Source organism: Pseudomonas sp. Seg1, from assembly GCF_018326005.1.
GTDB lineage: Bacteria > Pseudomonadota > Gammaproteobacteria > Pseudomonadales > Pseudomonadaceae > Aquipseudomonas.
Genome location: NZ_AP021903.1, coordinates 6002272 through 6059942, shown reverse-complemented (window position 1 = coordinate 6059942; position 57671 = coordinate 6002272). Strand labels below are relative to the sequence as shown.

At 60.3% G+C, this 57671-nt stretch carries 47 protein-coding genes (2 of these 47 only partly in view); 23 read left to right on the top strand and 24 right to left on the bottom strand.

Annotated elements, in window-relative coordinates; genetic code table 11:
• From KI231_RS27250 to betI, 4 genes are all read right to left on the bottom strand, one after another.
• A protein-coding gene (locus KI231_RS27250; protein WP_213026808.1) for a TldD/PmbA family protein crosses the window boundary here: on the bottom strand, positions 1–683 show its 5' end (the start). The gene continues 760 nt to the left of window position 1, outside the view; 683 of the gene's 1443 nt are visible here — the first part of the coding sequence; its start codon is at positions 681–683; its stop codon lies off the left edge, out of view.
• A 407-nt stretch (positions 684–1090) separates the two neighbouring features.
• Positions 1091–2794, bottom strand: coding sequence for a choline dehydrogenase (gene betA / locus KI231_RS27245; protein WP_213026807.1), 1704 nt, complete (start codon positions 2792–2794; stop codon positions 1091–1093).
• Between the two features lie 250 nt (positions 2795–3044).
• Positions 3045–4517, bottom strand: a complete 1473-nt coding sequence (gene betB / locus KI231_RS27240; protein WP_103304247.1) for a betaine-aldehyde dehydrogenase — start codon at positions 4515–4517, stop codon at positions 3045–3047.
• A gap of 88 nt (positions 4518–4605) precedes the next feature.
• Positions 4606–5199 (bottom strand): transcriptional regulator BetI, encoded by a 594-nt coding sequence (gene betI / locus KI231_RS27235; RefSeq protein WP_213026806.1) that lies wholly within the window; start codon positions 5197–5199, stop codon positions 4606–4608.
• A 429-nt stretch (positions 5200–5628) separates the two neighbouring features.
• Here betI and betT point away from each other — a divergent pair, with 429 nt between their 5' ends.
• The gene (gene betT / locus KI231_RS27230) at positions 5629–7626 is read left to right on the top strand and encodes a choline BCCT transporter BetT (RefSeq protein WP_103304245.1); all 1998 of its coding nucleotides are present in this window, start codon (positions 5629–5631) and stop codon (positions 7624–7626) included.
• A gap of 251 nt (positions 7627–7877) precedes the next feature.
• On the opposite strand, the gene choV is transcribed toward betT, so the two are convergent.
• The 3 genes from choV to KI231_RS27215 form a co-directional block, all read right to left on the bottom strand.
• On the bottom strand, positions 7878–9056 hold the full coding sequence (choV, locus tag KI231_RS27225; RefSeq protein WP_213026805.1) for a choline ABC transporter ATP-binding protein: 1179 nt from the start codon (positions 9054–9056) through the stop codon (positions 7878–7880).
• Positions 9053–9898, bottom strand: a complete 846-nt coding sequence (gene choW / locus KI231_RS27220; RefSeq protein WP_103304244.1) for a choline ABC transporter permease subunit — start codon at positions 9896–9898, stop codon at positions 9053–9055. Before choW ends, choV begins: the two co-directional genes overlap by 4 nt.
• 66 nt (positions 9899–9964) lie before the next feature.
• Positions 9965–10909 carry a choline ABC transporter substrate-binding protein gene (locus KI231_RS27215; protein WP_213026804.1) on the bottom strand — a complete coding sequence of 315 codons (945 nt, stop codon included), beginning with the start codon at positions 10907–10909 and terminating at the stop codon, positions 9965–9967.
• Positions 10910–11345: 436 nt separating this feature from the next.
• On the opposite strand from KI231_RS27215, the gene KI231_RS27210 reads away from it, so the two are divergent.
• Both KI231_RS27210 and gbdR read left to right on the top strand, forming a co-directional pair.
• Entirely contained in the window at positions 11346–12722 is a 1377-nt protein-coding gene (locus KI231_RS27210; RefSeq protein ID WP_213026803.1) for an L-serine ammonia-lyase, read from the top strand.
• A 604-nt stretch (positions 12723–13326) separates the two neighbouring features.
• Complete coding sequence (gbdR, locus tag KI231_RS27205) at positions 13327–14430, top strand: choline metabolism transcriptional regulator GbdR (protein WP_007949927.1); 1104 nt, start codon at positions 13327–13329, stop codon at positions 14428–14430.
• A 112-nt stretch (positions 14431–14542) separates the two neighbouring features.
• On the opposite strand, the gene KI231_RS27200 is transcribed toward gbdR, so the two are convergent.
• The 6 genes from KI231_RS27200 to KI231_RS27175 all read right to left on the bottom strand — a co-directional run bounded on the left by KI231_RS27200 (position 14543) and on the right by KI231_RS27175 (position 20177).
• Positions 14543–14806 (bottom strand): hypothetical protein, encoded by a 264-nt coding sequence (locus tag KI231_RS27200; protein WP_103304375.1) that lies wholly within the window; start codon positions 14804–14806, stop codon positions 14543–14545.
• A 392-nt stretch (positions 14807–15198) separates the two neighbouring features.
• Entirely contained in the window at positions 15199–16362 is a 1164-nt protein-coding gene (locus KI231_RS27195) for a gamma-butyrobetaine dioxygenase (RefSeq protein ID WP_213026802.1), read from the bottom strand.
• A 24-nt stretch (positions 16363–16386) separates the two neighbouring features.
• Positions 16387–16863: a thioesterase family protein gene (locus tag KI231_RS27190; RefSeq protein ID WP_213026801.1), complete on the bottom strand. Its 477-nt coding sequence runs from the start codon at positions 16861–16863 to the stop codon at positions 16387–16389.
• Positions 16864–17087: 224 nt separating this feature from the next.
• Complete coding sequence (locus KI231_RS27185; RefSeq protein WP_213026800.1) at positions 17088–18053, bottom strand: L-carnitine dehydrogenase; 966 nt, start codon at positions 18051–18053, stop codon at positions 17088–17090.
• Positions 18054–18225: 172 nt separating this feature from the next.
• Positions 18226–19113 carry a 3-dehydrocarnitine:acetyl-CoA trimethylamine transferase CdhC gene (gene cdhC / locus KI231_RS27180; protein WP_213026799.1) on the bottom strand — a complete coding sequence of 296 codons (888 nt, stop codon included), beginning with the start codon at positions 19111–19113 and terminating at the stop codon, positions 18226–18228.
• A gap of 119 nt (positions 19114–19232) precedes the next feature.
• A complete protein-coding gene (locus KI231_RS27175; protein WP_213026798.1) occupies positions 19233–20177 on the bottom strand; it encodes a choline ABC transporter substrate-binding protein in 945 nt (314 codons plus the stop codon).
• 192 nt (positions 20178–20369) lie between these two features.
• Between KI231_RS27175 and KI231_RS27170 the strand changes: the two genes are divergently transcribed.
• On the top strand, positions 20370–21314 hold the full coding sequence (locus KI231_RS27170; protein WP_103304490.1) for a GlxA family transcriptional regulator: 945 nt from the start codon (positions 20370–20372) through the stop codon (positions 21312–21314).
• Positions 21315–21456: 142 nt separating this feature from the next.
• Here the strand turns inward: KI231_RS27170 and KI231_RS27165 are convergent, their stop codons facing one another.
• The 4 genes from KI231_RS27165 to KI231_RS27150 form a co-directional block, all read right to left on the bottom strand.
• Positions 21457–21873: a DUF3010 family protein gene (locus tag KI231_RS27165; RefSeq protein WP_213026797.1), complete on the bottom strand. Its 417-nt coding sequence runs from the start codon at positions 21871–21873 to the stop codon at positions 21457–21459.
• Between the two features lie 29 nt (positions 21874–21902).
• Positions 21903–22226: a helix-turn-helix domain-containing protein gene (locus tag KI231_RS27160; RefSeq protein WP_103304487.1), complete on the bottom strand. Its 324-nt coding sequence runs from the start codon at positions 22224–22226 to the stop codon at positions 21903–21905.
• A complete protein-coding gene (locus tag KI231_RS27155) occupies positions 22210–22464 on the bottom strand; it encodes a type II toxin-antitoxin system RelE family toxin (RefSeq protein ID WP_213026796.1) in 255 nt (84 codons plus the stop codon). The genes KI231_RS27160 and KI231_RS27155 overlap by 17 nt, the downstream gene beginning before the upstream one ends.
• A gap of 212 nt (positions 22465–22676) precedes the next feature.
• Positions 22677–23078, bottom strand: coding sequence for a lysozyme inhibitor LprI family protein (locus KI231_RS27150; RefSeq protein WP_213026795.1), 402 nt, complete (start codon positions 23076–23078; stop codon positions 22677–22679).
• A gap of 233 nt (positions 23079–23311) precedes the next feature.
• On the opposite strand from KI231_RS27150, the gene KI231_RS27145 reads away from it, so the two are divergent.
• The 9 genes from KI231_RS27145 to KI231_RS27105 all read left to right on the top strand — a co-directional run bounded on the left by KI231_RS27145 (position 23312) and on the right by KI231_RS27105 (position 38953).
• On the top strand, positions 23312–24289 hold the full coding sequence (locus KI231_RS27145) for a dipeptidase (RefSeq protein WP_007962626.1): 978 nt from the start codon (positions 23312–23314) through the stop codon (positions 24287–24289).
• A 78-nt stretch (positions 24290–24367) separates the two neighbouring features.
• Positions 24368–24898 carry a DUF5943 domain-containing protein gene (locus tag KI231_RS27140; protein WP_005792152.1) on the top strand — a complete coding sequence of 177 codons (531 nt, stop codon included), beginning with the start codon at positions 24368–24370 and terminating at the stop codon, positions 24896–24898.
• Between the two features lie 15 nt (positions 24899–24913).
• The gene (dgcA, locus tag KI231_RS27135; RefSeq protein ID WP_213026794.1) at positions 24914–26974 is read left to right on the top strand and encodes a dimethylglycine demethylation protein DgcA; all 2061 of its coding nucleotides are present in this window, start codon (positions 24914–24916) and stop codon (positions 26972–26974) included.
• A 163-nt stretch (positions 26975–27137) separates the two neighbouring features.
• Positions 27138–29087: a dimethylglycine demethylation protein DgcB gene (gene dgcB, locus KI231_RS27130; protein ID WP_213026793.1), complete on the top strand. Its 1950-nt coding sequence runs from the start codon at positions 27138–27140 to the stop codon at positions 29085–29087.
• Positions 29087–30307 carry an electron transfer flavoprotein subunit alpha gene (gene etfA / locus KI231_RS27125; protein WP_213026792.1) on the top strand — a complete coding sequence of 407 codons (1221 nt, stop codon included), beginning with the start codon at positions 29087–29089 and terminating at the stop codon, positions 30305–30307. Before dgcB ends, etfA begins: the two co-directional genes overlap by 1 nt.
• Before the next feature lie 15 nt (positions 30308–30322).
• Positions 30323–31093, top strand: coding sequence for an electron transfer flavoprotein subunit beta (gene etfB / locus KI231_RS27120; protein WP_213026791.1), 771 nt, complete (start codon positions 30323–30325; stop codon positions 31091–31093).
• A gap of 1131 nt (positions 31094–32224) precedes the next feature.
• Positions 32225–35677, top strand: a complete 3453-nt coding sequence (locus tag KI231_RS27115; RefSeq protein WP_213026790.1) for a GMC oxidoreductase — start codon at positions 32225–32227, stop codon at positions 35675–35677.
• A gap of 137 nt (positions 35678–35814) precedes the next feature.
• Positions 35815–37683 (top strand): c-type cytochrome, encoded by a 1869-nt coding sequence (locus tag KI231_RS27110; RefSeq protein ID WP_213026789.1) that lies wholly within the window; start codon positions 35815–35817, stop codon positions 37681–37683.
• A gap of 25 nt (positions 37684–37708) precedes the next feature.
• On the top strand, positions 37709–38953 hold the full coding sequence (locus KI231_RS27105) for a metallophosphoesterase family protein (protein WP_213026788.1): 1245 nt from the start codon (positions 37709–37711) through the stop codon (positions 38951–38953).
• Between the two features lie 124 nt (positions 38954–39077).
• Here KI231_RS27105 and gbca read toward each other — a convergent pair whose 3' ends face one another.
• Entirely contained in the window at positions 39078–40373 is a 1296-nt protein-coding gene (gbca, locus tag KI231_RS27100) for a glycine betaine monooxygenase oxygenase subunit (protein ID WP_213026787.1), read from the bottom strand.
• Between the two features lie 296 nt (positions 40374–40669).
• On the opposite strand from gbca, the gene gbcB reads away from it, so the two are divergent.
• Positions 40670–41770, top strand: coding sequence for a glycine betaine monooxygenase reductase subunit (gene gbcB / locus KI231_RS27095; protein WP_103304474.1), 1101 nt, complete (start codon positions 40670–40672; stop codon positions 41768–41770).
• Positions 41771–41888: 118 nt separating this feature from the next.
• Here the strand turns inward: gbcB and KI231_RS27090 are convergent, their stop codons facing one another.
• The 3 genes from KI231_RS27090 to KI231_RS27080 form a co-directional block, all read right to left on the bottom strand.
• Positions 41889–42713, bottom strand: coding sequence for an SDR family oxidoreductase (locus tag KI231_RS27090; RefSeq protein WP_213026786.1), 825 nt, complete (start codon positions 42711–42713; stop codon positions 41889–41891).
• A gap of 244 nt (positions 42714–42957) precedes the next feature.
• Positions 42958–43491, bottom strand: a complete 534-nt coding sequence (locus KI231_RS27085; RefSeq protein ID WP_103304472.1) for an REP-associated tyrosine transposase — start codon at positions 43489–43491, stop codon at positions 42958–42960.
• 315 nt (positions 43492–43806) lie between these two features.
• On the bottom strand, positions 43807–44847 hold the full coding sequence (locus tag KI231_RS27080; protein WP_103304471.1) for a threonine aldolase family protein: 1041 nt from the start codon (positions 44845–44847) through the stop codon (positions 43807–43809).
• A gap of 127 nt (positions 44848–44974) precedes the next feature.
• On the opposite strand from KI231_RS27080, the gene KI231_RS27075 reads away from it, so the two are divergent.
• From KI231_RS27075 to fdhA, 8 genes are all read left to right on the top strand, one after another.
• On the top strand, positions 44975–45685 hold the full coding sequence (locus KI231_RS27075; RefSeq protein ID WP_213026785.1) for a TraX family protein: 711 nt from the start codon (positions 44975–44977) through the stop codon (positions 45683–45685).
• Between the two features lie 285 nt (positions 45686–45970).
• The gene (glyA, locus tag KI231_RS27070) at positions 45971–47224 is read left to right on the top strand and encodes a serine hydroxymethyltransferase (protein WP_103304469.1); all 1254 of its coding nucleotides are present in this window, start codon (positions 45971–45973) and stop codon (positions 47222–47224) included.
• Between the two features lie 20 nt (positions 47225–47244).
• On the top strand, positions 47245–48495 hold the full coding sequence (locus tag KI231_RS27065; protein WP_003206307.1) for a sarcosine oxidase subunit beta: 1251 nt from the start codon (positions 47245–47247) through the stop codon (positions 48493–48495).
• A gap of 14 nt (positions 48496–48509) precedes the next feature.
• On the top strand, positions 48510–48839 hold the full coding sequence (locus KI231_RS27060) for a sarcosine oxidase subunit delta (protein ID WP_213026784.1): 330 nt from the start codon (positions 48510–48512) through the stop codon (positions 48837–48839).
• Positions 48836–51853: a sarcosine oxidase subunit alpha gene (locus KI231_RS27055; RefSeq protein WP_213026783.1), complete on the top strand. Its 3018-nt coding sequence runs from the start codon at positions 48836–48838 to the stop codon at positions 51851–51853. Before KI231_RS27060 ends, KI231_RS27055 begins: the two co-directional genes overlap by 4 nt.
• Before the next feature lie 129 nt (positions 51854–51982).
• Positions 51983–52615 carry a sarcosine oxidase subunit gamma gene (locus tag KI231_RS27050; protein ID WP_103304466.1) on the top strand — a complete coding sequence of 211 codons (633 nt, stop codon included), beginning with the start codon at positions 51983–51985 and terminating at the stop codon, positions 52613–52615.
• Between the two features lie 215 nt (positions 52616–52830).
• Positions 52831–53688, top strand: coding sequence for a formyltetrahydrofolate deformylase (gene purU / locus KI231_RS27045; protein ID WP_008086918.1), 858 nt, complete (start codon positions 52831–52833; stop codon positions 53686–53688).
• A gap of 200 nt (positions 53689–53888) precedes the next feature.
• Positions 53889–55088: a formaldehyde dehydrogenase, glutathione-independent gene (gene fdhA / locus KI231_RS27040; RefSeq protein ID WP_042561444.1), complete on the top strand. Its 1200-nt coding sequence runs from the start codon at positions 53889–53891 to the stop codon at positions 55086–55088.
• A 294-nt stretch (positions 55089–55382) separates the two neighbouring features.
• Here fdhA and KI231_RS27035 read toward each other — a convergent pair whose 3' ends face one another.
• Positions 55383–56057 (bottom strand): anti-sigma factor, encoded by a 675-nt coding sequence (locus KI231_RS27035; RefSeq protein WP_213026782.1) that lies wholly within the window; start codon positions 56055–56057, stop codon positions 55383–55385.
• Positions 56054–56689, bottom strand: a complete 636-nt coding sequence (locus KI231_RS27030; protein ID WP_213026781.1) for a sigma-70 family RNA polymerase sigma factor — start codon at positions 56687–56689, stop codon at positions 56054–56056. The genes KI231_RS27035 and KI231_RS27030 overlap by 4 nt, the downstream gene beginning before the upstream one ends.
• A 148-nt stretch (positions 56690–56837) precedes the next feature.
• Between KI231_RS27030 and KI231_RS27025 the strand changes: the two genes are divergently transcribed.
• Positions 56838–57395, top strand: coding sequence for a DUF2780 domain-containing protein (locus KI231_RS27025; RefSeq protein WP_103304462.1), 558 nt, complete (start codon positions 56838–56840; stop codon positions 57393–57395).
• Position 57396: 1 nt separating this feature from the next.
• Here KI231_RS27025 and yihG read toward each other — a convergent pair whose 3' ends face one another.
• On the bottom strand, positions 57397–57671 hold the 3' end of the coding sequence (yihG, locus tag KI231_RS27020; protein ID WP_213026780.1) for a 1-acylglycerol-3-phosphate O-acyltransferase, YihG family. Its footprint extends 613 nt past the window's final position; the window shows 275 of its 888 coding nt (coding positions 614–888); the start codon falls outside the window, past its right edge; its stop codon occupies positions 57397–57399.

Genomic DNA, 57671 nt, shown 5'->3' with positions numbered 1-57671 from the left:
GGCGCGAGCAGCAGTTGCAGGGCCTGGTCGGCCACCTGCGGACCGGCACCAACCAGGCCGCAGCGGCTGATCACGTCAGCGCCGCCCTGTTGGCCGAAGTTCTCGCGGCCGAGGCTGCGGGTCTGGCTGTCGTTGCCGTCGTAGGCGGTGACGTCGAGGCCTGGGTAGACGAAGCGCTGGGCCTGACGCAATTCGGCTCCGGCGCTGCTCAGGTAGATCTGCTCGACATGGGTAATGCCGATGCTCACTTCCCAATTCACCAGGCGCTCATCCTTTGGCACCGAGGCGGATTCCGCGCCGAGCAACTCAAAGCATTCGCTCAGGGACGGGAAGGGTTGTTCGAGATTGGGTGAAAAGTAGTCAGCGCGGTCGCTGGAAACGGGCTGATCGCGCAGGTCGAGCAGCGCGTGCGGCTTGAGCCGGCGGGCCTGGATTTCTGCGCGCTCAAGGGCAGCTTGCAGGCCTTGTTGCGAGAGGTCGTTGGTCGCCGCATAGGCTTCAACGCCATTGACGCGAACGGTAAGCATCGCGCCTTCATCACGGCTCAGGCTTGGCGGTTCGGCGACGTTCTTGCGCACCGACAGATACTGGCCGGACTCGCGTACATACCGCAGGGAAAAAAACTCAGCGCCCGTGCGCAAGGCAGCGAAGCGCTGCTTGAGCTGGGGGTGGAAATCGAACATTCGGGAACCTCCTTGTTATGGAGTTGCGGGGTGAGGCGATTCGGCGGGGAGGGGTGAAACGGTTGCGCGAGGTCTAGAGTAGGCCTGCGTGGGGGTAGGATCAAGTGAAGAGGGGGTGTAGGAGGAATTACTGTGCAGCGGGGGAATTTGTGCTGAATGTGAGGGCCCCTTCGCGAGCAGGCTCGCTCCCACAATTGATCTCCAGTGAACACAAAATCTGTGAGTACTCAAAAACAATGTGGGAGCGAGCCTGCTCGCGAAGGCCGCGCCTCGGTATTACTCAAGGGCCTCATCGCTGGCAAGCCAGGCTCCCACCGGTTTTTTTGTTGAACACAATATTTGTGAACGACGCAAAACCCTGTGGGAGCTGGCTTGCCAGCGATTAGCCGTGACGCGGTATAACGGAATTACTGAGCAGCAGGCGTGATATCACGCATCGGCTTGCCCTTCACTGGCGCATTGCCTGCGACGTAATACGGCGCGGTGCTACGCGGCAGCGGCTTGCGACCACGGATCTTGTCGGCGATTTTCTCGGCCATCATGATCGTCGGTGCGTTCAGGTTACCGGTGGTGATGATCGGCATGATCGAAGCATCGACCACGCGCAGACTCTGCATGCCGTGCACACGACCTTCGCCATCAACCACAGCCATGTCGTCGGTGCCCATCTTGCACGAGCAGGACGGGTGGAACGCGGTTTCGGCGTGCTCACGGATGAACTTGTCGAGCTGCTCATCGGTTTGCACTTCGATGCCCGGGCTGATTTCGCGGCCACGGAAAGCGTCCAGAGCAGGCTGCTGCATGATTTCACGGGTCAGGCGGATGCCGTCACGGAATTCCTGCCAGTCCTGCTCGGTGGCCATGTAGTTGAACAGGATGCTCGGGTGTTGACGCGGATCCTTGGATTTGACCTGGATGCGGCCACGGCTCGGCGAACGCATAGAACCCATGTGCGCCTGGAAGCCGTGCTCTTTCACACCGTTGCTGCCGTTGTAGTTAATCGCCACCGGCAGGAAGTGGTACTGGATGTTCGGCCATTCGAATTCCGGACGCGAGCGGATGAAACCGCCGGCTTCGAACTGGTTGCTGGCGCCGATGCCGGTGCCGTTGAACAGCCACTCGGCACCAATGGCTGGCTGGTTGTACCAGAGCAGCGACGGGTACAGCGAAACCGGCTGAGTGCAGGCGTATTGCAGGTACAGCTCAAGGTGATCCTGCAGGTTTTCACCGACACCCGGCAGATCGTGTACGACCGGGATGTCGAGGCTTTCCAGCAGTTTTGCCGGGCCGACACCGGAACGTTGCAGAATCTGCGGCGAAGCGATGGCGCCGGAGCACAGCAGGACTTCTTTGCGGGCTTTGACTTCAACGCGCTCTTCAGCGTCGCCGACCAGGTAACGCACGCCAACGGCACGCTTGCCTTCGAACAGGATCTTGTCGGTCAGAGCGTGAGTGACGATGGTCAGGGTCGAACGCTTCTTGGCGACATCGAGGTAGCCACGGGCGGTGGAAGCACGGCGGCCGTTCGGCGTCACGGTGCGGTCCATCGGACCGAAGCCTTCCTGCTGGTAGCCGTTCAGGTCTTCGGTGCGCGGGTAACCGGCCTGCACGCCAGCTTCAACCATGGCGTGGAACAGCGGGTTGTTGCCAGCCTTCGGCGTGGTCACGCTGACCGGACCGTCGCCACCGTGGTAGTCGTTCGGGCCGATGTCGCGGGTTTCCGCTTTGCGGAAGTACGGCAGGCAGTCGAGGTAGCTCCAGTCTTCCAGGCCTGGCAGTTTTGCCCAGCCGTCGTAGTCCATCGCGTTACCACGGATGTAGCACATGCCGTTGATCAACGAGGAACCGCCGAGGCCTTTGCCGCGACCGCATTCCATCCGGCGACCGTCCATGTGTGGCTCTGGATCGGTTTCGTACGCCCAGTTGTAGCGACGACCCTGCAGCGGGAACGCCAGTGCGGCGGGCATTTGCGTGCGGAAGTCGAAACGATAGTCCGGGCCGCCGGCTTCGAGCAGCAGAACGGTGACGCCGGCGTCTTCAGTCAGACGGGTCGCCAGGGTGTTACCGGCCGAGCCGGCACCGATGATGATGTAATCGAATTCTTGGGACATTGAATGCACCCTCTTTGAAGTTGGTCAGGTCAAGATCGCCGGGACGCTGCAAAACCTAAGCAGAGGAGGAAACTCCCTGTGGAGAAGATCCTCTGTGGTGAGGGGATTTATCCCCGACCGGCTGCGCAGCAGTCGTTAAGTCAGCGACTGGGTTCTGTCTGGAGAATTGCAGTGTCTGGAGGGGGCTGCTTTGCAGCCCATCGGGGATGAATCCCCTCGCCACAAGGGCCCATCCAGACTCTGCGTCAGATCAGAACACCGAGACGTAATCGCCCAGCTCGACCTGTACCGATTTGATGCGCGTGAAGTTGTTCAGCGAGCTGATCCCGTTCTCACGGCCAACACCCGACTGCTTGTAACCGCCCACCGGCATTTTTGCGTCGGACTCGCCCCAGGCGTTGATCCAGCAGATACCGGCTTCCAGTTGATGAATCACGCGGTGTGCGCGGTTCAGGTCTTTGGTGACGATACCGGCGGCCAGGCCGAAGTCGGTGTCGTTGGCACGGCGGATCACTTCTTCTTCGGTTTCGTAGGAGAGGATCGCCATGACCGGGCCAAAGATTTCTTCACGAACGATGGTCATGTCGTCGGTGCAATCGGTGAACACGGTCGGAGCAACGAATGCGCCTTTGGCGAATTCGCCGTCGGTCAGACGCTCGCCGCCGCACAGTACGCGGGCACCTTCTTCTTTACCCTTGGCGATGTAACCCAACACGCTTTCCATGTGCGGGAAGCTGACCAGCGGGCCGAAGTTGGTGTTTTCGTCTTCCGGGTTGCCGATGCGGATGCGCGCAACGCGCTCAACGATCTTGGCTTCGAAGGCGGCTTTCAGATGAGCCGGTACGAACACGCGAGTGCCGTTGGTGCAGACCTGACCGGAGCTGTAGAAGTTGGCCATCATCGCGGTGTCGGCAGCGCGATCCAGATCTGCGTCGTCGCAGATGATCAGCGGGGATTTGCCGCCCAGTTCCATGGTCACGTCTTTCAGCGACGAAGCCGAAGCGCTGGCCATGACTTTCTTGCCAGTGTCGGTGCCGCCAGTGAAGGAGATTTTTTCGATGCGCGGGTGCTCGGTCAGCCAGGTGCCGACTTCACGGCCGCTGCCGGTCAGAACGTTGAACACGCCATTCGGAACGCCGGCTTCGGTGTAGATCTCGGCCAGTTTCAGGGTGGTCAGCGAGGTGACTTCGCTTGGCTTGAAGATCATCGCGTTACCGGCCGCCAAGGCTGGAGCGGATTTCCACAGCGCGATCTGGATCGGGTAGTTCCACGCGCCGATACCGGCCACCACACCCAGCGGCTCGCGACGGGTGTAAACGAAAGAAGTGTCACGCAGCGGGATCTGCTCGCCTTCGATGGCGGGTACCAGGCCTGCGTAGTATTCCAGCACGTCGGCGCCGGTAACGATGTCGACGTACTTGGTTTCGGAGAAGGCTTTACCGGTGTCCAGGGTTTCCAGAGCAGCCAGTTCATCGTTGCGCTCGCGCAGGATGTCGACGGCGCGACGCAGGATGCGCGAACGCTCCATGGCGGTCATCGCAGCCCAGATTTTCTGGCCCTTTTCAGCGCTGACGACAGCGCGCTCGACGTCTTCCTTGGTCGCACGTTGCACCAGTGCGAGGACTTCACCGTTAGCCGGGTTGATGGCTTCGAAGGTGGCATCGCTGCCGGCGTCGGAGTACGCACCATCGATGTAAAGTTTTTGCAGTTCGAAACGGGCCATAGTGTCCTCGCAAGTGCATTAGTGGTTGGCGTTGACCACCGCGGTGAGGCTGCGGTGGCGTTCAGGGGCCGAGCGTTTTCTGTGTGCTCTAGCTCACCTTCTTGGCCAATTGGAAATCCATGTATTCGTAAGCGATCTGTTGCGCCTGCGCCGTGTCGAAAGCGTCTCCCGACAAAGCGCCGCGCAACCACAAGCCATCAATCAACGCTGCCAGGCCACGCGCTGCGGTGCGCGCATCTTCGAGCGGCAGCACACGGCGGAACTCGCAGCACAGGTTGGAATACAGACGGTGATCGTTGATCCGCTGCAACCTGTGCAAAGACGGCTGGTGCATGCTGGTGGCCCAGAAGGCCAGCCAGGTTTTCATTGCCGGGCCATTGACCTGGCTGGCGTCGAAGTTGCCTTCGATGATCACCTGCAGATGCGCCCGTGGGCTGCTGTCTGCCAGCGCCTGACGGCGCGCGGTGACGTTCTCGCTGAGGACGTTCATCAGATACCGCATCGTGGCGGCAATCAGGCCGTTCTTGTCCTGAAAGTAATGACTGATGATGCCATTCGAGACACCGGCCAAACGGGCGATCAGCGCAATGCTGGCGTCCCCCATTCCGACCTGATCGACCGCCTGCAAAGTGGCTTCGATCAGTTGTTGGCGGCGGATGGGTTGCATACCGACCTTGGGCATCTTGCACATCTCCTTAGGCCTTCCGAGGGGCGAATGACGCCTATCGGATTGAGGGCCAGTCTATTTTGTTTTGATTGAACGTTCAATCAACAAAGAATAAGATCTGCGACAAATCGTCGCTGCCTACAGATTTTTCCTACGTGTAAGTGGCGATAAAACCGACATCCGAAAATGCTTGAAACCTGTATGGGGCATGGCGCGGTTCGCGATTCGATGGACGTGTTGAAAGGGCAAGACGCTCAGGGCCAGGTTTCGGATGAACGTCCGGATGCCTTTGGCCACGAAAGCGATTCGCAGCGCCATTTCGGCAGGTTCGGGCTTTTTTCGGGGTGTCTTTATATCACCCGCCGGTCGGCTGCCAACTAACCGATTGGTCGGGTTCCGTGTTGCCTTGTGTTCTTCTCTCGCACTGCCTGGAGCATTTGTGCCATGAGTTCTGCCTCGCTTATAAAGACCCCGCCCGAGAAGGTGACGGTCAACGGTTGGGTGTTTTACACCTCTACCGCGCTGATTCTGTTGTTGACCGCCATTCTGATGATCGCCCCGAAAGAGGCTGGCAGTTTGTTGGGTGTGGCTCAGGCCTGGTTGTCGCGCAGCTTCGGCTGGTACTACATGGTGGTGATTGCCGCCTATCTGGTATTTGTCGTGGGCCTGGCGTTTTCCTCGTACGGCAAACTCAAACTGGGCAGCAAGGACGACACCCCGGATTTCAGTTACGGCGCCTGGGCGGGGATGCTGTTCTCGTCGGGTATCGGTATTTCGCTGCTGTATTTCGGCGCTTCCGAGCCACTGGATCACTACTTCAATCCGCCGGAAGGCGCAGCGGCCACCAACATGGCCGCGCGTCAGGCGGTGCAACTGACTTTCCTGCACTGGGGCCTGCACGGCTGGGCGATCTACGCACTGGTAGGTCTGGCCGTGGCGTACTTTGCCTATCGTCATAACCAGCCGCTGGCCCTGCGTTCGGCGCTGTATCCACTGGTGGGTGAGCGTTGGGTCAAAGGCGCGGCCGGTCACGCGGTGGACGGCTTCGGCATGTTCGTGACCCTGCTGGGTCTGGTGACCAACCTGGGGATCGGCTCGCTGCAAGTGTCCTCCGGCCTGGAAAACCTGTTCGGCATGGAGCACAGCAACACCAACCTTTTGATCGTGATCATCGTCATGAGCACCGTGGCAACCATCGCTGCCGTGTCCGGTGTGGAAAACGGCATCCGTCGTCTGTCCAACCTGAACATCGTGCTGTTCAGCGGTCTGCTGATTTTCGTCCTGCTGTTCGGCCCGACCCTGCACCTGCTCAACGGCTTCGTGCAGAACATCGGCGACTACCTCAACGGCGTGGTGCTGAAGACGTTCGACCTGTACGTCTATGAAGGCGACAACGCCAAGTCCGACCGCTGGCTGGGTCTGTGGACTCTGTTCTACTGGGCGTGGTGGATTTCCTGGGCCCCATTTGTAGGCATGTTCATTGCGCGTATTTCCCGTGGTCGTACCGTGCGCGAACTGGTCGCCGGCGTGCTGCTGATTCCGCTGGGCTTCACCCTGGCCTGGCTGTCGATCTTCGGTAACTCGGCACTGGATCTGGTGATGAACCAGGGGGCGGTCGAGCTTGGCAAGACGGCGCTGGAACAGCCGTCGATGGCCATCTATCAGTTGCTTGAGCATTACCCGGCGTCGAAAATCGTCATCGGTGTGTCGATCTTTGTTGGCTTCGTGCTGTTCCTGACCCCGGCCGACTCCGGCGCGGTAATGATGGCGAATCTGTCCTGCAAGGGCGGCAACGTCGACGAAGATGCGCCGCACTGGCTGCGAATCTTCTGGTCGGTCGTGATCACCCTGGTGACCATCGGCCTGCTGTTTGCCGGTAACTTCGAAGCCATGCAAACCATGGTGGTGCTGGCCGGTCTGCCGTTCTCGGTGGTGCTGGTGTTCTTCATGTTCGGCCTGCACAAGGCAATGCGTCAGGACGTGCAGATCGAACAGGAGCAGGCGCAACTGGCTGAACGTGGTCGTCGCGGTTTCAGCGAGCGTCTGACGCAACTGGACCTGCAACCGAGCCAATCGGTGGTGCAGCGTTTCATGGACAAGCAGGTCAGCCCGGCGCTGGAAGACGCTGCCGCGCAAATGCGTGCGCAGGGTCTGGAAGTGCAAACGCTTTTGGGTAAATCCAAGCGTTGCATGGGCGTGCGCATCGAGATGGAAGAGGGCAACCCGTTCGTTTACGAAGTGAGCCTGGACGGTTATCTGGCGACCCCGACCGAATCGGCCCAGTCCGATGAAGCGCGCCAGCGTTACTACCGCGCCGAGGTGTATTTGCACAACGGCAGCCAGGATTACGACCTGATGGGCTTCACGCAGGATCAGATCACACGCGATGTGCTCGATCAGTTTGAAAGCCATCGGCAACTCCTTGGCCGGGTGTACAGCTAAACCTTGAGGATCGGCGGTGTAGCGAATGCACCGCCGAACATTGTGGTGAGGGGATTTATCCCCGATGGGTCGCGAAGCGGCCCTGAAACCTGCGATCGCGATTTATCTGGATATCGCAGTTGCCGGCTGGGGACTGCTCCGCAGCCCATCGGGGATAAATCCCCTCACCACAGGTTCTCTGTTTGCAGCGGAATAATCTGCACTAACAAAAACGCCGCGATCCTCTCGCGGCGTTTTTGTGTCCGGGGTTCTTACCCCAGGTTCTTGCCCAGCAACGCGTGATACAGCTCACTGTCGCCCAAGATCCCCACCACATGATTGTTATCGTGCAGCACCAGTTTGTTGCCGGTCTGATAACGAATCTGCAACGCATCACGCATGCCGATATTCGAATCCACCAGCGTTGGCTTGCGCTCCAGCCCTTCCACCGCTTGCCCCGGCGCCCAGTTCTGCAGGTTCAGTACCGAACCGTTCTGCCGCGCACCCTTGATGGTGTTGCCTTCGGCCAGGTCCAGCCACGAGTCGCCGCCCGGATCCAGACACACCGAACCGTTGATGCGTTTGCACTTGTCCAGCGTGCGCATCAGGCTGCGACCGCAGAGCACGTTGAGCGGATTGGTGTGCGCGACGAAGGTGCGCACATAGTCGTCCGCAGGGGTCAGCACAATCTCTTCCGGCACGCTGTACTGGATGATCCGGCCGTCTTTCATGATTGCGATTCGGCTGCCGAGTTTCAGCGCTTCATCAAGGTCGTGACTCACGAAGACGATGGTCTTGCTCAGCTTGCGTTGCAGTTCCAGCAATTCATCCTGCAGACCCTGACGGATCAACGGGTCGAGTGCCGAAAACGGTTCGTCCATCAACAGAATGTCGGCGTCCATCGCCAATGCTCGCGCCAGGCCCACGCGCTGTTGCATGCCGCCGGAGAGTTCATCCGGCTTCTTGTTACGCCACTGTGTCAGGCCGACCAGTTCGAGTTTTTCGTCGACCAGTTTCTTGCGTTCCTTCTCCGGGCGACCCTGCATTTCCAGACCGAAACTGATGTTCTCGCGCACCGTCAGCCACGGCATCAGGGCGAACTTCTGGAACACCATGGCGATGCGTTTGGTACGCATCATTTTCAGCTCTGCGGGGGTACAGGAGGCAATGTCGATCTGACGGTTTTCATGCTCGACGAACAGCTTGCCGCGGCTCACGGTGTTGAGGCCGTTGATGCAGCGCAGCAGGCTCGATTTGCCGGAACCGGAGAGGCCCATCAGCACGCAGATCTCGCCTTTATTGATGTCCAGCGTGGCTTTTTCCACGCCGACAATCTGCCCGGTCTTTTTCAGGATCTCGTTGCGGGTCATGCCCTGATCCAGCAGCTTGAGTGCCTCGCGTGGATCCTTGGAGAAGATTACGTCGACGTCTTCGAAGCGAATTATGCTCATGCGTCACCCCCTACTTTGGCGTCGGGTTGTTTGCAGATACGGTCGAGCATGATCGCCAGCAGTACGATCGCCAGGCCTGCTTCGAAGCCCAGGGCGATATCAGCAGTGTTCAGTGCGTTGACCACCGGTTTGCCGAGTCCGTCGGCGCCCACCAGTGCCGCGATCACCACCATCGACAACGACAGCATGATGCACTGGGTGATGCCGGCAGCGATGCTCGGCATGGCGTGAGGCAGTTCGATCCGTGAGAGCAATTGGCGACGCGAGCAGCCGAAGGCCTTGCCGGCGTCCATCAGTTCTTGCGGGACATCGCGGATGCCCAGGTAGGTCAGGCGGATCGGCGCAGCGATGGCGAACACCACCGTGGAGATCAGGCCCGGCACCACGCCCAGCCCGAAGAGGGTCAGGGTAGGAATGAGGTAAACGAAGGTCGGTACGGTCTGCATCAGATCGAGTACCGGACGCATTAACGTGTAGAACATCGGTTTGTGCGCGGCGACGATGCCCAACGGCACGCCGATGACCACGCAGACCAGGGTCGCGAACATGACCTGGGCGAGGGTTTCCATGGTTTCCTGCCAGTACCCCAGATTGAGGATCAGCAGGAAGGAGGCGATAACGAAAGCGGTCAATCCCCATTTGCGCTGGATCAGATGCGCAATCAGAGCGATGAGGCCGATCAAGACCAGCGGGTTGAACCAGGTCAGCGCAAACGTCACGCCGTGGATCATCGTTTCCAGGGTCACGGCGATTGCGTCGAAGGTGCTGGCGCCGTGTTGCGTCAACCATTCAACGAAGCCCGCGATGTACTGGCCTAAAGGTATTTTCTGATCAATCAGCATGGTAGTGAACGTCCGCATGCAAGGAAATAAACAGCCCGGGGGAGCTGGCTCCCCCGGCATAAGCGATTACTGCAGTTTGGCTTTCACGGCCTCCAGGCCAGGTTTACCGTCAATGGTGGTCACGCCAGCGAGCCAGGTATCGAGCACCTGTGGATTCTTTTTCAGCCAGGCCTTGGCGGCCGCGTCAGGCTTCATCTTGTCGTCGAGGATGTTGCCCATCAGTTCACTTTCCATGTCGACAGTGAACTCCAGATTTTTCAGCAACTGACCGACGTTGCTGCACTCGGTGGCGTAGCCCTTGCGAGTGTTGGTCGCCACGGTTGCAGCACCGAAATCCGGGCCGAAGAAGTCATCGCCACCGGTCAGGTATTGAATCTTGAAGCGCTTGTTCATCGGGTGCGGCGCCCAGCCGAGGAAGACCACGGCGGTGTCGCGTTTCTGCGCGCGGTCAACCTGCGAGAGCATGCCCGCTTCGGAGGATTCGACGACTTTGAAACCGGCGGTTTTCAGGCCGAAGGCGTCTTTGTCGATCATGCTCTGGATCAGACGGTTGCCGTCGTTGCCAGGCTCGATGCCGTAGATCTTGCCGTCGAGTTCTTTCTTGAATTTGGCGATGTCGGCGAAGTCATGCAGACCCTTGTCATACAGGGCTTGCGGCACGGCGAGGGTGTACTTGGCACCCTTGAGGTTGGTGCGCACGGTTTCCACGGTGCCAGCTTCGCGGTAAGCCTTGATGTCGTTCTCCATGGTCGGCATCCAGTTACCGAGGAACACGTCCATGTTCTTGCCGTCGGCCAGCGACTTGTAGGTCACGGGCACGGAGATCATGGTGGTCTTGGTCTTGTAGCCGAGGGCGTTGAGGACAACGGAGGTGGTAGCGGTGGTGGCGGTGATGTCGGTCCAGCCGACATCGGAGAAGTTAACGGTAATGCACTGCGCCGGTTCTGCAGCTTGAGCCAGTAACGGCAGACTCAGCATGGCGGCCAACAACAACGACGGGGAACCTTTCATGGATGGACTCCTTGGTGTTTTTTTTGGCAGTGTTCCGACTGTGGACCACCGCACTTATAGGTTGCGGTTGGATGGCGTTCTGGAGACAGCTCTACCACGGCGCCTTGCAATCGAGTCATAACGATCATGTACCAGTGAAAATCTGACGCCTACAGGGGGCGTCGTATCCAGTACAGGGATGGTCGCATCCAGTGTCAGTGACGTCGCTTACAGCTTTTTTTGGCCCCGTCTGGCCATCTGAACCGCATAAAAACGGCGAAAACCGGGGACGAAAGCGGCACGGCGTTAGTGGGCATGAGTGCGTCGGTGTCAGACGCCGTGCGACCTGACAAAAGCCTGATGATGCGGGCATTCCGGCGGATCGCAGCTTGAGCGTAGCAGCTCCGCCAGCGGGCGCTTATCGCCCCGGATCGGCATCCTCAGGAGCTCTGCAGCAATGGCTATCAGCGTTTTCGACCTGTTCAAAATCGGCATCGGCCCTTCCAGTTCCCACACCGTCGGGCCGATGCGCGCCGCGGCGTTGTTCGTCGAGTCGCTAAGGGACAAGCACCAGCTGGAACAGGTGCGTCGTATAGAAGTGCAATTGTTCGGATCGTTGTCGGCCACCGGTATCGGTCACGGCAGCGACAACGCGGTGATCATGGGCCTGATGGGCGAATGGCCGGACGCTATCGACCCGTCGCAGATCGGCCCGCGCATTCAGGCGCTGCGTGAAACTCATACCCTTCTATTGGATGGTCGTTTGTCGGTGCCGTTTGTCTGGGCACGGGACATGCGCCTGATCGACGAGAATCTGCCGTTCCATCCCAATGCGATGACGATTGTTGCCGAGGGTGATCACGGTGAACTGCATCACGACACCTACTATTCGGTGGGCGGCGGTTTCGTGGTGGATCAGGCGCAGGCGTCCAGTGGCGTGGTCGATCTGGATCGCACCGAGTTGCCTTATGACTTTTCCAGCGCGGTGGAGCTGCTGGAGCTGTGCAAGAAGAACAACCTGCGCGTCGCCGAATTGATGATGGCCAACGAAAAGGTCTGGCGCAGCGAAGAGGAAATCCGCGCCGGGCTGATGAAGCTGTGGCGGGCGATGCAGGACTGCGTCGAGCAGGGCCTCAAGCACGAAGGCATCCTGCCCGGTGGATTGAATGTGCGTCGGCGCGCGGCGAAGTTGCATCGCAGCCTGCAGGAATTGAACAAGCCCAATGTGATCGGCTCGACGTTGAGTGCGATGGAGTGGGTCAATCTGTTCGCCCTGGCTGTTAATGAAGAGAACGCGGCCGGCGGGCGCATGGTCACGGCGCCGACCAACGGTGCGGCGGGGATCATCCCGGCGGTGTTGCACTACTTTATGAAGTTCAGCGAAGCGGTCACCGACGCCAACGTGGTCGACTATTTCCTCGGTGCGGCGGCGGTAGGGATTCTGTGCAAGAAGAACGCTTCGATCTCGGGTGCCGAAGTCGGCTGCCAGGGCGAGGTCGGTTCAGCCTGCGCGATGGCGGCGGCAGGGCTGGCGGAGATCCTCGGGGCGACGCCGGAGCAACTGTGCAACGCCGCAGAAATCGGTCTGGAGCACAACCTCGGCCTGACCTGCGATCCGGTTGGCGGTCTGGTGCAGGTGCCGTGCATCGAGCGCAATGCGATTGCCGCCGTGAAGGCGATCAACGCGGCGCAAATGGCGTTGCGTGGCGATGGTCAGCACTTTATCTCGCTGGATCGGGTGATCCGTACCATGCGTGATACCGGTGCCGACATGCATGACAAATATAAAGAGACATCGCGCGGTGGCTTGGCGGTCAGTGCTGTTGAGTGCTAAGACCAAGTTGACCCCAATCGCTGGCAAGCCAGCTCCCACAGGTTCTGTTGTGATACAGAAATCTTGATCACACAGAAAATCCCTGTGGGAGCTGGTTCTCATAAGTTGTCGGGTGTTGCTGAAATCTTGTGAGCATCAGCAATCCCTGTGGGAGCTGGCTTGCCAGCGATGAGGCCGGACCAGTCAAAACTGCTCACCAAGTGAACACGGTAATCAAATCACGCCACCTTTTAGCGCGTCGCAATCAGATAAGAGTCTTTCCCACCTGTAACAGGCAATCAGCACACGCTACCGTCCGTCACCCGTGCCTGCGGTGACACTCCGAAACAACCGCGCGCAAGCCCATTCCCACAAGTGCTACCGATTTGCTCACAGGCAACGGAGCAGGGCTCTCACCAACGCTGATGGCACTTCGAAATACCTTTCGTCGGACGTCTCGAATAGACACGTCGCGACGTCGTTTTCAGGAGTTATTGAACGGCCATTCAATTTTAGGCATGGCAATTGCTCTGTCATAACAAAGCCCGTCTCCCGCATGAGCACGCGGCAATAACAAGAGCCTCCGCCTGAGGCCATCACCCGCTTTGTGTGAGGAGATACCGCGATGACGTCGTTCAACTCCGGGGCCCAACCCCAGAACCGTGCGCCTCAATCCATCGGCTTTTTGCTGCTGGACAATTTCACGCTGATTTCCCTGGCCTCTGCGGTAGAACCGCTACGCATGGCCAATCAATTGTCCGGTCGTGAGCTGTATCGCTGGAGCACCCTCACCGTCGATGGCGGCCAGGTGTGGGCCAGTGACGGTCTGCAAATCACTCCCGATGCCTCCATGCACAAAGCCCCGCCCTTGGACACCGTGATTGTTTGCGGCGGGATCGGCATTCAGCGCACGGTTACCCGTGAACACGTCTCGTGGCTGCAAAGCCAGGCGCGCCAGTCCAAGCGCCTCGGCGCCGTGTGCACCGGCAGTTGGGCCTTGGCCTGCGCCGGCCTGCTCGACGGTTTCGATTGCAGCGTGCACTGGGAATGTCTGGCGGCGATGCAGGAAGCTTTCCCGCGCGTGGCGATGAGCACGCGCCTGTTCACCCTCGACCGTAACCGTTTCACCAGCTCTGGCGGCACCGCGCCGCTGGACATGATGCTGCACCTGATCAGCCGCGATCACGGCCGTGAACTGTCCGCCGCGATCTCGGAAATGTTTGTCTACGAACGTATCCGCAACGAGCAGGATCACCAGCGCGTGCCGCTCAAGCACATGCTCGGCACCAACCAGCCGAAGTTGCAGGAAATCGTCGCGCTGATGGAAGCCAACCTCGAAGAGCCAATCGACCTCGACGAACTGGCGGTGTACGTCGCCGTATCGCGTCGCCAGCTGGAGCGGCTGTTCCAGAAATACCTGCACTGCTCGCCGTCGCGCTACTACCTCAAGCTGCGCCTGATCCGCGCCCGGCAGTTGCTCAAGCAGACGCCGATGTCGATCATCGAAGTGGCTTCGGTGTGTGGTTTCGTCTCGACGCCGCACTTCTCCAAGTGCTACCGCGAATACTTCGGCATTCCGCCGCGTGACGAACGCGTAGGTTCCAACACCACCCAGCAAGTGGCGATGCTGCCGCTGCCGCAGGCGATTGTGATGTCGCCGCTGTCGGGGCCGATGTCGGCGTTGAGTCAGGCGCGTAACGAGTCGACGTTTGCCAGCGTAAGGCTGTAGATCGAGTCGCCCCTATCGCTGGCAAGCCAGCTCCCACAGGATCTGTGCAGTACACAAATGTTGTGTTTGCCCGGATCAATGTGGGAGCTGGCTTGCCAGCGATGGCGGCCTGTCAGGCGCTGTGGGTCTGTTGGTATTGCGCCAATGCCGGCAACAACTGTTTGTCGATCGCCTGACGCACCGCTGGCTGAATACTCGCGCCGCTGGTGTACATATCCTTGACCATCTTGCGCAGTTCAAATGCGCGCACATTATCCAGACCGCGCACTGCACACTCGCAGGCCTGCTCCGCTGTGGAGCCACTCGGTACCTGAAAACCCAATGCCTTGAGCTGTCCCAACAGGTCTTCCTGATCGATCAAATCGGCATACATCATGACGCGCATCCTTCTTCGGCAACGGAGGTCGTGGCTCGATTCTGGTAGGCATGGGAAGGGACGGCAAGGGCGATTTGTCGCAGTGGCCGCGACGGCTATGAACAGGTCGTTTTCGGCTAACTCGTCGTTGAGGGGAGTGGGCACACTGAACTCAGCTTGCAACACGAAGGTTTGGTCACCCTCGCACGGCAGCTCCTCAACAGTAGCTTCTGCCCCGATCCTGTCACGGCTTGTATCGGGGCTTTTTTTGGCTGTGAGCCAGAGAATGGCGTGTTGCTGCTGACGCCTTCGCTGGCAAGCCAGCTCCCACAGGTTTTGGGTCTGATCAATTATTTGTTTTCGACGCCGAACCCTGTGGGAGCGGGCTTGCCCGCGATGAACGATGACGCGGTCTAGCGTTGCAACACCAGAATCCGCGACAACAACTCATCCCGATCGATGTAGCACCCCTGGAAATGCCGCGCCCCGGTCGCCGGATCAAACGCATTGCGCGCATGCAAGGTGCGGCGGTTATCGAAGCACCACAGCTCCCCCGGATTAAGTCGCTGCATCAGCCGAAACCGTGGCTCGCGGGTCATCGCGATCAAGCGTCGATAGGCGCGATAGAGCAACGGCATCTGCTCCACCGACGTATCGAACGCGCCGCGCAGAAAATTCGCCATGCGAATTTCCGCAACCCGGCCCAGCGCATCCAAAGCGATGATCGGCGCGAGACACCGATAGTCGCTGTGGCGATCCTTGTTGCGAAACTCCACGGGGATTTCGCATAGCGCCTGAAACGACGCCGGGTCTTCGCTGCGCAATGCATCGGCAATCGCAAAGCCATCGACAAAAATGCTCTCGCCACCCTCGGCGTCATTCACCAGACAATGCAGAAATTGCAGCCCCGGTTGCAGCTCGCGGGTGGGCAGATCCGTGTGCAGCGGCAGATTGAAAGCGGTGTAGGCGTTACTGTCGGCGTCGGCTTTGGATTGCACGTTGAACAGCGCGCCGAAATTGCTTTCGCGAATGAAGGAAATGCGCTGCGCGATCTGCTTCAGCGAACCCGGTTCGGTCGGTACGCCGCGCACCTGGGTCAGACCGATGTCGCGGACAGCGATCAGCCATTGCAGCAACGCGCCGTTGTCGTTCATCAGCGCCGAATATTCGAATACCGGCAACTGCAGATCGTTGTGCCACAGGTACGCCTTGGGCTTGGCGGCCAGACGTTCGGCGCGTGATTCGTCGTCGTAGGCATGCGCACGCAACCAGCCCGGATCGAAACGACTGAGGTGGCCATCCTGCCAGTCGATGCGCAGGCAGCCGTCGGTGTCGATGTGTGCAGCGACAGGCTTGAGGTCTTCAACAGCATCGACAATTTCGAAGACCTGTTCGCGAGTGACACTATAAACGCAGTGCTGACACGGACAGTTGTCCCGCAGCCAGACGTGGTGAAACGGGCTGATGCGCCCGTCAGCCCACTCGATGGCAACGCGATCCGCCAGACTCTGCACGCCGCTCAGCGCGCTGATCAACGGATAAGTACGGAAATCGGCAACAGCGGCAGCGGTGTGCATGGCGGCTCCTTGTGATCGATGAATTTACCGGGCGGGTGGCAGGGCAATGACGCGGCCGATGTAGGTGGGAGAGGGCAGGTCTTGCTGCTCGGCGACGATGCTTTGCAGATGGCTCAAGGTGTCCGTGCTGAAAGGCGTCGAGCGTGGGCCTGAGAGGTCAACGTGCAACAGCATCTGTTCGTTGCCCGCCAGTTCCTGATCCTCTCCAGCCTTGTGCAGGCTGTGATAGAGGTGCAGGCGTTTGCTGTCGTGGCCGATGATTTGCGTGCGCACTTCGACGTCGGTATCGAGCTTCACTTCGTGCAGGTAGTTGAGGTGCAGTTCAAGGGTGAACAGCGAATTGCCGCTGGCTTCGCGGTTGTTGCTGTCCATGCCGAGGCGATCCATCAGAGCGTCGGTGGCGTAGCTGAAGATCAGCAGGTAGAAGGCATCGCGCAGGTGGCCGTTGTAGTCGACCCATTCGGGGATGATGCGGGTTTGGTAGGTGGTGAGGGTGGGCATGATTGGGTTCCGGCAGTCAGGTGGTCTTCAAGATCAAAAGCTACCCCCTCACCCCAGCCCTCTCCCCCAGGGGGGAGAGGGGGAAAGGGAGCCGATCGGGGGCCTTTCAATATTGGAGTTCGGCTCGGTGGTGCAGGTCGGCGTAGCTCGCATGAACAACGCGGTCAGTCCCCTCTACCCCTGGGAGAGGGCTAGGGTGAGGGCAACGGTTTGAAGCGAACGCATTACTCGCTGAAACTCATGCCATGCTTTTCCTTGGTGATCTTCACCGCCTCAAGCACCGCCAGCAAACAATCATCACGATAGCGCTCCAGCGCCGAAATGCTGTGGCGGCCAAGCTGCTCACTGGTGCCATCCACCACATCATCGATCAACTTGTCCGTCAGCTCGGGCGCCGGCAGATACGTCCACGGCAACTGCAAGGCCGGACCGAATTGCGACATGAAGTGGCGCATACCGGCATCACCACCGGCCAGCGTGTAAGTCAGAAACGTGCCCATGAACGACCAGCGCAAACCGGCGCCAAAGCGGATCGCATCGTCGATTTCACCGGTAGTCGCCACGCCGTCGTTGACCAGATGCAGCGCCTCACGCCACAGCGCTTCGAGCAAACGGTCGGCGATGAAACCGGGCACTTCCTTGCGTACGTGCAACGGGCGCATGCCGAGGGATTCGTAGACTTTCATCGCTGCCTGAATAGCTTCCGGCGCGGTGTTCTTGCCACCCACGACTTCGACCAATGGCAGCAGATAAACCGGGTTGAACGGGTGACCGACCACGCAGCGCTCTGGATGCGTCGAACTCTCGTAGAACTCGCTCGGCAGCAGACCCGAAGTGCTCGAACCAATCAGCGCATCGGCCTTGGCCGCCGCGCTGATTTTGCTGTGCAGATCGAGTTTCAGCTCCAGTCGTTCCGGGGCGCTTTCCTGAATGAAATCGGCATCACAGACGCACTCTTCGATGGTCGCGACAAAACGCAGACGATCCTGCGAGGCGCCGGGCGCCAGACCGTTTTTCTCCAGCGCACCCCAGGCATTGGCTACGCGTTTGCGCAGTGCCGCTTCAGCGCCGGGCGCCGGGTCCCAGGCCACCACGTCGAGGCCATGGGCGAGGGCACGGGCCACCCAGCCGCTGCCGATGACACCGCTGCCGAGGGCGGCGAATGTTTTGATGTTGGTGATAAAGCTCATGGCGAATTCCTGAAAATATTCGGTGATCCCGTGTGAAACCGGTTCTTGTGGCGAGGGGATTTATCCCCGTTGGGTCGCGCAGCGGCCCCAAGAATTTTGCGACTGCTGCGCAGCCGAACGGGGATAAATCCCCTCGCCACAATTCCGGTTCCCAAAGGGAATAGATGTAGGGTTAACCGCGCTGGGTCAGGCCCATTTTCTTGCGACCTTCCGCCGGGGTCAGTACCCGGGCGCCCAAGCGGCTGAGGATCTCGGTGGCGCGTTCGACCAGTTGGCCGTTGGTTGCCAGCACGCCCTTGTCCAGCCACAGGTTGTCTTCCAGCCCGACCCGCACGTTGCCGCCGAGCAGGACTGCTTGCGCGGCCATCGGCATCTGCATGCGGCCAATGCCGAACCCGGCCCACACCGCATCGGCGGGCAGGTTGTCGACCATGGCTTTCATGGTGGTGGTGTCGGCCGGCGCGCCCCACGGGATGCCCAGGCACAACTGGAACAGCGGGTTGTCGAGCAAGCCTTCCTTGATCATCTGCTTGGCGAACCACAGGTGCCCGGTGTCGAAAATCTCCAGCTCGGCCTTCACGCCCAGCTCGGTGATGCGCTTGGCGCCGGCGCGCAATTGCGCCGGGGTGGAGACATAAATGGTGTCGCCATCGCCGAAATTCAGCGTGCCGCAATCGAGAGTGCAGATTTCCGGCAGCAGTTGTTCAACATGGGCCAGGCGGGTCAGCGGGCCGACCAAGTCGGTGTTCGGGCCGAACTCCATCGGGTTCTCGCCGGCACCGATCTCCAGGTCGCCACCCATGCCGGCGGTGAGGTTGACGATGATGTCGACGTCGGCCTCGCGGATGCGCTCCATCACTTCGCGGTACAGCGCCACGTCACGGCTGAACTTGCCGGTCTGCGGATCGCGCACATGGCAATGCACAACGGTGGCGCCAGCCTTGGCCGCTTCCACCGCCGCCGCCGCGATTTGTTTCGGGGTTACCGGCACGTGGGGGCTCTTGGCGGTCGTGTCGCCAGCACCGGTGAGTGCGCAGGTGATGATGACGTCGTGGTTCATGGTGCGGTTTCCTTCAGGCGTGATGGGTCTGTCCGCAGCCCATTTCGGGGTTGCGAAGCTTCGTCCGGTTCCCTCTCCTCAGGGAGAGGGTCAGGGTGAGGGGCTTTCCAATCGGGGGATTATTTGCTGGTCAGCTGGAGATTTTCAGCGGCCGGTTTGCCGTCGAATGTGGTTACACCGTCAAGCCAGCGCTGCTTGTCTTCCGGGTGATCCTTGAGCCATTGCTTGGCCGACTCAAAGGCGTCCTTGTGATCAAGCAGCGGCTGCATCATCCGGCTCTCGTCTTCGGCGGTGAACGTCAGGTTGCTCAGCAGGCGGCCGACGTTCGGGCACTGTTCGGCGTATTTCGGCGCAGTGACCGTCCACACCGTGGCCATGCCTTCGTTCGGGCCAAGGGCGTCATCGCTGCCGGTGAGGTAGGTCATTTTTACGTTGACGTTCATCGGGTGCGGCGCCCAGCCGAAGAACACCACGGCCTCCTTGCGGCGCACGGCGCGATCAACGGCGGCGAGCATCCCGGCTTCGCTGGATTCAACCAGCTGGAATTTGCCGAGGCCGAACTGGTTCTTGCTGATCATCGCCTTGATCTGCGTGTTGGCGCCCGAGCCCGGCTCGATACCGTAGATCTTGCCGCCCAGTTCTTTCTCGAATTTGGCGATGTCGGCGAAGGTTTTCAGGCCCTTGTCGGCCAGATAGGTCGGCACGGCGAGGGTGGCGCGGGCGTCTTTCAGGCTCGGTGCTTCGAGGACTTTGACCTGATTGGCGTCGACGAACGGGGTGATGGTCTGGGTCATCAGCGGGTTCCAGTAGCCGAGGAACAGGTCCAGCCGCTGGTCACGGATACCGGCGAAGATGATTTGCTGGGACGCGCTGGTTTGTTTGGTGTTGTAGCCGAGGCCGTCGAGCAGGACCTGGGTCATGGCACTGGTGGCGATCACGTCGGTCCAGTTGACCACGCCCATGCGTACGTTCTGGCAAGACGCGGGTTCGGCCGCCATGACGCTGGCGCTCAAGAAAGCGGTACCGCTGAGTGCAAGAACACAGCTGCTGATCAGTCGTTTCATGTCGGGTTCCTCGGCAGGTCGTTTATTGTGGTTCCCGGCGTCTGATGCGCCGGTGATGCAAAGTTACGCAGCTGTGTGCCTTTGAAAGCGCACTGCGGCGACTGGCATTTGCACTGTAGCGACCTGTGCTCTTGAATGCCGAAGACAACTGGCGTATCAACATTCCACGCTACCCGCCAACCGAGTGCGCCCATGTCCCAGGACTTCTACTTCTTGCTGATGCCGGGGTTCTCCGCCATTGGCTTTATCTCTGCGATTGAACCGCTGCGCGTGGCCAACCGTTTTCGTGGCGAGTTGTACCGCTGGCATGTGCTCAGTGCCGATGGCGGGGCGGTGCTGGCGAGCAATGGCATGTCGGTCAACGCCGATGCGGCGCTGGAACCTTTGAAGAAAGGTGCGACGCTGTTGGTGGTGGCCGGGTTCGAACCGCTGAAGTGCGCCACGCCGACGCTGGAACATTGGCTGCGGCGGCTGGATAACGAAGGCGTCACCCTCGGCGCCATCGATACCGGTAGTTTCGTGCTCGCCGAGGCCGGTTTGCTCGATGGCCATCGCCTGACCCTGCACTGGGAAGCCATCGATGCCTTCAAGGAATCTTATCCACAGCTCAGTGTGACCCAGGAACTGTTCGAGATTGACCGCCGGCGCATCACCTCGGCCGGCGGTACCGCCTCCATCGATTTGATGCTCGACCTGATCGCCCAGGCCCACGGCCCGCAACTGGCGATTCAGGTCAGCGAGCAGTTCGTATTGGGACGGATCCGCCCGCGCAAGGACCACCAGCGCATGGAAGTCGCCACGCGCTACGGCATCAATAACAAGAAACTGGTGCAGGTGATTGGCGAGATGGAGCAACACAGCGAGCCGCCGTTGACCACGCTGCAACTGGCGGAATCGATCAAGGTGACGCGGCGGCAGCTTGAGCGTTTGTTTCGGCTGCATTTGAACGACACACCGAGTAATTTCTATCTGCGTCTGAGACTGGAAAAGGCCCGGCAGCTGCTGCGTCAGACTGACATGAGCGTGCTGGAAGTCAGCATCGCCTGCGGGTTTGAATCGCCGTCGTACTTCACCCGTAGCTATCGCGCCCGCTTTGCGCGCTGCCCCCGTGAAGACCGCCGCACCGCCCAAGCCTGAACGGCTTCAGTAACGCTATAGAACCCTGTGGGAGCGGGCTTGCCCGCGATAAGGCCAGCACATCCAACATTGTCATTGCCTGACACACCGCCATCGCGGGCAAGCCCGCTCCCACAGGTTCCGTGTGATGTCGGGAATCGGGTTACTTCTTCACCAACGCCGAACACGCCGCCTTGTACGCCTCATGCTGATACTTGTTCAGCGTCCCCGGCAGCTCGAAATTGTGCTTCTTGGCCTGCGCATTGATCGTCTGCGGCGACAACAACGTCACCTCACACCCATCCAGCAACTGAAACACCCCCTCAATCTTGAACGTCGTCGGCCCACCGGCAAATTCACCCTTCTTGCTGCGCTTCTTGATCGCAATCCGATCAATCGAATGCTCGCGCACAAACGAAGCAACCTGCGCTGCGAAGCGTTTGACGTTGGCCGCCTCGTCGTCATCGTCGAGGGCGATTTTCTTGGTGCTGAGGGCGACGTGACTCAGGGTCGAACCGTCGAGAGCGGCCACGGCGATGATCGCTTCGCTGCCTTTGATTTCGATGCCGCAGATGTTCATGGGGAATTCCTTCAAGTGAAGAGGGCAGCTTACAGTTCAAGCTGATTGGCTGTGATGCCGAAGGCTGCTGCAATTTTCTCGCGCGTGGCCTTGCGAGGCTTGGCGACTGTTTCCTGCTGGGCAAACGCCGGTTGCGAAATGCCCATGCGTTTGGCGACTTCTTCCTGTGTCAGATTCAGGTGCTCGCGCCAGGCACGGATCGGTGTTGCCCCATCGACCATCCGGCTGACGACCTCATGGGGAATCAGGTCGGGCTGCATTTTTTGCGCAACGTACTGCGCGTAGGGAATGACGACGAAGGCGGGGTTGCCCTCGGCGTCGTTGATGATTTGGATGTCAGTAGGTGCGTTCATCGCGTTTCTTGACCTCTTGAATACTGACCACTTTGATTGCGCCATCCCAGTCGAACATGACTCGATAATTACCGACACGCAGGCGGTAGGAGTAGTCATGGCCAATCAGTGCTTTGACATTGCCCATATCAGGCATGTCGGCAAGCGCCGTAACGGCATCTCGAACCTGTACCTGATGCACAGAGTGCAATTTCAAGAGTTGCTTAACGGCCTTTCGTGTCCAGTGGATGCTGTTCATGGAAGAATATAAGTCTTTTATAAGATTCGCGAGTCTTTGCTTATATTTTTAAGGTGGCCAATCAAGAACAGTTGTCAGGATATTGCGTGAAGCGCCCGTAGATCGGGGCTTTCACGCAATAGGTGTAGGCGAAGTCGGCATGTGCCGTAAGAAGAAGAGATTCACGAGGCAATTGCAGAAAGCAGTGCCAATTTTCCTTCAAATTTTTAGGACTATTCCTGCCCAATCGACTCCAAAAACTCCGACCGTTCATCACTCATCCGCGCCACGCAGTCATTCTGCGCAATCGTGAAGGCCTTGCTCCCCGCCGTCGCCGGGAACGCCTCCACCGCGCAATCCGCATCCCGTGTCTTCAGCCACTGCTGCTGGGCGGTTTTGAGTTTGGCGGTGATATCCGCCAGTTGCGCGGCGTTTTTGCCGTAGGTGGCCTGCATGCGCTCGGCGAGGCTGGCGTAGTTGTCCTTGAGCAAATCCTCGGCGGTGGTGCGGCTGTAGGTCGAGCATTCCAAGGTCTGGACGTCGTTTTCCACCGCGTCGCACGGGTTGTTGTCGGTCTCTTCGGCGGCGTGTACGCCGGTCGCAATCAGTGCCAGGGCCAGGAAGATCGATTTCATGTTGTCGCCGCTCTAATCCAGTGGTGTATCCAAGATGCGCCAGATTCTGGCTCAAGCTGGCGGGCTTGAACAGGTAGCTGATCGGAGCGCCTGGCGACCCTTTGTCGCGGATTGACGCTTTCGGCAATTCCCCTGTCGTTTTTGCACCCGGGCGCCCGGGCACCGAGGCATATGCTGGCCCCAAAGCGCCGGCAGACGATTCGGCGCATGAATCGCCAATAAGGGGACGCCTGATGAGCCCAGCCGAATTACACGCCGACAGCATCGTTATCGACGGTCTGATCATTGCCAAATGGAACCGCGAGCTGTTCGAAGACATGCGCAAGGGCGGTCTGACGGCGGCCAACTGCACTGTGTCGGTGTGGGAAGGCTTTCAGGCGACCGTGAACAACATCGCTGCCAGCCAGAAGCTGATCCGCGAGAACAGCGACCTGGTGATGCCGGTGCGCACCACCGCCGACATCCGTCGCGCCAAGGAGCAGGGCAAGACCGGCATCCTCTTCGGCTTCCAGAACGCCCACGCGTTTGAAGACCAGATCGGCTATGTCGAGGTGTTCAAGCAGCTCGGCGTCGGCATCGTGCAGATGTGCTACAACACCCAGAACCTGGTCGGCACCGGTTGCTACGAGCGTGACGGCGGCCTGTCGGGCTTCGGTCGCGAAATCGTTGCCGAGATGAACCGCGTCGGCGTCATGTGCGACCTGTCCCACGTCGGCTCCAAGACGTCGGAAGAAGTCATCCTCGAATCGAAAAAACCGGTCTGCTATTCCCACTGCCTGCCGTCGGGGCTCAAGGAGCACCCGCGCAACAAGTCCGATGCAGAATTGAAGTTCATTGCTGATCACGGCGGTTTTGTCGGCGTGACCATGTTTGCGCCGTTCCTGGCCAAGGGCATCGATTCGACCATCGACGACTACGCCGAAGCCATCGAATACACCATGAATATTGTCGGCGAAGACGCCATCGGCATCGGCACCGACTTCACCCAGGGTCACGGTCAGGACTTCTTCGAATACCTGACCCACGACAAGGGCTACGCCCGTCGTCTGACCAGCTTCGGCAAGATCATCAACCCGCTGGGCATCCGCACCGTCGGCGAGTTCCCGAACCTGACCGAAACCCTGCTCAAGCGCGGCCACTCCGAGCGCGTCGTGCGCAAGATCATGGGCGAGAACTGGGTCAACGTCTTGAAAGATGTTTGGGGCGAATAAGCCACCGCACTTCTGAATCCTTTCCCCCGGCCGTCCGCGCCGGGGGTAACAAACCAAATTTTCTGGAGTTAAGTTTCCATGGCCAAGATCGCCCCGCAATTGCCAATCGAAGTCGACAGCGAAACCGGTGTCTGGACCTCCGACGCCCTGCCGATGCTCTACGTGCCACGCCACTTCTTCGTGAATAACCACATGGGCATCGAGGAAGTGCTGGGCGCCGACGCCTACGCCGAAATCCTCTACAAGGCCGGCTACAAGTCCGCCTGGCACTGGTGTGAAAAAGAAGCCGAATGCCACGGCCTGGAAGGCGTCGCGGTGTTCGAACACTACATGAAGCGCTTGTCGCAACGCGGCTGGGGCCTATTCAAGATCCAGGACATCGACCTCGACAAAGGCACCGCCAGCGTCAAGCTCGAACACTCGGCGTTCGTCTACGTCTACGGCAAGGTCGGGCGCAAGGTCGACTACATGTTCACCGGCTGGTTTGCCGGTGCCATGGATCAGATACTTGAAGCGCGCGGCAGCAAGATTCGCACGGTTGCCGAGCAAGTCTACGGTGGCTCCGAAGAAGGCCACGACGACGGCCTGTTCACCGTCAAGCCGTTGTAAGTCGAGGAACCCGCCATGGCTTTCGAAGCAATGTTCCAGCCGATCCAGATCGGCAAACTGACCATCCGCAACCGCGTGCTCAGTACCGCGCACGCCGAGGTCTACGCGACCGACGGCGGCATGACCACCGACCGCTACGTCAAATACTACGAAGAGAAAGCCAAGGGCGGCATCGGCCTGGCGATTTGCGGCGGTTCTTCCAGTGTGGCCATCGACAGCCCGCAAGGCTGGTGGAAATCGGTGAACCTGGCGGATGACCGGATCATCCCGCACTTCCAGAATCTGGCCGACGCCATGCACAAGCATGGCGCCAAGATCATGATCCAGATTACTCACATGGGCCGCCGCTCGCGCTGGGACGGCGAGCACTGGCCGACCCTGCTGTCGCCGTCGGGCATCCGTGAACCAGTGCACCGCGCGACTTGCAAAACCATCGAGCCGGAAGAAATCTGGCGGGTGATCGGCAACTACGCCACCGCTGCGGCGCGGGCCAAGGCCGGTGGTCTCGACGGTGTTGAGCTGTCCGCCGTGCACCAGCACATGATCGACCAGTTCTGGAGCCCACGGGTCAACAAACGCACCGACGAATGGGGCGGCAGCTTCGAGAACCGCATGCGTTTCGGTCTGGAAGTGCTCAAGGCTGTGCGCAAGGAAGTCGGCGACGATTTCTGTGTCGGCATCCGTCTGTGCGGTGACGAGTTCCACCCGGACGGTTTGTCCCACGAGGACATGAAACAGATCGCCAAGTATTACGACGACACCGGCATGATCGACTTCATCGGCGTGGTCGGTTCGGGGTGCGACACCCACAACACCCTGGCCAACGTTATCCCCAACATGAGTTATCCACCGGAGCCGTTTCTGCACTTGGCTGCCGGAATCAAGGAAGTGGTCAAGGCACCGGTGCTGCACGCGCAGAACATCAAGGACCCGAACCAGGCCACGCGCATTCTGGAGGGCGGTTACGTCGACATGGTCGGCATGACCCGCGCGCACATCGCTGACCCGCACCTGATCGCCAAGATCAAGATGGGCCAGGTCGACCAGATCAAACAGTGCGTCGGCGCCAACTACTGCATCGATCGCCAGTATCAGGGGCTGGATGTGCTGTGCATCCAGAACGCCGCGACCTCCCGTGAATACATGGGCGTGCCGCACATCATCGAGAAATCCACTGGTGTGAAACGCAAAGTGGTGATCGTCGGTGCTGGGCCGGCGGGCATGGAAGCGGCGCGTGTGTCGGCCGAGCGTGGCCACGACGTGACGCTGTTCGAGAAGAAAGAATTCATCGGCGGCCAAATCACCACCGCGTCGAAAGCGCCGCAACGTGACCAGATCGCCGGTATCACCCGCTGGTTCCAGCTGGAGCTGGCGCGGCTGAAAGTCGACCTGCGTCTGGGCACGGCGGCAGATATCGCGACCATCATGGACTTGCGTCCGGACGTGGTGGTGCTGGCGGTGGGCGGTCATCCGTTCCTTGAGCAGAACGAACACTGGGGCGCCGCCGAAGGGCTGGTGGTCAGCAGTTGGGACGTGCTCGACGGCAAGGTCGCGCCGGGCAAGAACGTCTTGGTCTACGACACCATTTGTGAGTTCACCGGGATGTCGGTTGCCGACTTCCTCGCCGACAAGGGCAGCCAGGTCGAGATCGTCACCGACGACATCAAACCGGGCGTGGCCATCGGTGGTACGTCGTTCCCGACCTACTACCGCAGCATGTACCCGAAAGAAGTGATCATGACCGGCGACATGATGCTGGAGAAGGTCTACCGCGAGGGCGACAAGTTGGTGGCGGTGCTGGAGAACGAATACACCGGCGCCAAAGAGGAGCGGGTAGTCGATCAGGTGGTAGTGGAGAACGGCGTGCGTCCGGACGAAGAGCTGTATTACGGGCTCAAGGACGGTTCGCGCAACAAGGGCCAGATCGAAATTGACGCACTGTTCGCGATCAAGCCGCAGCCGTCGCTGAGCACCACGGGTGACGGTTACTTGCTGTTCCGCATCGGTGACTGCGTGGCGCAGCGTAATACCCACGCCGCGATTTATGACGCACTCAGACTGTGTAAAGACTTCTAAAGGCTTGCACATGACCCTGTGGGAGCGGGCTTGCCCGCGATAGCGGAGGGTCAGTCAATGCAACTGTGACTGACAGAATGCAATCGCGGGCAAGCCCGCTCCCACAGTGACCGAGTAAGGCAACTCGACCTGCAAGACCCTGCGGTCTTTGGGAGCTTCACCTATGTTGAACACCCTTCTTCCAATCCTGTTGTTCGCAGCCCTGGCCCTTGCGGTGCTGGGCGCGTTGCGGCGGGTAGCGATGTGGCGTCGGGGCCGGGCCTCGAAGGTCGATCTGATCGGCGGCCTGCTCGCCATGCCCAAGCGCTACATGGTCGATTTGCACCATGTGGTGGCGCGGGACAAATACATCGCCAATACCCACGTGGCCACGGCCGGCGGTGCGGTGGCGTCGATTGTGCTGGCGATTCTGGTGCATGGTTTCGGCCTGCATAACCGCATCCTCGGTTACGCCTTGCTGCTGATGACGGCGGTGATGTTCGTCGGTGCAATCTTCGTTTATCTGCGTCGACGCAACCCGCCGGCACGGTTGTCGAAAGGCCCGTGGATGCGCCTGCCGAAAAGCTTGTTGGCGTTCTCGGCGTCGTTCTTTCTGGTGACCTTGCCGGTGGCCGGGATCCTCCCGGAGAACTTCGGCGGGTGGCTGCTGGCAGCGATTCTCGGGATTGGCGTGCTGTGGGGCGTGTCGGAACTGTTCTTCGGCATGACCTGGGGCGGGCCGATGAAGCACGCCTTCGCCGGGGCCCTGCATCTGGCCTGGCACCGTCGCGCCGAGCGTTTTGGTGGCGGCCGTTCCACCGGTTTGAAACCGCTGGATCTGAATGATCCAAGCGCGCCGCTGGGCGTGGAAAAACCCAAGGATTTCACCTGGAACCAGTTGCTCGGTTTCGACGCCTGCGTGCAGTGCGGCAAATGCGAAGCCGCGTGTCCGGCCTTCGCCGCCGGCCAGCCACTTAACCCGAAGAAACTGATTCAGGACATGGTCGTCGGCCTGGCTGGCGGCACTGACGCGAAATTCGCCGGTAGCCCGTATCCCGGCAAGCCAATTGGTGAGCACAGCGGCAATCCGCATCAACCGATCGTCAACGGTCTGGTCGATGCCGAAACCCTGTGGTCGTGCACCACTTGCCGCGCCTGCGTCGAGGAATGCCCGATGATGATCGAGCACGTCGACGCCATCGTCGACATGCGCCGCCACCTGACTCTGGAAAAAGGCGCGACCCCGAACAAGGGCGCCGAGGTTCTGGAAAACCTGATCGCCACCGACAACCCCGGCGGTTTCGCCCCGGGCGGGCGGATGAACTGGGCGGCGGACTTGAACCTCAATCTGCTCAGCGAGAAGAAGTCCACCGACGTGCTGTTCTGGGTCGGCGATGGTGCCTTCGACATGCGTAACCAGCGCACCTTGCGCGCCTTCGTCAAAGTGCTGAAGGCGGCGAAAATCGACTTTGCCGTACTCGGTCTCGAAGAGCGCGACAGCGGCGATGTCGCCCGTCGTTTGGGCGACGAAGCGACCTTCCAGTTGCTCGCGAAACGCAACATCCAGACCCTGGCCAAATACAGCTTCAACCGCATCGTCACCTGTGATCCGCACAGTTTCCATGTGCTGAAAAACGAGTACGGCGCCTTCGACGGCCACTACCTGGTGCAGCACCACAGCACCTACATGGCGGAAATCATCCAGGCTGGCGCGCTCAATCTTGGTCAGCACAAAGGCAACAGCGTGACTTATCACGATCCGTGTTACCTCGGCCGTTACAACGGCGAGTACGAGGCGCCGCGTGAAGTGCTGCGTGCCCTCGGCATCGAGGTCAAAGAGATGCAACGTTCCGGCTTCCGCTCGCGCTGCTGCGGCGGCGGTGGCGGCGCGCCAATCACCGACATTCCGGGCAAGCAGCGGATTCCCGACATGCGCATGGAAGACATCCGCGAGACCGGCGCCGAGCTGGTGGCCGTGGGTTGTCCACAGTGCACGGCGATGCTCGAAGGCGTGGTCGAACCGCGTCCGATGATCAAGGACATCGCCGAACTGGTGGCCGATGCGCTGCTCGAAGACGCCGCGCCAGGCAAGCCGACTGCACCGGCCAAACGTGAACCTGCGGAGGCCCACTGATGAGCGACATTATCCGCCGCGACCCGCGCGCCGAATGGATTGCCCGTAACCGTCTGCACCCGCTGCACGCGGCGATGCAACCGGCGCAACACAGCTGGATGGGCCCCAACGGCGTCATCCGCAAGAATCTGCATGGCATCGGCTTCATCGGCCCCAACGGCATCAAACGCATCGACCGTAGCGGCGCGCAGCAGGGCGGGGCGGTCAAACGCTCGGCCACGGTTGAAGTGCAGTTGCCGCTGCATCAGGTCGCGGCCCCGGCGTTCTACATCAGCGTGGTGCCGGACATGGTCGGCGGCCGCCTGAGCAGCCACGACCGCGACCTGCTGGGTCTCGCGCATCAACTGGCCGGCAGGGACGGCGCAGTGCTGGCGGTGGTGTTTGGCGAGCACAAGGAAAACGCCTTCGCCACGGCGGGCGTCGATCGCTTGCTGGTGCTTGAGGGCGATGAGTTCAGCGGTTATGCACCGGAACAACGTGTGCAAGGTCTGCGCGCTGTGGATAACCAATTCAACCCGCGCCATTGGTTGCTGCCGGACAGCCGCAGCGGTGGCGGTGAACTCGGCCGTCGCTTTGCTGCTGCATTGGGCGAACGCCCGGCGACCCGCGTCTGGCAGGTCAAGGATCAGGAATGCATCGGCCGCGCCGGTGCTGGGTTGCAAGACCTTGCCCGCCCGGTCGCACGCTTGATTCTGGCGTCGGCCGAGTGCGCCGAACCGGTCAGCGAAACCCGCCATGAAGCGCTGCCGGTGGAGTTATCCACAAGTGTCGCGCGCAGCCTGTCGCGGATCGAGGATCTCGGTGCGGTCGCAGTGGACCCGGCGGCAATTCCGATGGCCGAAGCCGAATTCATTTTCTCCGGCGGTAACGGCGTCAAGGATTGGCAGCTGTTCCACGAAACAGCGGCAGCACTCGGCGCTACCGAGGGGGCGTCGCGGGTAGCGGTGGACGATGGCTTCATGGCCCGTGATCGGCAGGTCGGCGCGTCCGGCACCTGGGTCACCGCACGGGTTTACGTGGCTGTGGGTATCTCCGGGGCGATCCAGCACCTGCAAGGCATCGGTGCTTGCGACAAAGTGGTGGCGATCAACCTCGATCCGGGGTGCGACATGATCAAACGCGCCGACCTGTCGGTGATCGGCGAGAGCGCGGAGATACTTCAAGCCTTGATCGCGGCGGTAGCGGCTTACCGCAACGACGCCAAGCGCGATGCGGCTTAAGGGAAGGACACAGTTATGAACAGCAATGTCATCAGCCTGGTTTCCATTGGTGCCCACCCGACTTCGGGCCGGCCACGCCGCGCCGAACAGGATGCCCGCGCCGTGGAACTGGGCCTGCAACTGGCTGGGGATAACCTGCAAGTGCTGCATGCCGGGGATGTCGCGGAACCGGCACTGCGCGCCTATCTGGGCATGGGCCTGGAACAGATGCATGTGCTGGAACAACCAGCTGGCGCCGATGCGCTGCCGGCGCTGACCGCGTATCTGCGCGATGCCGGGGCGCAGGTGGTGCTGACCGGTAGTCAGGCGGAAACCGGTGAAGGTTCGGGGATGCTGCCGTTTCTGCTGGCCGAAGGGTTGGGCTGGCCATTGGTGGTCGGGCTGGCGCAGGTCGAGTCGATCAACGACGGTTCGGCGTTGGTGCTGCAAGCATTGCCCCGGGGGCAGCGGCGGCGCTTGAAGGTGAAACTGCCGTTTCTGGCGACTGTGGATAACGCTGCGCCAAAGCCTCGGCAAAGCGCTTATGGCCCGGCGCGGCGGGGTGTCTTGCAGGCTGAAGATGTGGAAGTTGTGGATGATGAGTTGCTCGCGGTTGCCACTTTGCAACCGGCCAAACCACGGCCGAAACGCTTGAAGGTGATCAAGGCCAAAAGCGGTGCCGACCGAATGAAAGCCGCGACGGCCAAGGCCAGTGGTGGCGGGGGGCAGGTGCTCAAGGGTGTTACCGCAGAGGCCGGAGCTGAAGCCATCCTCAAACTGCTGATCGAAGAAGGTGTCGTCCGCTGAAGAGCCCCTCTCCCGGAGGGAGAGGGGACCTACGGTGGCGCTTTCAAGCGTTACATCGACCTGAAAGATCAGCGCAAACTCAGGCTTGGCCAAGCTAAGGTCACCGTGGTGCTGCAGGTCGATCTATTTGTCCGATACAACTCTGTGGGCCCCCTCTCCCTCCGGGAAAGGGCTGGGCGGTCGGCGTTCCGATGAGGGCAGGCTGTTTACCCACAATCCCTGTTGGCGGATCTGTGGATAACGTGTTCGCCCATCACTGCACCCCACGTCAATCAAGCCTTTCAGCCATCCGATCAAAAAACAACCAGCCTAAGCTGCGGTTTTTTCTGGCTTTTTCCAATGGATAACTCGCCAAGTTGCCCCCAATCTCTGTTGGCGCTTCTGTGGATAAGATGTTCGCTATCCGCTGAGACCCATATAAACCGTGGCTTACGAGGAGTCGATCAAAAAACAATCAAATCGTCTGGTTTTACGCAAAACTCCCGCGTAAACCCCGATTTCACAAAGCCTTCGACGCTTTTCCACAGACAAGCCGAAGTTACCCCCGTTCTCTGTTGGCTCTTCTGTGGATAACGTGTTCGCCATCCGCTACAGACCATGTACAACGTGGCTTACACGCAAGTGATCAAAAAATATCCAATACCTCTCGCAAACCGTCCTTCTGGATAAGTCACGATTTTTCTTCACAGATCAGCCACTTATTTTCCGAGTCATCCACAGTTACCCCCATATGCTGTGGGTGGCTATGTGGATAACTTGTTCGTCAAACCGTGTAAGCCCCGCCCGCCATAGTCCAAACGGCACTTGATCACATTTCATACAGTTCTAAGGCGTTGCCTTGACTTCGAATCCTCTGCTGTCTTCACTGCAATGGCACAAGGACAGCCGTCACTTATCCACATCTGGTTCTGGGAGAACGCATGATGGATAGCCGCCCACATCGCCCAACCCCCTCGCCACGCAAGCGCACGTTACGTCGTGCGGCCAATCAACACGCGCGTCTATAGCGCGTAAGTCCTGCCCCAACCGCTGTGCTGTCGCCGGGTCCGCCCCGGAGGCCAGGTGCTCGTTCGCCCATTGATTGCAGGCAACCGCAGAGTTGCCCCATCAGCCTGAGAAAGGATCAGTCTCATGACACGCATTGCAACGCCCATCAGCGAGATCAAGGAACATTACGACGTCATCGTCATTGGCTCCGGTTATGGCGGCGGCATTGCTGCCTCGCGCCTGTCCCGGGCCGGCAAACGGGTGTGTTTGCTCGAGCGCGGCCGAGAGATTCAGCCCGGCGAATACCCCAACACCATGATTGCCGCCACCGAAGAATTGCAGGTGCACGATCCCGATGGCCATATCGGCTCGCGCACGGGGTTGTTCGACCTGCACGTCAACGCCCAGCAGAACGTCGTGGTCGGTTGCGGCCTCGGCGGTACGTCGCTGATCAACGCCAACGTTGCCCTCGAGCCGGAGCCCGGTGTGTTCGACGACCCACGCTGGCCGCAAGCGGTTCGCGAGCATCGCGACACCTTGCTCAAGGATGGTTACGCCCGTGCTCGGGAGATGCTCAAACCCAATCCTTACCCGAGCACTGCACCGAACCTGCCCAAGCTCGACGCCAACAAGAAGTCCGCGGATTACCTCAAGCAGGGCGCGCACTTCTACAAGCCGCCGATCAACGTGACCTTCGACAAACTGCCGAACAACCTCAACCACGTCGGTGTTGAGCAACTGCCGTGCAACCAGTGCGGCGACTGCGTGTCGGGCTGTAACAACAAGGCCAAGAACACCACGCTGATGAACTATCTGCCGGACGCCTGGAACCACGGTGCGGAGATTTTCTGCCAGGCCGAAGTGCGGCATCTGGAGCGTGACGGTGACGGCTGGATCGTGCACTTCCAGTATCTGGACAGCGGCCGCGAGAAGTTTTCCGCGCCGACGCTGTTTGTGAAGGCCGACATCGTCGTGGTCTCCGCCGGAACGCTCGGCTCTACCGAAATTCTCCTGCGCTCGCGCGACAAAGGCCTGGTGATGTCCGGCCAGCTCGGCGAGAACATGAGCGGCAATGGCGACATCCTCGGCTTCGGCCACAACTGCGAGCAGACCATCAACGGCATCGGCTTCGGCGCGCACCCTGCCAAGGAACTGCACCCGGTTGGCCCGTGCATCACGTCGGTGATCGACATGCGTACCGAAGGTGACTGGCGCAGCCGCATGGTCATTGAAGAGGGATCGATTCCCGGCGCCCTTGGCCGGCCGATGGTGCCGAGCATGGCCGGGTTCGCCGAGATGATCGGCGTCGCCAGCGACGACAGTTTCAGCGGCAAGGTGAGATACAAGGAACGCGAAGCGGAAAGTTTCCTGCGCGGCCCGTACTACGGCGCTCTGCACAACATGCAGACCTACCTGATCATGAGCCACGACAGCGGTCAGGGGCGCATGGTGCTGGATAACAAGGATCAGTTGCGTATCGATTGGCCCGGCGTTGGCGAGCAAGAGAACTTCAAACTCGGCAACGAGCGTCTGCACCAGAGCACCAAGGCGCTGGGCGGCGTCTGGGTGGAGAACCCGATCTGGACCAAATTGCTCAAGCACAGCATCGTCTCGGTGCACCCGCTGGGCGGTTGCGTGATGGGCGAAGATGCCGGCCAAGGCGTAGTCAACCACAAGGGCCAGGTGTTCAGCGGTGCGGCCGGCACCGATGTCTACGCCAATCTGTACGTGACCGACGGCGCGGTGATTCCGACGTCGCTGGCGGTCAATCCGCTGCTGACCATTTCCGCCGTGAGCGAACGCAACATGGGCCTGCTCGCCGCCGACCGTGGCTGGCAGATCGACTACACGCTGCCATCGGCACCACGCAAACCGGTGGCGCCGCCAACCCTTGGCGTGCAGTTCACCGAAACCATGAAGGGCTATTTCTCCCGGGCCTTCACTGCTGCGCAAAGCACCGATCTGAAAGTCTATGAAGCCGCCGCCAAACGCGGCGAGGCGGACAACTCGCCGATCGACTTCACCCTGACCATCACCGCCGCCGACATGAACCGGATGATCAAGGAGCCGGAGCACGCCGCAACCATCGTCGGTACGGTCATCGCCCCGGCGCTGTCGCCAGAACCGCTGACCGCCAGCAACGGTGTGTTCAACCTGTTCGAGCAGTTCGAGCAGCAGGTCGATACGCGCCACATGAAATACGACATGAAGCTGACCGCCGAGGACGGCAACGATTACTTTTTCAGCGCCTTCAAAACCGTGCCGGAAGACAACGGCGTGCTGAATATCTGGCACGACACCAGCACGCTGTACGTGACGTTGTATCGCGGGCCGGACAAGAGCGGCGAGGTCATCGGCTCGGGGGTGATGCACATTCATCCGACCGATTTCGCCAAACAGATGACCACCATGAAAGTGCTCAATGCGCGCAACGAGCGTGAGCGCATCGAAGGGCTGGCGCGGTTCGGCAAGTTCTTCGCCGGGATTCTCTGGGAAAGTTACGGCGGGGTGTTTGCCGGCGATATCTACTTCAACCCCGACGCGCCGCCACGGCTGAAACGGCCACTGGATGCGCCAACCCCGGCGGTGCATTTTTTCCCCACCGAGGACGGTGTCGAACTGCGCCTGAGCCGTTATCAGGCCGGCAGCAAAGGCCCGGTGATGCTGGTGCATGGTTTGGGCGTCGGTTCGAATATCTTCTCCACCGACACCATCCAGACTAACCTGCTCGAATACCTGTGCAAGCACGATTACGACGTCTGGCTGCTGGATTTCCGCGTGAGCATTCTGTTGCCGGCGAGCAAGAAGGAATGGAACGGCGACCAGATTGCCCAGTACGACTTCAAGGCTGCCATCGCGCAGATTCAGCAGGAGACTCAGGCCAAAGACGTGCAATGCGTGGTGCATTGCTACGGTGCAACGACCTTCTTCATGTCGCTGCTCGCCGGGTTGCAGGGCGTGCGTTCGGTGGTCTGCTCGCAGATTGCCGCGGACACCGTGGTCGCCACCGCCACCGGATTAAAGGCTGGATTGCACCTGCCGGGAATGCTCGATGCGATCGGCATCAAGTCGATGACCGCTTACGCCGACAGCAAGGAAAACTGGTTCAACAAACTCTACGACAAGGCGCTGAATGGCTACGCGCGGATCGAGGCGCAGGGTTATTGCACCAACCCGGTGTGCCACCGCATCACCTTCATGTACGCCTCGTTGTATCGCCACGACACCCTCAACGAAACCCTGCACGACAACCTGCACGAGCTGTTCGGCGAGTCGAACATCGAGACCTTCGAGCACCTGGCGCTGATCGTGCGCAAAGGGCATCTGGTGGATTTCAAAGGCAACGATGTGTACATGCCGCACTTCGATCGGCTGACCATGCCGATCTGCTTTATCAGCGGTGCCGACAACCAGTGCTATCTGCCGGAAAGCACGCTGAAGACCTATCAGCGTTTGTGCGACATGCACGGGCCGGAGCGCTATAGCCGGCAGGTGGTGCCGGGCTACGGCCACATCGATTGCATGTTCGGCAAGAACGCGGTGGTGGATGTCTATCCGATCATCCTTGAACACCTGGAGAAAACTGCCCTCGGTTGATCCAGAACCGAGCCGACTGCATCGCGAGCAGGCTCACTCCTACAGGGGGACGCATTCCAATTGTAGGAGTGAGCCTGCTCGCGATAGCGGTGTATCAGGCGCTGCACCTCTCAGGTCTGTACAAGGAAATGGACGATATGGACAGCTACATCCGCTGGTTTCAACGCTTCATCTGGCTCGGCATCGCGATGAACATGGTGTTCGCGATCCCCGCGCTATTCGCGCCGGGATTGCTGACATCCGTGGTCGGATTGCCGCCGCAACTCTCCGACCCGTGGCTGGAAAACGCCGGGATGCTGCTGATCGGCATCAGCGTGTTTTACATGCCGTCGGGCTTCAACGCGCCGCGCTATGTGGTGCATTCCTGGCTGTGCGTACTGACGCGGTTGATCGCGGTGGTGTTCTGGATCTACCTGATCAACACCAGCATTCAGGGCTCGGTGTTCGTGCCGATGCTGATGGGCGATCTGAGCTTTTTCCTGATCCTCGGAATTCTCCTCTACCTCGGCACCGCGCCGGAGAACCGGCCATGGGCGCTGCTCTGCGATGGCTGGCGCGAATGGCGCGCGGCGTGGCAGCGGCAATGGCAGAGTCACGCCTTCAAGGTCGGCACGTTGATCGTGGTCGCGGTGCTGGGCTTCATTGGTTATGAAACCTGGTATCAGATGCTCCGCGTCGTCCCTGAACAGGAATATGCCTCCGACGAAGACCACTATAAATACGCCGCCATTGGCCTCGGCATCGAAGCGCGCATCCCGTATTACCTGTTCGCCGTGCTGCCGCAAATGTGCCCGGAAAAGATGCCCAAACCCGGCGGCTGGGAAGTCTTCGGCTTTCTCTTCGAGAACGGCAAGGACCTGCCAATCGGCATGGCCAAGCGGCAGATTGGCTACCCGACCGTCGAGCCGAACTGCGCGTTGTGCCACACCGGTTCCTACCGGGCGAATGCCAGCGACGTCGCCGTAAACGTGCCGAGTGCGCCGGCCAACACCCTGCAACTGCAAGCCTTCCAGTGGTTCGCCTACGATTGCGCCAGCGACCCGAAATTCACCACCGACGCGGTGATGGCGGCGATTAACGCCAAGTTCCAGTTGGGCTTTTTCGAAAAGCTCTACAACCGTTATCTGATCATGCCGATGGCGAAAAGCGCGCTGCTCAAGCAGAAACAGGCGTACGCCTGGCAGAAGCTGCGTCCGCAACAGGGCCCGGGCCGCACCGATACCTTTAACCCGACGAAAATGGTGGTGTTCGGCTTCCCGGATGACTCGACCATCGGCACCGTCGACCTGCCGCAGGTATGGAACCAGAAACCGCGGGAATCGATGTACCTGCACTGGGACGGCAATAACAACAAGATCCACGAACGCAACTACGCTGCCGCGATGGCCGTGGGTGCAACGCCGGAATCGGTGTTGCCGCCGAGCTTCAATCGCGTGACCAACTGGCTGCTCGGGCACAAGGCGCCGGCGTGGCCGTGGGCGCTGGATCAGGCCAAGGTCGCGCAGGGCAAACCGATCTGGGACAACAACTGCGCCGGTTGTCATGACTTCGGTCGCACCGATACCGGACAGGTCACTACCAACATCGACCAGCTCGGCACCGATCCGCACCGGCTCGATTCGTTTACCACAGGCTTGGTGGCCGCATTCCACTCCTTCAAAAAACCGCCGTTCGACTTCGGCGCCTACCGCAAGACCCAGAGCTACAGCAACACGCCTACCGACGGCATCTGGCTGCGCGCGCCGTACCTGCACAACGGCTCGGTGCCGACCCTGTGGGACCTGCTGCAACCACCGGAAAAACGTCCGCAGGTGTTCATCACCGGTTCCGACGTGTACGACCCGGTCAATGTCGGGTTCGTCACCAGCGGCGCACAGGCCAAGGCCTCGGCGGACTTCAAGTACGACACGCGGCTGGAGGGCAACCACAACAGTGGTCACCTGTACGGCACGACGCTGTCGGACGCCGACAAGCGTGCGCTGATCGAATTCATGAAAACCCTGTGAACCCTATTGGATAGAGGATTACGCCATGTCAGCAGTCGGTCATCTGAAACACGAATACGACAAGGTCAAAGTGCGCATTCACGGCTTGTTCACGCGCATGGAAATGGCCTGGATGAAGCTCATCAGCGAGCTGGAGCCGCAGGAGTTCCAGGCGATCATCAAATTGCTGCAGCGGGGGCACGATCAGGCGCAGTACGTGCTGAAAAACGGCGAGCTGCCGACGGATGAACCGACAGTGCCGTGGGAGTTGTCCCACGGCTTGTCGATCCTGCGCATTGGCAACGCCGCGCCCTTGCCGCAGTCGAGCGATCAGTTGCAAACCCGGGTGCTGAAGGACGGCAGTCTGCTTGGTTGTCGCAAGTGGGAATTGCTCGATCTGCTGTGGAGCGAGGCGCTGCTCAAGTGGATCGAAAACCTGCGTCATCACGCGACCTTCGGCACTGATCCGGCGGTGGTGCAGATGGAGCGCGACGTGACCCTGGCGATTGCCGGCGACTGGGGCACCGGGCCGTTTGACAGCCATGCACCGGCGGTGTCGGTGGCCAATCAGATGCAACTGGCCCAGGCTGATTTCACCATCCATCTGGGCGACGTTTACTACGCCGGCAGCCATTCCCAAGAAGACGTCGACATGGCCGGCTGGCCGATGGGCAGCCACGGCTCGTTCACCCTCAACTCCAATCACGAGATGTACAGCGGCGCCCACGGTTATTTCAAGGAACTGGCAAAGCGTTTTCCGGGGCAGCAGGGCACCAGTTACTTCGCCTTGATCAACGATGACTGGCTGGTGGTCGGGCTGGATTCGGCGTACGCCTCGGATGCGATGAACCTGTACATGGACGGCACCCTCAACGAGCCGCAGATCGAGTGGATGAAAGGCCTGCCGAAACGCAAAAAGATCATGGTGCTCAGCCATCACCAGGGCTTCGATATTTCCGGGCACAACAAGACTGCGCTGTATCAACCGGTGTGCGATGCGCTGGGGCGCGAGCCGGATTATTGGTATTGGGGGCATTTGCACAACGGCATCGTCTACGCGCAACAGGGTGGTCTGCATGCGCGTTGCGCCGGGCACGGGGCGATTCCCTACGGCAATGCCAGCGAGCTGGACGGGCATTCGCGGGTGTTGTGGTCGGAGACGCAGGATGCCAACGACCCGGCGTATCCGCTGCGGGTGCTAAACGGGTACGCGAAAATCAGGTTGGTGGGGGAGGAGATTTTTGAGGAGTTTATTGGTGAGGATGGCAGTGTGAGGTGGTCATCTCACTGACTGATCGTTCCCACGCTCTGCGTGGGAACGCCTCAACGGACGCTCCGCGTTCGGCCTTTTGGGACGCAGAGCGTCCCGGGCTGCATTCCCACGCAGAGCGTGGGAACGATCAGGCAGGAGGGAATCAGCCCTGAACCGGGACGCCTTTTAGGTATGGCGCAGGCTCGGCACCGAGGTTGTTCAACAGGCGCTCGCTGTACCAGTCGACAAAGTTGACCACACCAAACTCATAGGTCTTGGAGTACGGCCCAGGCTGGTAGGCCGTGGAGTTGATCCCGCGCTGGTTCTCTTCGGCCAGACGACGATCCTGGTCGTTGGTCGCGTCCCACACCTGGCGCATACGCTCGACGTCGTAATCGACGCCTTCAACCGCATCCTTGTGCACCAGCCATTTGGTGGTGACCATGGTTTCCTGCGTACTGATCGGCCACACGGTGAAGACGATGATGTGGTCGCCCATGCAGTGGTTCCACGAATGCGGCAGGTGCAGGATGCGCATCGAACCGAGGTCCGGATTCTTGATCCGGCCCATCAGTTTCGCGCAGCCCTGCTTGCCATCCAGAGTCATCGACACGGTGCCCTTGAGCAGCGGCATGCGCACGATGCGGTTACGCAGGCCGAAGCTGGCGTGGGCGTAAGGAATCTTCTCGGCTTCCCAGGCGGCGGCGGACGCAGCAACGTGATCCTTGAACGCCTGATCGGCGCGCGGGTCGGTGACGTCGTCCCATTCCAGCAGGGTTTTCAGCAGTTCCGGGTGCGACGCGTTGCAGTGGTAGCACTCGCGGTTGTTTTCCAGCACCAGTTTCCAGTTGGCCTTCTCCATCAAGGTGGTGGTGATCGCCACCTTGGTGTTCTCCATGTCGTACGGTTCCATGTAGTGGTTGAGCGTCGACAGGAAGTCATCAATGGCCGGCGGATTCTCGGCCAGGCTGATGAAGATGTAGCCGCCGGCCGTTTTCACGTTCACCGGTTTCAGGCCGTACTGCTTCATGTCGAAGTCGGCGCCCATTTCGGTGCCGGCGAACAGCAGACGACCGTCCAGCTCGTAGGTCCACTGGTGGTAATGGCAGACCAGTTTGGCGACTTTGCCTTTTTCACTGGTGCACAGACGCGAGCCACGGTGGCGGCAGACGTTGTGGAACGCATGCACCACGCCTTCGGCGCCACGGATGACGATGATCGGGTTCTTGCCGATCTGCAGGGTCAGGTAGTTGCCCTTGGCCGGGATTTCGCAGGTCATGCCGGCGATCAACCATTCCTTCTGGAAGATCTCCTGCATGTCGATATCGAACAGCCGCTCGTCGCTGTAAAACGGTTGTGGCAGCGAAAAGGTGCGCTCGCGTTCCTGGAGCATTTGTGCGGTGGCCTTGCGTGCGGGTTCCAGCGGATCGCCCAGGCTGATTTTTGCGGTGACGTCCATCGATGTGATCCTCATGGCCATCTGCGTGGCCGGCGAAAGTGGCTAATCAGGTGTGCTGTAAACAGTTGCTACGCAAGGTGTAAAGAATCTGTTTGGGTGTTGAGGCGAGTGTGGGGCCGGCGCTGGGCGGAACCTTATCCATGGGCGACATGGTGCAATCTGTTCCCGACGCGCAACCCCCGGTGGTTGGGGGCTGGTCGCGATAAGTATGTCAATGTCGCGGATAGGTAAACGGGCGGTTCGCGCTATACGCAGAATCGCCGACATGAGGCCGACAGTCGGCCGTGGAGAACAGCATGTCCAACAGCTTCCTGAATCCGGTCACCACCCAGACCTGGGCCAATGGCCGACACATCGTCCGTTGCGTCAAAGTCATCCAGGAAACCTGGGACGTGCGCACCTTCTGCTTTATGGCTGACCAGCCGATCCTGTTCTTCTTCAAGCCCGGCCAGTTCGTCACCCTGGAGCTGGAAATCGAAGGCCAGCCGATCATGCGTTCGTACACGATCTCCAGTTCGCCGTCGGTGCCGTACAGCTTTTCGGTGACGATCAAACGAGTGCCGGGCGGCAAGGTTTCCAACTGGTTGCACGACACGTTGCATGAAGGGCAGGAGCTGGCGGTGCACGGGCCGGTCGGGCTGTTCAATGCCATCGACTTCCCGAGCCCGAAAGTCCTCTACCTCAGCGGCGGCGTGGGAATCACCCCGTGCATGTCGATGGCGCGGTGGTTCTACGACACCAACGCCAACGTCGACATGACCTTTATCCACAGCGCGCGCTCGCCAAAGGACATCATTTACCACCGCGAGCTGGAACACATGGCGTCGCGGATCGATAACTTCAGCCTGCATTTGATCTGTGAAAAGCACGGTCTGGGCGAGCCGTGGGCCGGGTACCGCGGCTATCTGAATCACAAGATGCTCGAACTGATGGTTCCCGATTTCCTTGAGCGCGAAGTGTTCTGCTGCGGCCCGACGCCGTATATGACGGCGGTGAAGCGTTTGCTGGAAAACGCCGGTTACGACATGGCGCGTTATCACGAGGAGTCCTTCGGCGCGACGCCGCCCGAGGCGCGTGCCGATGCGGTGGAGCAAGCCGAACAGGCCGCCGATGCGCCGGAAATCGATGCGGCGGATCTGCATCAGGTGGAATTCACCGCGTCGGGCAAGAGCATTCGTGTGGCACCGGGCGAGACCGTGCATGCGGCGGCGGCCAAGCTTGGGCTGATGATTCCGAAGGCTTGCGGGATGGGGATTTGCGGGACGTGCAAGGTGCTCAAACTGGGGGGCGAGGTGGAGATGGAGCACAACGGCGGGATTACCGAGGACGACGAGGCGGAAGGATTTATCTTGTCGTGCTGCAGTGTGCCTAAAGGCGACGTGCGCATCGAATTCTGACGGGCGCTAAAGATCCCTGTAGGAGTGAGCCTGCTCGCGATAGCGTTAGGTCAGTCAACTCTTCGTTGAATGTTCCGGCCCCATCGCGAGCAGGCTCACTCCTACAGGGAGATGGTATTTAATCCACGAACAGGTCGGGCATCAGGGTTGCAGTGCTGTCCGGATCAAATCGGTAATGATCGAATTCGGTTACGCCGCTCTCCCGCAAAATCTCCTCATCAATCAACAACCGCCCGCTGATCTGCCGCCCGCGACTACTCAAAATCACATGCGCCGCATCAGCCATGATTGCCGGCGTACGCGCGTGCTTGAAGGACTCGCGATTGCCCAGCTGAAACTCGATCGCTGCCGTCGCAATCATCGTCTGCGGCCACAGCGAATTGACACTGATCCCGTAACTGGCAAATTCCTCGCTCATGCCCAGCGTCAGCATGCTCATGCCGTATTTGGTCACCGTGTAAGGGCTGAACTGGGCGAACCATTTACTCGCCAGATTCAACGGCGGCGACAAGTTGAGAATGTGCCCGGCGGATTTCTTCAGATAGGGCAGGGCAGCCTGGCTGCACAACAGCACCGCGCGGGTGTTGATCTGGTGCATCAGGTCGAAACGCTTGAGTTCGATGTGTTGCACGCCAGTCAACTTGATCGCCCCGGCATTGTTCACCAGCGCATCGATCGCGCCGAAATGCTCGTTGGCCTGGGCCAGTGCCTGTCGCACGGCGTCTTCATCACGCACATCCACCTGCAGCGCCAAGGCCTTGCCGCCCGCCACTTCGACTTCTTTGGCCACACTGTGAATAGTGCCGGCCAATTTGGCGTGGGGTTCGGCGCTCTTCGCCGCAATGACGATATTGGCCCCGTCCTTCGCGGCCCGCAGTGCAATCTCACGGCCAATGCCACGGCTGGCGCCGGTGATGAACAGGGTTTTGCCTTGTAACGACATGCCGATGCTCCTGCTTATTGTTATGAGAGCGGAGGGCTCGACAGACAATGTAGACCAAGGAGCTGACGCGACTGAAATAGGTGCCCTGATCGTTCCCACGCTCCGCGTGGGAATGCAGCCTTTGACGCTCCGCGTCATGACTGTGCTCGGCGTCGCATCAGTGGTGGGGCTGGAACGCGGAGCGTCCCGGGAGACATTACCACGCGGAGCGTGGGAACGATCCGAAAGGGGATGGCCAGCTGCTTTAGTACCAGCGTTGAATCTCGATCAATCCCTCTAGTCCTGCATAATTTCGGGCGCTCGAATACCGCCAGTGCTCCGGCAACTCTACATAACCACGCTTTACCGGGTTGTTGTGGATGTAATCGAGTTTCTGGCGCATGACTTCTTCGCTGTAGACCATTTCTGCATGAGAGCCTTCCTGCCACATTTGATACACCCGATCTTGCTTGTGTGCCCGCTTGTTGAAACGAAGGCGCTTCAGTGCTCTTTCGGCGCCCTTGCTTTGAAGGTCATCAATAATCTGTCGCGCGGTGAATGATTTGAACTGGCTGAGGCATTTGCTCAGGTCGGGTGCTTGGGCGACAAAGTGAAGATGGTTTTCCAGAATCACGAAGCCGTACAGCCTCAAGTCATGATGAGTCTGTTGATAACGCCAGCAGTTGAGCAGGTGGTCGACGATGTAAGGGCGGATGAACAGGGGTAACCATTCCATGACCGTGCAGGTCAGAAAATGGGGTTTGTCAGTTTCGGTAATGGTGTAGCGGCTGCGGCCCATGGGATTCTTCCTTGAATCTTGCGGTGCATTGGAGATGGAACGCGGAGCGTCCCGGGATGCATTACCACGCGGAGCGTGGCAACGATCAGGGTGGGACGGACAGGGTATTCGCGATAGAGGGGAAGTCTGGTATTGCGGTGGGAAAAGTCATTCCCGAGCCAAGATCGTTCCCACGCTCCGCGTGGGAATGCAGCCATTGACGCTCCGCGTCATCACGATGCCAAGGTGTAACGCTGGCGGGGGAAATGGAACGCGGAGCGTCCCGAGAGGCATTCCCACGCAGAGCGTGGGAACGATCAGTGAGGTGGAGTGAGATCAGGCAGACATGACTTCGCGGATGTCGCGCGCCAGTTCGCGCACGCGCTCTTCTTCGGTGTCCCACGAGCACATGAAGCGCGCGCCGCCCTTGCCGATGAAGGTGTAGAAGCGCCAGTCCTTCGCGGTCAGCGCGGCAATCGCCGGTTCCGACAGTTGCAGAAACACGCCGTTGGCCTGCACCGGGAACATCAGTTCGACGCCCGGAATGTCGCTGACCAGCTCGGCCAGCAATTGCGCGCAGTGGTTGGCGTGGCGGGCGTATTTCAGCCAGGCGTCGTTTTCCAGGATGCCGACCCATGGCGCCGAGAGGAAGCGCATTTTCGACGCCAGTTGCCCGGCCTGTTTGCAGCGGTAGTCGAAGTCTTCGGCCAGTTTGTGGTTGAAGAACAGGATCGCTTCACCCACCGCCATGCCGTTCTTGGTGCCGCCGAAGCACAGCACGTCGACGCCAGCCTTCCAGGTCAGGTCGGCCGGCGAGCAGCCGAGGAACGCGCAGGCGTTGGAGAACCGCGCGCCGTCCATGTGCAGGTGCAGGCCCAGTTCCTTGCAGGTGGCGCTGATGGCGCGGACTTCTTCCGGGGTGTAGACACTGCCGACCTCGGTGGCTTGGGTCAGGGTCACCACGCGTGGTTTCGGGTAGTGAATGTCCTGGCGCTTGAGGGCGACTTCGCGGATCGACTGCGGGGTGATCTTGCCGTTTTCAGTGCCGGCGATCAGCAGTTTCGAACCGTTGGAGAAGAATTCCGGGGCGCCGCATTCATCGGTTTCGACGTGGGCGGTTTCCGAGCAGATCACGCTGTGGTAACTCTGGCACAGCGAAGACAGCGCGAGCGAGTTGGCGGCGGTGCCGTTGAAGGCGAAGAACACTTCGCAGTCGGTTTCGAACAGTTGGCGGAAATGATCGGACGCGCGTGCGGTCCATTCATCATCGCCATAAGCGCGTTGGTGGCCGTGGTTGGCCTGTTCCATGGCAGCCCAGGCTTCAGGGCAGATACCGGAATAGTTGTCGCTGGCGAATTGTTGGCTCTTGTCGGTCATGGCCGGCTTCCGTGATCGAGGTGCTTGTGGCGCCTCGTTGGTCAATGATGGTGCGCACTTTACCGAAGATCTTCCGGGGAGCACACGGGATGTCGCTGGCAGAACATTACATGGACGCTTGCCGATTATGCACCTGAGAAAACGTGACGGCGCCCTGGATCTGCTCAAGTGGCTGGCGCTGCTGAGCATGTTGCTCGATCACCTGCGATATGTCGGGATCAGCGCCGATTGGCTCTACGTGCCGGGGCGGTTGGCGTTTCCGTGGTTCTGTCTGGCGATGGCGGCGAATCTTGCCCGGGCCGGAGCGCGGAAAACCGAATGGCGTTATCTGGGCTGGCTGTTGCTGTTCAGCGCCGTGAGTGAAATTCCTTACCGTTTGTACATTCCCGATCCGGATACGTTGAACGTCATGCCGACATTAGCGTTGGGCTTGTTGGTGGCGCGCGGCTGGCAGGATCCATCGATCATGTCGCGGTTGCTGGGTGTCGCTGCGTTGGTGCTGGCCGCTGTGTTTTCTGAGCGACTGATGTTCGGCTTCTTCGGCGTTCTGCTACCGCTCGCGATGCTGTGGGTGTTTCGTCGTCCGTGGTACTTCAGCTTGCTGTCGGGATTGATATGTCTGGCCGCCAATCAGTGGCAGGTGCTGTACGACTCGGCGAGGTTCGGTAATAGCGTTGCCATTTTTGGCATTGCCACCTGTCTGTTTGCGCCACTGCTCGGAATGTTCCTGTTGCGACATGTGCGACATCTCCAGCCACCCCCAATGCGCCGCTGGGCGTATGCCCTTTATCCCGCACATTTCCTCCTGCTACTACTTATCCGCCAAGTCGCCGCATAACCCTGTGGGAGCTGGCTTGCCAGCGATAGCGGCAGGTCAGCCGCCATCAATGCCAGATGGGCCACCGCCATCGCTGGCAAGCCAGCTCCCACAGGGTTCTCCAGTGTTTTCGAGGTCGAGTCTGGCAAGGCCATTCCCCGCCATGTCGTAAACGCACCTTTGCGTGGCGTCCGTAGGCATTTGAGCTGTCTGCGCCGGTCATACCATCGGCATCAAAGGGCACTGCCTTGATTGCCAGTGCCTTACCGAGACGAATGGCGCACAGATGCCGCTGGGAGAGACGCGATGTTCAGCAAGCAAGACCAGATCCAGGGTTACGACGATGCACTGCTGGCGGCGATGAATGCCGAGGAGCAACGTCAGGAAGATCACATCGAGCTGATCGCGTCGGAAAACTACACCAGCAAACGCGTGATGGAAGCGCAAGGCAGCGGCCTGACCAACAAATACGCCGAAGGTTATCCCGGCAAGCGCTACTACGGTGGCTGCGAGCATGTGGATAAAGTCGAAGCGCTGGCCATCGAACGTGCCAAGCAACTGTTCGGCGCCGATTATGCCAACGTTCAGCCGCACTCCGGTTCCTCGGCCAACAGCGCCGTGTACCTGGCGCTGATCCAGCCGGGCGACACCATCCTCGGCATGAGCCTGGCCCACGGTGGTCACCTGACCCACGGCGCCAAAGTGTCGTCCTCGGGCAAGCTGTACAACGCGGTGCAGTACGGCATCAACACTGACACCGGGCTGATCGATTACGACGAAGTCGAGCGTCTCGCCGTCGAATCCAAACCGAAAATGATCGTCGCCGGTTTCTCCGCTTACTCCAAGACCCTGGACTTCCCGCGTTTCCGTCAGATCGCTGACAAGGTCGGTGCGCTGCTGTTCGTCGACATGGCTCACGTCGCCGGTCTGGTCGCCGCCGGTCTGTACCCGAATCCGCTGCCGTACGCCGACGTGGTCACCACCACCACGCACAAGACCCTGCGCGGTCCTCGTGGCGGCTTGATCCTGGCCAAGTCCAACGAAGAGATCGAAAAGAAGCTCAACGCTGCCGTGTTCCCCGGCGCCCAGGGTGGCCCGCTGATGCACGTCATCGCCGGTAAAGCCGTGTGCTTCAAGGAAGCGGCGGAGCCGAGCTTCAAGGCCTATCAACAACAAGTGATCGACAACGCTCAGGCCATGGCCGGCGTGTTTATCAAACGTGGCTACGATGTAGTGTCCGGCGGCACCGACAACCACCTGTTCCTGGTCAGCCTGATCCGTCAGGGCCTGACCGGCAAAGATGCCGACGCCGCCCTCGGCCGTGCGCACATCACCGTCAACAAGAACGCCGTGCCGAACGACCCGCAGTCGCCATTCGTGACGTCCGGCCTGCGCATCGGCACCCCGGCGGTGACCACTCGCGGCTTCAAAGTGACCCAGTGCGAGACGCTGGCCGGCTGGATCTGCGACATCCTCGACAACCTCGGCGATGCCGATGTCGAGGCCAATGTTGCCCAGCAGGTTTCGGCCCTGTGCGCAGACTTCCCGGTTTATCGCTGAGCGGTTTTGGAGTAACGACTATGCAACGCTATTCGGGCTTCGGCCTCTTCAAACACTCGCTCAGCCACCACGAAAACTGGCAGCGCATGTGGCGCACGCCAACCCCGAAAAAGGTCTACGACGTGGTCATCGTCGGCGGCGGCGGGCATGGTCTGGCGACTGCTTATTACCTGGCGAAAGAGCACGGCATCACCAACGTCGCCGTGGTCGAGAAAGGCTGGCTGGGCGGCGGTAACACCGCGCGCAACACCACCATCGTGCGCTCCAACTACCTGTGGGACGAGTCGGCGCACCTCTACGAACATGCGATGAAATTGTGGGAAGGCCTGTCGCAGGACTTGAACTACAACGTGATGTTCTCCCAGCGTGGCGTCTACAACCTGTGCCACACCCTGCAGGACATTCGTGATTCCGAGCGTCGGGTCAGCGCCAACCGCCTTAACGGCGTCGATGGCGAACTGCTCAACGCCAAACAAGTTGCTGACGAAATCCCGTACCTCGACTGCTCGAAAAACACCCGTTATCCGGTCATGGGCGCAACCGTTCAGCGTCGCGGCGGCGTCGCCCGTCACGATGCCGTGGCCTGGGGCTTTGCCCGTGCCGCCGACGCCCTCGGCGTGGACTTGATCCAGCAGACCGAAGTGATCGGTTTCCGCAAGGAAAACGGCGTGTGCATCGGTGTTGAAACCAATAAAGGCTTTATCGGCGCCAAACGCGTCGGCGTAGTCACCGCCGGTAACTCCGGGCACATGGCCAAACTCGCCGGTTTCCGTCTGCCGATCGAATCCCACCCGCTGCAAGCGCTGGTGTCCGAGCCGATCAAACCGATTATCGACAGCGTGATCATGTCCAACGCCGTGCACGGTTACATCAGCCAGTCCGACAAGGGCGACTTGGTGATCGGCGCCGGTATCGACGGCTACAACGGCTACGGCCAGCGCGGTTCGTACCCGGTGATCGAACACACCATTCAGGCCATCGTCGAGATGTTCCCGGTGTTGTCCCGCGTACGCATGAACCGCCAGTGGGGCGGCATCGTCGACACCACCCCGGACGCTTGCCCGATCATCTCGAAAACCCCGGTGCCGAACATGTTTTTCAACTGCGGTTGGGGCACCGGCGGCTTCAAGGCCACTCCTGGCTCGGGCAACGTGTTTGCCGCGAGTCTGGCCAAGGGTGAAATGCACCCATTGGCTGCACCTTTCTCCATCGACCGTTTCCACAACGGTGCGTTGATCGATGAACACGGCGCTGCTGCGGTTGCCCACTAACAGGAGAAATCCCCATGTTGCATATCTTCTGTCCTCACTGCGGCGAGTTGCGCTCCGAAGAGGAATTCCACGCATCCGGTCAGGCGCACATCCCGCGTCCTTTGGACCCTGCAAGCTGCACTGACGAGGAGTGGGGCGACTACATGTTCTTCCGCGATAACCCGCGCGGTCTGCACCACGAGTTGTGGGACCACGTTGCCGGTTGCCGTCAGTACTTCAACGTCACCCGCGACACCGTGACCTACGAGATTCTCGAAACCTACAAGATCGGCACCAAGCCGCAATTCACCGACAAGGCTGATTCGGCGAAAACAGCCACGACGGCGCTGGGAGAGAAGGTATGAGCCAGACCAATCGCCTGTCCAACGGTGGACGGATCGACCGCAATAAAGTGCTGAGCTTCACCTTCAACGGCCAGACCTACAAAGGCTTCGAGGGCGACTCGCTGGCGGCTGCACTGATCGCCAACGGCGTCGACATCATCGGCCGCAGCTTCAAATATTCGCGTCCACGCGGCATCTTCGCGGCTGGCGCCGAAGAGCCGAACGCGGTACTGCAGATCGGCGCTACCGAAGCCACGCAGATCCCCAACGTGCGCGCCACGCAACAGGCGCTGTATCAAGGTTTGGTCGCGACCAGCACCAACGGTTGGCCGAACGTCAACAACGACATGATGGGGATTCTCGGCAAGGTCGGCGGCAAGCTGATGCCGCCGGGTTTCTACTACAAAACCTTCATGTACCCGCAATCGTTCTGGATGACTTACGAGAAGTACATTCGTAAGGCTGCCGGTTTGGGCCGTTCGCCGACCGAAGTCGATCCGGACACTTACGACTACATGAACCAGCACTGCGACGTGCTGATCGTCGGCGCCGGCCCTGCCGGTCTGGCGGCTGCACTGGCCGCTGCGCGCAGCGGTGCTCGCGTCATTCTGGCCGATGAGCAGGAGGAGTTCGGCGGCAGCCTGCTCGATTCCCGCGAAAGTCTCGACGGCAAACCGGCGATGGAGTGGGTCGCCAGCGTCATCGCCGAATTGAAGGACACTCCGGACGTGCTGCTGTTGCCGCGCGCCACGGTCAACGGTTACCACGACCACAACTTCCTGACCATCCACGAACGCCTCACCGATCACCTCGGCGACCGCGCGCCGATCGGTCAGGTACGTCAGCGCATTCACCGCGTTCGCGCCAAGCGTGTGGTGCTGGCGACCGGCGCTTGCGAGCGTCCGCTGGTCTACGGCAACAACGACGTGCCGGGCAACATGCTCGCCGGTGCGGTGTCGACTTACGTGCGCCGTTACGGCGTGGCACCGGGTAAAAAACTGGTGCTGTCGACCAACAATGATCACGCCTATCGCGTGGCTCTGGATTGGCTCGACGCCAGTCTGCAAGTGGTGGCCATCGCCGACGCCCGCAGCAATCCGCGCGGTGCGCTGGTGGAAGAAGCCCGCGCCAAAGGCATCCGCATTCTCACCGGCAGTGCCGTGATCGAGGCCCGTGGCAGCAAGCGCGTCACCGCAGCCCGCGTCGCCGCGATTGATGTGAAGGCGCACGCCGTGACCAGCCCGGGCGAATGGCTCGACTGCGATGTGGTCGCGACTTCCGGCGGTTACAGCCCGGTGGTTCACTTGGCATCGCACTTGGGCGGCAAGCCGACCTGGCGCGAAGACATCCTCGGTTTCATCCCGGGCGAAGCCCCGCAGAAACGCGTGTGCGTCGGTGGCATCAACGGCGTCTACGGTCTCGGCGATTCGCTGGCGGACGGTTTTGAAGGTGGCGTGCGCGCTGCCAGTGAAGCCGGTTTCGCGGCGGTCGAAGGCACCTTGCCGAAAGCCCTGAGCCGTCTCGAAGAACCGACGCTGGCGCTGTTCCAGGTGCCGCACGAGAAGGGCACGGCACGGGCACCGAAGCAATTCGTCGACCTGCAGAACGACGTGACCGCTGCGGCTATCGAACTGGCGACCCGCGAAGGTTTCGAGTCGGTCGAGCACGTCAAACGCTACACCGCGCTGGGCTTCGGCACCGATCAGGGCAAGCTCGGCAACGTCAACGGTCTGGCCATCGCCGCCCGTTCGCTGAACGTGACCATCCCGCAGATGGGCACCACGATGTTCCGCCCGAACTACACGCCGGTAACCTTCGGCGCCGTGGCCGGTCGTCACTGTGGGCACATCTTCGAACCGGTTCGCTACACCGCGCTGCATGCCTGGCATGTGAAGAACGGTGCCGAGTTTGAAGACGTCGGTCAGTGGAAGCGTCCTTGGTACTTCCCGAAAAACGGCGAAGACCTGCACGCCGCCGTGAAGCGCGAATGCAAAGCCGTGCGCGACAGCGTCGGTCTGCTCGATGCCTCGACCCTCGGCAAGATCGACATTCAAGGCCCGGATGCCCGCGAGTTCCTCAACCGCGTGTACACCAACGCCTGGACCAAACTCGATGTGGGCAAGGCCCGCTACGGTTTGATGTGCAAAGAAGACGGCATGGTCTTCGACGACGGTGTGACGGCGTGTCTGGCGGACAACCATTTCGTCATGACCACCACCACCGGCGGCGCGGCCCGCGTGCTGCAATGGCTGGAGCTGTACCACCAGACCGAATGGCCGGACATGAAGGTGTATTTCACCTCCGTCACTGACCACTGGGCGACCATGACCCTGTCCGGGCCGAACAGCCGCAAGCTGCTCAGCGCCGTGACCGACATCGATCTGAGCAACGAAGCGTTCCCGTTCATGACCTGGAAAGAAGGTCTGGTCGGCGGCGTCCCGGCGCGGGTGTTCCGCATCTCGTTTACCGGTGAACTGTCGTACGAAGTCAACGTGCAGGCGGACTATGCGATGGGCGTGCTGGAGAAAATCGTCGAGGCCGGCAAGCAATACAACCTGACCCCGTACGGCACCGAGACCATGCACGTGCTGCGCGCCGAAAAAGGTTTCATCATCGTCGGTCAGGACACCGACGGCTCGATGACCCCGGACGACCTGAACATGGGCTGGTGCGTGGGTCGTACCAAACCGTTCTCGTGGATCGGCCAGCGCGGCATGAACCGGGAAGACTGCGTGCGTGATCAGCGCAAACAACTGGTGGGCCTCAAGCCGATCGACCCGACCAAATGGCTGCCGGAAGGTGCGCAACTGGTGTTCAACACCAAGCAGGCGATCCCGATGACCATGGTTGGCCACGTGACTTCCAGCTACGCGCACAACTCCCTCGGCTATTCGTTTGCCATGGGTGTGGTCAAGGGCGGTCTGAAGCGCATGGGTGAGCGGGTGTTTGCACCGCTGGCCGATGGCAGCGTGATCGAGGCGGAGATTGTGTCTTCGGTGTTCTTCGATCCGAAGGGTGATCGCCAGAACATTTGACACCACAGTACCTGTGGGAGCGTGGCTTGCCCGCGATGGCGTCAGATCAGACAACACATCTGTGACTGACGGATCGCAATCGCGGGCAAGCCCGCTCCCACAGGGATTACGAATTCAGGAAGGTGCTTTATGACCACAGCCAACGTGTACCAACAACGCCCGACCACCGGTGCCCGTGCCGAGTCGTCGCTGCACCATGCCGACCTCGCCAGCCTGGCCGGCAAGGGCCGCAAGAACGCCGGCGTGATCGTGCGTGAGAAAAAACTCCTCGGCCATCTGACGATTCGTGGTGATGGCCACGACGCGGCGTTCGCCGCCGGCGTGCACAAAGCCCTTGGCATCGAGTTGCCCGGTGCTCTGAGCGTCATCGTCAAAGGTGAAACCAGCCTGCAATGGATGGGCCCGGACGAGTGGCTGCTGATCGTGCCAAGCGGTGAAGAATTCGCCGCCGAACAGAAACTGCGCGAAGCGCTGGGCGATCTGCACATCGCGATCGTCAACGTCAGCGGCGGCCAGCAAGTGCTCGAACTGAGCGGGCCGAACGTGCGTCAGGTGCTGATGAAGTCCACCAGCTATGACGTACACCCGAACAATTTTCCGGTGGGTAAAGCGGTCGGCACGGTGTTCGCCAAGTCGCAGCTGATGATTCGCCATACCGCCGAAGACACCTGGGAACTGCTGATTCGTCGCAGCTTTTCGGATTACTGGTGGTTGTGGTTGCAGGATGCTTCCGCCGAGTACGGGTTGAGCGTGCAAGCCTAAAAGCTTACCCCCTCACCCCAGCCCTCTCCCCCAGGGGGGAGAGGGGGAAAGGGAGCAGATTTGTGTGTTTTTCGAGCCTGAGTTCGACCCGATATTTCAGGTCGGTGTAGCTCGAAAGGACCACTCGGTCAGTCCCCTCTACCTCCGGGAGAGGGCTAGGGTGAGGGGCAAAAAATCCCTCAGACACCCCGCACAAGAACAGGAGTCACCGCACCATGAGCCGCGCCCCAGACACATGGATTCTGACCGCCGACTGCCCCAGCGTCCTCGGCACGGTGGACGCGGTCACGCGTTTTCTGTTCGAGCAGGGTTGCTACGTCACCGAGCACCATTCGTTTGATGATCGCCTTTCGGGGCGCTTCTTCATTCGCGTGGAATTCCGTCAGCCCGACGGCTTCGACGAGCAATCCTTCCGCGCCGGCCTCGCCGAGCGTGGCCAGGCCTTCGGCATGATCTTCGAACTGACCGCGCCGAACTATCGGCCAAAAGTGGTGATCATGGTTTCCAAGGCCGATCACTGCCTCAACGACTTGCTCTACCGCCAGCGCATCGGCCAGTTGTCGATGGATGTGGCGGCGGTGGTCTCCAACCATCCTGACCTCAAGCCGCTGGCCGACTGGCACCAGATTCCCTACTACCATTTCCCCCTCGACCCCAATGACAAACCGTCGCAGGAGCGTCAGGTCTGGCAGGTGATTGAAGAGTCCGGCGCTGAACTGGTGATTCTTGCCCGCTATATGCAAGTGCTGTCGCCGGAGTTGTGCCGCAAGCTCGATGGCAAGGCGATCAACATTCATCACTCGCTGCTGCCGGGCTTCAAGGGCGCCAAGCCGTATCACCAGGCCTACAACAAGGGCGTGAAACTGGTGGGGGCGACGGCGCATTACATCAATAACGACCTCGATGAAGGGCCGATCATCGCCCAAGGCGTCGAGGCGGTGGATCACAGTCATTACCCGGAAGATTTGATTGCCAAAGGGCGGGATATCGAGGGCCTGACGTTGGCCCGGGCCGTTGGTTATCACATTGAGCGCAGGGTGTTTCTCAACGCCAATCGCACGGTCGTTCTCTAGATCGCTTTCGCTGGCAAGCCAGCTCCCACAGGGATTTGTGTCGTATACAAAATCTGAATCCAACCCGAATCCTGTGGGAGCTGGCTTGCCAGCGATGAGGCCATAACAGGCAACACAACAATCAGCATCTATACCCGAGCACTCAACGCGCTGCCTGCCTGGGCAACGCGGTTCCATAAAAACAACAGCGAGGTGAAAGCATGTCTGGCAATCGTGGTGTGGTGTATCTCGGCGCTGGCAAGGTCGAAGTACAGAAAATCGACTATCCGAAAATGCAGGACCCGCGTGGTCGCAAGATCGAGCACGGGGTCATTCTCAAAGTGGTTTCCACCAATATCTGCGGCTCCGACCAACACATGGTGCGCGGCCGCACCACCGCTCAGACCGGTCTGGTGCTGGGCCACGAAATCACCGGCGAGGTGATCGAAAAAGGCTCCGACGTCGAAAACCTGAAAATCGGCGACCTGGTTTCCGTACCGTTCAACGTCGCGTGCGGGCGCTGCCGTTCCTGCAAAGAGCAACACACCGGCGTCTGCCTGACCGTCAACCCGGCCCGTGCCGGTGGTGCTTACGGTTACGTCGACATGGGCGACTGGACCGGCGGCCAGGCCGAATACGTGCTGGTGCCGTACGCCGACTTCAACCTGCTGAAACTGCCGGACCGCGACAAGGCCATGGAGAAAATCCGCGACTTGACCTGCCTCTCCGACATTCTTCCGACCGGTTATCACGGCGCCGTCACTGCCGGTGTAGGTCCGGGCAGCACCGTTTACATTGCCGGCGCGGGTCCCGTTGGCTTGGCGGCTGCCGCCTCCGCACGCCTGCTCGGCGCTGCGGTAGTGATCGTCGGTGACGTCAACACCATCCGTCTGGCCCACGCCAAGGCGCAGGGCTTCGAAATCGTCGACCTGTCCAAGGACACGCCGCTGCACGAACAGATCGCCGCACTGCTGGGCGAACCGGAAGTCGATTGTGCGGTGGATTGCGTAGGTTTCGAAGCCCGTGGCCACGGCCATGACGGAGTGAAGTCCGAAGCCCCGGCCACCGTGCTCAACTCGCTGATGGGCGTGGTGCGCGTGGCGGGCAAGATCGGTATCCCGGGCCTGTACGTCACTGAAGATCCAGGTGCTGTGGACGCCGCCGCGAAAATGGGCAGCCTGAGCATCCGCTTCGGCCTCGGTTGGGCCAAGTCGCACAGCTTCCACACCGGCCAGACCCCGGTGATGAAGTACAACCGTCAACTGATGCAAGCGATCATGTGGGATCGCATCAACATTGCTGAAGTGGTGGGTGTGCAAGTGATCAGCCTCGATCAGGCGCCGGAAGGTTACGGCGAGTTCGATGCAGGCGTGCCGAAGAAGTTTGTGATTGATCCGCATAAGTTGTTCAGTGCGGCGTAGGGCTTATCGCAATAAAAAAACGGCGACCTCAGGGTCGCCGTTTTTTTGTTGAGAGCCAAGGTCAAAAGGTACCCTCATCGGAACGCCGCCCGCCCAGCCCTCCCGAAACGTCGGACCGCCCGGAGGGAGAGGGGGCCGACCGAGGTGTCTGGTGTCATACGTCGACCTGAAAGATCGAGTCGATTATGGATTCGGCACGGCAATTACAGGTCGGCGTATTGCGCAAATATCCCACGGTCAGTCCCCTCTTCCTCCGGGCGGTCCGACGTTTCGGGAGGGTTAGGGTGAGGGGCTTTACAAGGCCGCCAACGCCCCTTGATACAGCACCGGACCAGTCGGCTGCCCAGTCGGCGAACCACCCTTCGGCTCCAGACTCACTGCCAATGCAATCGGTTTGCCAATCAAGACTTTCTGCGCCTCGCTCAACTCAACCTTGCCTTTACCCCCCGCTGGAATCACCCCCAGCGAAATCGGCTTGCCATCCGCCGGAATCGCCCACAGTTCCAGGCTGCGATCGGCATCAACCGCCGCCAATGTCAGCGGCTCGACCTGCAGATAATCTGCATGCGCCTCGACCTTCAGCGCCGGTTGCGCATTGGCGCTCAGCAGGGTGGCGCGGTAGCGGGCGTCGTCCCGGTCGTACAGCGAACCGAGGAAAACCAGCACAACGATTGAGGCGGCGGCTGCCGTGAGTCTCAGCCAATTCCAGAACGGACGTTTTTCCGGCACATGCAGCACTTGCGGCTCGATGCGCGCGGTAATGCCGTGCCACACGCGGTCGGGCACCGGTTGTTCAGGCAGGGATTCGGTGAGGCTCGCCAGCGTGTCCTGCCATTGCGCCACTTCCGCCCGCAACGCAGCGTCATCCAGCAACAATTGCTCAAAGCGTCGACGCGCAGCCGTGGACATCAAGCCGATGGCGTAGTCGGCGGCGAGGGCACGGCGCAGGGCAGGGGTCTGGTAGTTCATGATTCAAGGCACCGACGCAGTCGCTCCATGCCCCGGCGGATCCACGATTTGACTGTGCCCAGCGGCGTGGCCAGATGCTCGGCCAGTTCGGTGCAGGACAACCCGTGAAAATACGCCACGCTGATCGACTGGCGCTGCATGCTGTCGAGGCTTTCCAGGCAGCGGTTCAGGGCGTGAGCCTCGCGGGCGCTGCTCAATTGCTCATGCGCCGAAGGGCTCTCATCCGCCAACCCGTCCTGCTCAAGATCGCTCAGCGGCCGGTCGCGGTGTTTGCGTAACTGATCGATGGCTTGATTGCGGGTGATGTTGATCATCCAAGTCAGCGGTGCCGACAGATGCGCTTCGTAGCGCGAGGCGTTGTTCCAGATGCGCACGAAACTTTCCTGCAAGACCTCCTCGGCCAGATCCGCACGCCCCATGAAGCGCAGGGCCACACCGTGCAGGCGCGGGCCGACGCTGCGGTACAGCGTTTCGAAGGCGCGACGGTCACCCAATGAGCACTGGGCCAACAGCTGTCGCAACTGATCGGTGTCGGCGATGGAAATGACATCTCTCCAGGCAAAAGGCAAGCGACGAGGACTGATCTCGGGTTGCTCACAGGCTAGTTCAGCGATAGCGCTTGTGCCATTCATCGCGGCCATTCCGGGGTTTCACGATTTATATACGTGGCTATGCTGAAAATGGATGCGCAGGTTTGGAACATGCCGGCGGATACCCGGTCAAATCGGCAGTTTCGCCGCCCGTCGAAGGGTGGTTTTTGCAGCGCAAGAGGATGTCTGAATGAAGATTTCACGCGGTATTGCAATGGCTTCGCTGATGACCCTTGCGGCCAGCCCGGTGTTCGCCGGTTTCAGCCTGGACGATGTGACCAAAGCGGCTGCGAGCATGCAGGGTGGCAACTCGGCCACCGCCGCCGCGCCGACCTCGGAAACCGCCGGTTTGCTGCAAGCCGTCACCGGTCTGGGTGTTACCCCTCAGCAAGCGGTCGGCGGCACCAGCGCCATGCTTGGCCTGGCCAAGAACCAATTGAGCAGCACCGATTATTCGCAATTGGCCAAAGAAGTGCCGGGCATCGACAAGCTGTCGGGCGGTAGCGGCAACATGGCGGCGTTGAGCGGCTTGCTGGGTTCGTCGGGCAAATCCGCCGGGCTGGAAAACGCGCTGGGTAACGTCAAGAACACCAATGACCTGAACAATGCGTTCGGCGCATTGGGCATGGACAGCGGCATGGTCGGCCAGTTTGCCCCGGTGCTGCTCAAGTATCTGGGTGATCAAGGCGTCGGCGGCCCGCTGCTGCAAAGCCTGGGCAGCATCTGGGGCGCCGGCACCGGTAGCTGATTCAGTTGCGCTCGCCGCGCAGTTCGGCGATGCGCAGATCTTTCTCGGTCCAGAGCTGGTTGACCCAGCTCTGGACCTTCTCGCGAAACAGCGGATCGTTCTCGTAATCGCCCTGCCACAGCGCCGGGTCGAGCTCGCGGGTCTGGATGTCGATGATCACCCGCGGCACGTTGCCGCTGATCAAGTCCCAGAACCCCGGAATGTTCTCCTGTGGATAAACCACGGTGACGTCGAGAATCGCATCCAGCTGTTCACCCAGCGCCGCCAGCACGAACG

Excerpts from the sequence above, each read along its gene's own strand:
- betA (WP_213026807.1), bottom strand. The coding sequence starts at position 2,794 with ATGTCCCAAGAATTCGATTACATCATCATCGGTGCCGGCTCGGCCGGT.
- betB (WP_103304247.1), bottom strand. The coding sequence starts at position 4,517 with ATGGCCCGTTTCGAACTGCAAAAACTTTACATCGATGGTGCGTACTCC.
- betI (WP_213026806.1), bottom strand. The coding sequence starts at position 5,199 with ATGCCCAAGGTCGGTATGCAACCCATCCGCCGCCAACAACTGATCGAA.
- betT (WP_103304245.1), top strand. The coding sequence starts at position 5,629 with ATGAGTTCTGCCTCGCTTATAAAGACCCCGCCCGAGAAGGTGACGGTC.
- choV (WP_213026805.1), bottom strand. The coding sequence starts at position 9,056 with ATGAGCATAATTCGCTTCGAAGACGTCGACGTAATCTTCTCCAAGGAT.
- choW (WP_103304244.1), bottom strand. The coding sequence starts at position 9,898 with ATGCTGATTGATCAGAAAATACCTTTAGGCCAGTACATCGCGGGCTTC.
- KI231_RS27215 (WP_213026804.1), bottom strand. The coding sequence starts at position 10,909 with ATGAAAGGTTCCCCGTCGTTGTTGTTGGCCGCCATGCTGAGTCTGCCG.
- KI231_RS27210 (WP_213026803.1), top strand. The coding sequence starts at position 11,346 with ATGGCTATCAGCGTTTTCGACCTGTTCAAAATCGGCATCGGCCCTTCC.
- gbdR (WP_007949927.1), top strand. The coding sequence starts at position 13,327 with ATGACGTCGTTCAACTCCGGGGCCCAACCCCAGAACCGTGCGCCTCAA.
- KI231_RS27200 (WP_103304375.1), bottom strand. The coding sequence starts at position 14,806 with ATGATGTATGCCGATTTGATCGATCAGGAAGACCTGTTGGGACAGCTC.
- KI231_RS27195 (WP_213026802.1), bottom strand. The coding sequence starts at position 16,362 with ATGCACACCGCTGCCGCTGTTGCCGATTTCCGTACTTATCCGTTGATC.
- KI231_RS27190 (WP_213026801.1), bottom strand. The coding sequence starts at position 16,863 with ATGCCCACCCTCACCACCTACCAAACCCGCATCATCCCCGAATGGGTC.
- KI231_RS27185 (WP_213026800.1), bottom strand. The coding sequence starts at position 18,053 with ATGAGCTTTATCACCAACATCAAAACATTCGCCGCCCTCGGCAGCGGT.
- cdhC (WP_213026799.1), bottom strand. The coding sequence starts at position 19,113 with ATGAACCACGACGTCATCATCACCTGCGCACTCACCGGTGCTGGCGAC.
- KI231_RS27175 (WP_213026798.1), bottom strand. The coding sequence starts at position 20,177 with ATGAAACGACTGATCAGCAGCTGTGTTCTTGCACTCAGCGGTACCGCT.
- KI231_RS27170 (WP_103304490.1), top strand. The coding sequence starts at position 20,370 with ATGTCCCAGGACTTCTACTTCTTGCTGATGCCGGGGTTCTCCGCCATT.
- KI231_RS27165 (WP_213026797.1), bottom strand. The coding sequence starts at position 21,873 with ATGAACATCTGCGGCATCGAAATCAAAGGCAGCGAAGCGATCATCGCC.
- KI231_RS27160 (WP_103304487.1), bottom strand. The coding sequence starts at position 22,226 with ATGAACGCACCTACTGACATCCAAATCATCAACGACGCCGAGGGCAAC.
- KI231_RS27155 (WP_213026796.1), bottom strand. The coding sequence starts at position 22,464 with ATGAACAGCATCCACTGGACACGAAAGGCCGTTAAGCAACTCTTGAAA.
- KI231_RS27150 (WP_213026795.1), bottom strand. The coding sequence starts at position 23,078 with ATGAAATCGATCTTCCTGGCCCTGGCACTGATTGCGACCGGCGTACAC.
- KI231_RS27145 (WP_007962626.1), top strand. The coding sequence starts at position 23,312 with ATGAGCCCAGCCGAATTACACGCCGACAGCATCGTTATCGACGGTCTG.
- KI231_RS27140 (WP_005792152.1), top strand. The coding sequence starts at position 24,368 with ATGGCCAAGATCGCCCCGCAATTGCCAATCGAAGTCGACAGCGAAACC.
- dgcA (WP_213026794.1), top strand. The coding sequence starts at position 24,914 with ATGGCTTTCGAAGCAATGTTCCAGCCGATCCAGATCGGCAAACTGACC.
- dgcB (WP_213026793.1), top strand. The coding sequence starts at position 27,138 with ATGTTGAACACCCTTCTTCCAATCCTGTTGTTCGCAGCCCTGGCCCTT.
- etfA (WP_213026792.1), top strand. The coding sequence starts at position 29,087 with ATGAGCGACATTATCCGCCGCGACCCGCGCGCCGAATGGATTGCCCGT.
- etfB (WP_213026791.1), top strand. The coding sequence starts at position 30,323 with ATGAACAGCAATGTCATCAGCCTGGTTTCCATTGGTGCCCACCCGACT.
- KI231_RS27115 (WP_213026790.1), top strand. The coding sequence starts at position 32,225 with ATGACACGCATTGCAACGCCCATCAGCGAGATCAAGGAACATTACGAC.
- KI231_RS27110 (WP_213026789.1), top strand. The coding sequence starts at position 35,815 with ATGGACAGCTACATCCGCTGGTTTCAACGCTTCATCTGGCTCGGCATC.
- KI231_RS27105 (WP_213026788.1), top strand. The coding sequence starts at position 37,709 with ATGTCAGCAGTCGGTCATCTGAAACACGAATACGACAAGGTCAAAGTG.
- gbca (WP_213026787.1), bottom strand. The coding sequence starts at position 40,373 with ATGGACGTCACCGCAAAAATCAGCCTGGGCGATCCGCTGGAACCCGCA.
- gbcB (WP_103304474.1), top strand. The coding sequence starts at position 40,670 with ATGTCCAACAGCTTCCTGAATCCGGTCACCACCCAGACCTGGGCCAAT.
- KI231_RS27090 (WP_213026786.1), bottom strand. The coding sequence starts at position 42,713 with ATGTCGTTACAAGGCAAAACCCTGTTCATCACCGGCGCCAGCCGTGGC.
- KI231_RS27085 (WP_103304472.1), bottom strand. The coding sequence starts at position 43,491 with ATGGGCCGCAGCCGCTACACCATTACCGAAACTGACAAACCCCATTTT.
- KI231_RS27080 (WP_103304471.1), bottom strand. The coding sequence starts at position 44,847 with ATGACCGACAAGAGCCAACAATTCGCCAGCGACAACTATTCCGGTATC.
- KI231_RS27075 (WP_213026785.1), top strand. The coding sequence starts at position 44,975 with ATGCACCTGAGAAAACGTGACGGCGCCCTGGATCTGCTCAAGTGGCTG.
- glyA (WP_103304469.1), top strand. The coding sequence starts at position 45,971 with ATGTTCAGCAAGCAAGACCAGATCCAGGGTTACGACGATGCACTGCTG.
- KI231_RS27065 (WP_003206307.1), top strand. The coding sequence starts at position 47,245 with ATGCAACGCTATTCGGGCTTCGGCCTCTTCAAACACTCGCTCAGCCAC.
- KI231_RS27060 (WP_213026784.1), top strand. The coding sequence starts at position 48,510 with ATGTTGCATATCTTCTGTCCTCACTGCGGCGAGTTGCGCTCCGAAGAG.
- KI231_RS27055 (WP_213026783.1), top strand. The coding sequence starts at position 48,836 with ATGAGCCAGACCAATCGCCTGTCCAACGGTGGACGGATCGACCGCAAT.
- KI231_RS27050 (WP_103304466.1), top strand. The coding sequence starts at position 51,983 with ATGACCACAGCCAACGTGTACCAACAACGCCCGACCACCGGTGCCCGT.
- purU (WP_008086918.1), top strand. The coding sequence starts at position 52,831 with ATGAGCCGCGCCCCAGACACATGGATTCTGACCGCCGACTGCCCCAGC.
- fdhA (WP_042561444.1), top strand. The coding sequence starts at position 53,889 with ATGTCTGGCAATCGTGGTGTGGTGTATCTCGGCGCTGGCAAGGTCGAA.
- KI231_RS27035 (WP_213026782.1), bottom strand. The coding sequence starts at position 56,057 with ATGAACTACCAGACCCCTGCCCTGCGCCGTGCCCTCGCCGCCGACTAC.
- KI231_RS27030 (WP_213026781.1), bottom strand. The coding sequence starts at position 56,689 with ATGAATGGCACAAGCGCTATCGCTGAACTAGCCTGTGAGCAACCCGAG.
- KI231_RS27025 (WP_103304462.1), top strand. The coding sequence starts at position 56,838 with ATGAAGATTTCACGCGGTATTGCAATGGCTTCGCTGATGACCCTTGCG.